We start from the raw sequence: 55,881 nt of genomic DNA, 5'->3' as shown, positions 1-55,881 counted from the left end.
AGATGGCCGCGCCGATGATGTCCGCCATGCCCGCCGCGGCCCCCATGGCCGCGCCGCGCCGCTCTCGGGCGGAGAAGGCCCTGGTGGGCGGCCCTGGCCGTGGAGGCCCGAGCCGGCGCGAGGCCATGGAGACGAGCGCCGCGGTGACGACGCTCACGAAGGAGGTGGGAGACCTCTTCGAGTACGGCGTGGACCGGCCGGTGACGGTGCACCGCAACCAGAGCGCGCTGGTGCCCATCCTGCACAAGCCCTTCGAGGGCAAGCGGGTGCTCCTCTACAACCGGGCCACGCGTGAGAAGAACCCCATGGCGTGCATCGAGCTGAAGAACACCACGGGGCTCACGCTGGAGGGCGGCCCGGTGACGGTGTCGGAGGACGAGCGCTACGTGGGCGAGGCGATGCTCGACACGATGAAGCCGAATGACCGGCGCTTCGTGCCCTACGCGGTGGAGCTGGGCTGCGTGGTGTCGATTGAGGACCACACGGAGGACGGGCCGGTGTTCCGCGTGGCGGTGAACTCCGGGATGCTGGTGGCGGAGTACTTCCACGTGCGGCGCACGACGTACCTGTCGCGCAACAAGGGGCAGCGGGCGCAGGTGCTGTTCGTGGAGCATCCGCGCCAGGGCTGGGAGCTGGCCAAGGACGCTCCGGAGCCCGCGGAGACGACGGACGGCTTCTGGCGCTTCAAGCGGGAGCTGGCGGCGGGGGGGCAGGACTCGCTCACCGTCACCGAGCGCACACGGGGGCAGCGCCAGTACCTCATCTCCAGCATGGGGCTGGACCAGGTCTCCTACTTCGTGTCGCAGCGCTTCGTTGACGAGAAGATGGCGGGTGCGTTGAAGGAGGTCGTCACGCAGCGCGAGCAGGTGGATGCGCTGGCAAAGGACGAGCAGCGCCTGCAGGAGGAGCGCAACCAGCTCTTCCGGGACCAGGAGCGCATCCGCTCCAACATCGAATCGCTGAAGAGCGGGGCGTCGCAACGCGAGCTGGCGGACCGCTTCGTGTCCAAGCTCAACGAGCAGGAGGACCGCCTGGAGGCCATTGCCAGCGAGTTGGAGAAGCTGGCGAAGCAGCGGCAGGAGGCGCAGAAGGCGCTCAACCGCCGCATCCAGGCGCTCAGCTACACGGCGGACCTGTAATCCGCGGTGGGCTGCCCGGACCGCACCGGGCAGCCTTCGCTACCCGGAGACGATGCGCCAGCGCAGCGTCCCATCCTTGTCCGGCGTGACGATTTCCACGCGTGGATTCTTGGCGCTGGAGCATTCCAGGTACGCCCTGAAGCCCCCCGCCATCTCATGGAGGGCCACCGGCGTCTGGTAGGTGAAATGGCGCAGCAGCAGCATGCCCGTGCCGTTCTCCTCCTGGTGCAGCAGCTCCCCCTGGTCGCAGTAGGAGCGCCACATGCGCCGCGCCATCCCCAGCACCATGTTGGGCGTGGTGAAGCGCAGCACCATCTTGAAGATGGAGTGGATGTCTCGCAGGGTGACTTCGTAGCCCACCGTGTGGGCCCCCTCCGGCTTCCCGTCGAAGTGCCGGTCCACCACGTGCTGGATGATGCCGAAGTACGTCTCCACCGGCACCCAGCCCACCGCCAGCGTCGTGCGCGGGTCCGCGTGGGGTTGCAGCTCGGGAAGCAGCGACTCCACGGCTGTACGCGCGGTGTCCTCGCCGAAGCGCTCGTGCACGTAGGCCAGCAGGTTCTGGACGGTGAAGCCCTTGTAATTCACTCCGGACAATGAGGCTGTCACGCTTGCGATACCCCCCGCTCCAACCTGTGAGCCGGCCTTGGCTCACAGGAGGGTTGCGGCAAAGCCGTATGCTAGAGCACTCCACGACACGGCGGAAATAGCAGTACACGCCAATTCCCCGCGACAGCCACGTTGCGCCCTGGATTCCCCGACTGTCCTGAGCGCTCAGCGCTGGAAGGCGCGGTAGACCTCCACGCCGGCCACCACCGTCAGCCGCACCTCGGCGCCGGGCAGCGCGGTGACGGGCCCGTCCACCGGGTCCACCGACAGGGCCACGAAGTCCGCGTCCATGCCGGGCTGGAGCCGGCCGCGCCGGGCTTCGGCGAAGGACGCGTGCGCCGCGCCCACGGTGAAGCCCTCCAGCGCCTCCTGCCCGCTCAGCCGCTGCTCCCCGTACCAGCCGCCTTCCGGCAGGCCCCGGACGTCCTGTCGCGTGCGCGCCGCGTACAGGCCCGCCAGCACGTTGGGCCGCTCCACGGGGAAGTCGCTGCCCAACGCCAGCACCGCGCCGGACGCCTTCAGCCGCTGCCACGCGTAGGCCCCGCGGATGCGCTCCGCTCCCACGCGGGCCTCCGCCCACGGCATGTCGCTGGTGGCGTGCGTGGGCTGCACGCTTGCGATGAAGCCGCTGCGGCCCAGCCGTTCGATATCCTCGGGGCGCATGACTTGCGCGTGCTCCACGCGGTGCCGGCCGGACTGGAGCGTGCCGGTGGCCTCGGCCGCGCGCGAGAGCACGTCCAGCACCACCGTGTTGGCCCGGTCTCCAATCGCATGCGTGCACACCTGGAAGCCCCGCGCCATGAAGGCGCGCACGCGCGCCTCGTACTCCTCGGGGGACAGCAGCAGCAGGCCGCGGTGCCCGGGTTCGTCGCTGTAGTCCTGGTGCATCGCCGCGCCCCGGCTGCCCAGCGCGCCATCCAGGGTGAGCTTCACCGCGCGCATCGTGAGCATGCGCCCCTCATAGGGGCCGTCCTTCAGGTACGTCTCCCGGTCGCCCGTCTGTCCATCCGCCATGGCGTAGACGCGCAGCGGCAGCTTGCCTTCCTTGTCCCAGCGCTGGAGCAGGCGGAAGGTGCGCAGGTCCATGCCCGCGTCGTGGACACCGGTGAGGCCCACTTGCGCGCCGCGCTGGAGCGCCGCGGTCAACTGCGCCGCGTGCTGCGCGTCCGTGGCGGGCGGCAGCACGGACTCCACCAGCTCCATGGCGTTGTCCACCAGGATGCCGGTGGGCTCTCCGCCCTCACCTCGGAGGATGCGCCCGCCCGCCGGGTCCTTCGTGTCACGGGTGATGCCCGCGCGGCGGAGCGCCTCGCCGTTGACCCACAGCGCGTGTCCGTCCACGCGGCTCAGCGCCACCGGCCGCAAGGGAAAGCGCTTGTCCAGGTCGGCGCGCGACGGGAAGGTCTTCTCCGGCCAGTCGTTCTGGTCCCAGCCGCGGCCCAGCAGCCACTCACCTTGGAACGCGGAGGAGGGCGCCGAGGCGAGCCGCTCCAGGGCCTCCTCCTTGGTGTCCACGCCCTGCAGGTCCACTGTCACCAGGCCGCGGCCCAGGCCCGCCAGGTGCCCGTGCGCGTCGGTGAGGCCCGGCACCACCGTGGCGCCGCCCAGGTCCACCACGCGCGCGTCCTTGCCGGCGGCCGCGAGCACCTCGTCTTTGGTGCCGGTGGCCAGCACCTTGCCGTCCTTCACCGCGAGCGCCTCCACCTGGGGCTTCGCCGGGTCCAGCGTCCGGATGCGCTGGGCCACGTACACCGTCGTGGTGGCGGTGGGCTCCGGCGCGGGGGCCGGGTTGTCATCCACGGGCGGCACGCGCCGGGTGCAGCCCGAAAGGCTTGTCAGAAGGAGTACCGCCCCGAGGAGTCCACCACCGAGTCGTCGTAGCGTCATGTCTGGCACCTGTCTGGAAGCCCGCGCCAATTCCTGGCGCGTCCGGCGCGACACTCTGGCGCACCTGGACGGGGAGGCCAAGCATGGGCGTCCCCCTCCAGGCGCGTTGACGTCACTGCGCGGTTACAGGTTGGTGGGGCAGGGCTGCGAGCGCGGCGAGCAGCCCGTGGACTCCACCTGGTAGGTCAGCTCGTACTTGCCACCGTGGCCTTCGAGAATCGCGGTGAAGGTGCCCGTCTGGCCACGCAGCGTGGTCCAGCCAATCTGCTCCTGCACATCGAAGATGTGCATGCTCTTGTCCCAGAGCGCCACCAGCTTGCCGCCCGCGCCCACCGTTTGCGTCGTGAACTGCAGCGGCGGCGGATAGGAATTCAGGGGGCTCCACTCCACCCGCTTGTTCGGCGTCATGTAATCGTCGTTCCAGATGACATCGGACTGATGGTCGCCGGTGACCTCTGCCTCCAGCCAGGCCTCGTCGTTGCCGTCGATGTCCGACGTGGTGATGCACTTCAGGGACAGCAGGTTCGCCCGCCAGAACAGCGTGTAGTAGGGCCAGTCGGGGTCGGGCTCACCGCCACCGCCGCCTTCACAGGAGGGGTCATTGCACTGCGCCGGCGGCGCCAGGCCGGTCTCCTGCAGCTGCTTCTCCAGCGCGATGATGTCCACCGGCTTCGCGTCCGCCGCCTGCGCGTCCACGCGCTCCACCGCGTCCGTCTCCACGGGCGTCTGCGATGGCTCCAGGGGCTCCGTACCGCAGGCCGTGAGCGCGAGCACCGCGCCCATCGTCAACCCCAGCGTCTGTCGCTTCGTCTTGCTCATCCGCATCTGCGCTTCCTTCAGGTGTCTGGCCCCAGCAGCCTGGATACGCAGTGGTTCACGAAGGCTGGCAATTCACGGATGCGGAAAAGTCAGGCCCTCGTCACGGATGGTTGGGATGGAGCCGGTGGCGCATCGACGTGCGCTGGTTCGTGTAGCGCGTGTTCTGGAACAGCTTGATGAGCGCCATGCCCGCCACGAAGCCGCCGATGTGCGCCCAGAAGGCGACGCCGCCGGACGCCTCCGCGCTGACCGTGTTGAGCTGGGGCAGGCCGCTGAAGAGCTGCACGCCGAACCACCACAGCAGCACCGCCCACGCGGGCACGGGGAACACGCGGATGAAGATGACGATGATGAACAGCATGTTCACCCGTACCCGCGGATAGAGCAGCAGGTACGCGCCCATGACGCCGGAGATGGCGCCGGACGCGCCCACCGTGGGCACCGGCGAGCCCGGGTCCACCAGCAGGTGCGCCGCCGCCGCGGCCAGTCCGCACAGCAGGTAGAACACCACGAAGCGCAGGCGGCCCATGCTGTCCTCGACGTTGTTGCCGAAGACCCAGAAGAAGAGGCAGTTGCCCAGCAGGTGTCCCCAGCCGCCGTGCAGGAACATGGAGGTGATGGGGGTGAGGAGGTTGATGGGCTCGTTGTCCACCACGCACGCCAGCCCATCTCCCAGGGGAACGGGGAGGCCCAGCGCCGCCTTGCCCGTCAGCTCGCCCGGCACCATGCCCAGGTTGCAGACGCTGGCGGCCAGCCGGTAGGCGTCCAGGCCCGCGCCCTGGATGAAGACCCAGACGAAGCCGATGGTGCCGAGCAGCAGGTACGTCACGACGGGAGTGCGGAGGGTGGGGTTGTCGTCGCTGATGGGAATCATGTGGGGGCCCCATCATGCGCGTTCCCCTGGCCGGGCGCGGCGGCGGAGGGGGCCTGGATGTGCGGCGCTGGACGCATGGACACCCATACGGACGGAGCGGGTGGGATGCTTGCCCAGGGAAACCATCCCCGGGGAGACTTGGCGGCGGGAAGAAGGTTGAGGGATGTTGAGCCGCCTCACACTCCCGTGGAGTCCTGAGAAATGAACCTGTCGATGCTGTCGCGCGGCGCCGCCGCGCTCCTCGTGGTCGCCGCGCTGTCCCTCACCACCACTGGTTGCGCCGGCCGCCGCCGCGAAGCCTTCCTGTTGGAGAAGGCGCGCAACCACGTCTACCGCAAGCCCGTGGCGGAGGTGTATCCGCAGGCGCTCGCCCTGCTGAAGGAGAAGGGCTACTCCTTCAAGACGGGCCAGGGCGGCTTCGAGGCCACCACCGAGTGGTTGATGCAGGGCGCCCCGTCGTCGCTGGGCACCACCCAGGTGCGCTACCTGGTGCGCGGCATCGAGAAGGGCCCGGGCCAGTGCTCGGTGGAGTTCACCCGGCAGCTCGTCACGCAGTCCGCGGGCGCCGCCAACACCTCCGGCCGCGCGCCTGACGTCTCCGAGCCCGCCGTACGCGCCGACGGCGGCAACATCACCCGGGACGAGGCGCTGGAGTGGGAGCTGGTCCAGCGCGTGGACGCCGAGTCCGCGTCGGCCCTGCTCGCCGAGTCCGAGAAGATTCAGTAGCCTCAGTCCCTGAGGGGCAATTCGACGGTGAACCCGTCGAAAGCCACCTCCACCGGCCCCTGGTACTCCTCACGCGCCTGCGTGAGCAGCTTCGAGGGGTCGGTGTCGTGCCGGCTGGAGAGGTGGGTGAGCACCAGCCGCCGTGCTCCCGCCTCTCGCGCCACACGCGCCGCTTCCCGCGCGGTGGAGTGCCGGGTCTCCACGGCCCGCTCCTGTTCGTCGTCGGAGAAGGTGGACTCGTGGACCAGCAGGTCCGCGTCCTTCGCGGCCTTCACCAGCGCCGGGCACGGGCGCGTGTCCCCGGAGATGACCAGCCGGCGCCCCGGGCGTGGCGCGCCGAGCACGTCCTCCGGCTTCACCGTCCGCCCGTCCTCCAGCGTCACCGGCTCGCCCCGCTGGAGCTTTCCGAAGCTGGGACCCTCCGGCACGCCCAGTGAGCGCGCCACGTCCAGGTTGAAGCGCCCGGGCCGGTCGTCCTCCACCAGCGCGTAGCCCAGGGCGTTGATGCGGTGGTCCACGCCCACCGCGTGGACCGCGTAGCCCTTGCGCGGCACCACGTCACCGTCCTTCAGTTCGTGAATCTCCACTGGGAAGGACATGGACTCCACGCCCAGGTGGACGGCCTGGTGGAGCAGGCGCTTCGCGGAGGGCGGGCCGTACAGGTGGATGGGCTCGGAGCGCCCCGTCATGCCCAGCGTGCGCAGGAAGCCGATGATGCCCAGGTAGTGGTCCGCGTGGAAATGCGTGAAGAACACCGCGTCCACGGTGAAGCCGGTGCCGTAGCGCACCATCTGCCGCTGGCTGCCCTCGCCACAGTCGAAGAGGAGCAGGTCCGAGTGCGCCTTCACCGCGAGTCCGGACAGGTTCCGGTGCAGCGTGGGCTGCGCGGCGGATGTACCGAGGAACGTGAGCCTGAGGAGGGACATGCCGGCACTTCCCACGCGTTGAGGACCTCCCGCGCCAGGCAACCGCCGACGCGAGGGGGCCATTTACCAGGGTTGGAGGCACCCATGCTATGTGGCCGCCCCCGACCTCGGACTTCACCATGCCTGAATCCCTGACCTTCGCGCCGACTTCGGACCCTCGCCGCGTGCGCGCGCCGGATGGCCGCGTGCTCACCGTGCCGGACGGCTGGGCCCTGCTTCCCCCCGGTGACGCCGGACTCACCCGCCGCGTGAAGGCGGCGGGGCCCTCCTGGACCGTGGCGGAGAAGGTGGGCCGCAAGCTGTTCTCCCGGGGCGTGTGGGCGCCGGAAGCGCACATCCTCCACGCCCGCGCCGCCCTCGAGGCCGAGCGCGCCACCCCCGCCTACGAGAAGAAGCTGGCCGCCGGACGCGAGCGCCGCGCCCGCGAGCAGGAGGCCTACGAGGTCGACTTCGCCAACGCCGTGCTGCGCTTCCTCGCCTTCTCCCCGGCGTGGCTGCCGCACGCCAAGCGCATGGCGGTGCTCGTCGCCACCCATGCCACCCCCGTGGGCAGCGGCACCGTGGCCCGCACGGAGCGCATCCCCCTGGAGCGCCGCGCCGAGGCCGCCGTCATCGCGTGGATGCGACATCAGACCACGCGCTACGACGACATGCGCATCGCCCGGGTGAAGGGCGCCCGGCGGGAGGTGCGCCGGGAGCTGGCGGACATCTCCCGCGCCGTGCTGGACCTGCACCGCCGCGATACCCCCCACGGGCCCGCCGCGTGCCCGCTGTGCACCGCGCTGACGCGGACCTGAGCGGCGGAACGCACCCACAGTCGCAGCTCTTGGGTTACTGACCCGGTGTTCAGAAACCTTGCGTGGTTAATGACCCGCGGGTTAGGAATCCGGCCAGCATGGCCCGTCCCGCCGACCCTCACGCTCGCAGTGCGCTGGTGTCCGCGGCCCGGCGGGAGTTCGCTCGCCGGGGGCTGAAGGGGGCGCGCATCGAGGACATCACCGCCGCGTGCGGGCTGTCCAAGGGCGCCTTCTACCTGCACTTTCCGTCCAAGGAGGCGCTGTTCGGGGAGGTGGTGGGCGCGTTCGAGTCCGGGCTGATGGCGATGAACGGGCGTCGCATGGCGCGCATGGAGGGCTTCTTCCAGGCGCACGGCATCCCGGGCGCGCAGGACCGCATCGAGCGCAGCGAGCGCTACCTGCGGTTCCTCCAACTGGAGAAAGAGCACGACCTGGAGGCCCTGGATTGGGTGTGGGAGTTCCGGGACGTGTCCCTGGTCCTCACCAGCGGCAGCCAGGGCACGGAGTTCGAATCCCTGCTGTGGCGCGTGACGGATGCCCAGGTGGAGCGCATCTCCCACGACTTCCGGCGGCTGCAGGAGGCTGGCGCCATGGACCCGGAGTTGGACGCGCGAATCTTCGCCTCCATCATCGTCGGGTCCTTCCTGCTGCTCTCCACGCAGATGGCGCGGCTGGATGAGAAGCCGGACCTGAACGCGTGGGCGAACACGCTCCAGCGGCTGTGCCAGGAAGGCACCCGTCCGGCGTCGCCCGCTCCGTCCAAGCGTGTTGCGCGCCGGCCCCGGGCCGCCGCCGAGAAACCCCGAAAGACCCCGAGGAAACGCTCGTGAAACCCAACCTGAAGCCGTCCGCTGTCCGCGTGTTCGCCGCGGCGGGCATGGCCACCGCCGTGCTGTCGCTGACCGCATGCCAGAAGGCGGATGCCTCGTCGGCGCCGCCCGCCAAGGGTCTGGCGCAGGAGGTGGTGCCCACGGTGAAGGTCGTCTCCGCGCGGACGGTGCGGGCCGCGCCGAGCGAGTCGGTGACGGGGACGCTGTTTCCCGCGCAGGGATTGATGGTGGGCTTCGAGGTGGGAGGCCGCCTGTCGGTCGTCCGGGTGAAGAAGGGGCAGGGGGTGAAGAAGGGCGATGTGCTGGCGCAGCTGGACCCGGAGATTGCCGACGCGCAGGTGGCCCAGGCCGAGGCCGCGGTGGCCGCCGCGGAGGCAGCCTCCACCATGGCCGCCGACGTGGCCGCCCGCAACGAGAAGCTCCAGCAGCAGGGCGGGGTGAGCGAGGTGGCTCACCGCACCGCCAGCGCCAATGCGGCGCAGGCACAGGCGCAGTGGATGGCCGCCAAGGCGCAGCTGGCCCAGGCGCGCGCGTCCCGCCGCCGGCACGAGCTGCGGGCGCCCTTCGACGGCACCATCATCGACGCACCGGAGCAGACGGGCGCGACGGTGGCGCCGGGCACGCCGCTGTTCAACCTGGAGCGCCTGGACACGCTGCTCTTGAAGACGACGGTGTCGGAGGCCCTGCGCTCGCAGCTGGAGCCCGGCGCCAAGGTGCGCGTGGAGTCGGTGGGCGCGCGCGTGTCCTCGGACGAGGCGGTGGTGCGCACCATCCTCCCGTCCGCGGACCCCGCCACGCGCCGCATTCCGGTGGAGCTGGCCGTCCCCAACGCGGATGGCCGCTTCGTGGCGCACACGCTGGCGCGGGCGGTCCTCTCACTGGGGCAGGCGCAGGACGCCCAGGTGCTGCCGGGCACCGCGTTGTCGGCCCTCAACGGGGACCATGTCTGGGTGGTGGCGTCCGGTCAGGTGCGCCGCGTGGACGTGCGGGTGTTGGAGCGGCGCGAGCAGGGCGAGGTGGTGGTGCTGGCGTCCTCGCCGCTCGACGCCGTCGTTGACCACCCCACTCCGGGCCTGTCGCAGGGCGCCCGCGTCTCCGTGAAGTAGGGAGCCCTCCCCATGCTGCTCAGCGACGTCTCCATCCGCAGGCCCGTCTTCACCGCGATGTTGTCGCTGTGCCTCGTCGTGCTCGGCCTCATGGGCCTGGGCCGCCTGGGCACCGACCTCTATCCGGACGTGTCCTTCCCGGTGGTGGTCATCAACACCGTCTACAAAGGCGCGGGTCCGGGCGAAATCGAAACGCAGGTCGTCAAGCCCATCGAAGACGCCGTCGCTGGCATCAGCGGCGTGGACAAGATTCACTCCTACAGCCGGGAGAACGTGGGCATCGTGGTGGTGCAGTTCAAGATGACCGCCCCGCTGGACCGCGCGGTGCAGGACGTGCGCGACAAGGTCGCCGGCATCGTCAGCCGCCTGCCCCAGGACGCGGACGCGCCTGTCATCGGCCGCGTGGACCTGGGAGCCACGCCCATCCTCACCTACGCCGTCTCGGCGGAGCTGCCCTCGCAGGAGCTGCGCCGGCTCATCGACGACCGCGTGAAGCCCGCGCTTGCGCAATTGGAAGGCGCCGCCGAGGTGCGCGTCACGGGGGGAGACACGCGCGAGGTGCAAATCGACATCGATTTGGACAAGGCGCGCGCGGCGGGTGTGTCCCCGCTGGGCATCGCCCAGCGCGTGGCGTCGGAGAACCTGGACCTGCCCGCGGGCCGGCTCCAGCTGGGCGCCTCCGAGATGACGGTGCGCTCGCTCGGGCAGTTCCAGAACGTGGATGAAATCCGCGACCTGCCGGTGGCGCGCAGCGCGACGGGCGCGCAGGTGCGGCTGGGCGAAATCGCCAGCGTGACGGACGGCGTGGCGGAGCGGCGCACCCTGGCGCGCCTCAACGGGCAGGACGCCGTCATCCTGGAAATCGTCAAGCAGCCGGGCTCCAACACCGTCGCGGTGAGCGAGGCGGTGCGGCAGGTGATGGCGCAGATGGGCGCGGTGGTGGGGCATGGCTTCCAGGCCACGCTGCTCATCAACCAGTCGGACATCATCCAGGAGAACGCGCACGAGGTCTGGGTGGCGCTCATCTTCGGTGGCGCGATGGCGGTGCTCATCATCCTCATCTTCCTGCTGGACGTGCGCGGCACCTTCATCTCGGCGCTGGCGCTGCCCACCTCCGTGCTGGGCACCTTCTTCGTGATGTACGTGCTGGACTACACGCTCAACCAGATGACGCTGCTGGGCCTGTCCCTGGCCATCGGTCTGCTCATCGACGACGCGGTGGTGGTGCGCGAGGCGATTACCCACCGGCTGGAGAAGGGTGAAGACCCGGTGAGCGCCGCGTCCAACGGCACCCAGGACGTGGGCCTGGCGGTGCTCGCCACCACGCTGTCGCTGGTGGCGGTGTTCGTGCCGGTGGCCTTCATGCCCGGCATCGTCGGCCAGTTCTTCCGGCAGTTCGGCATCACCATCTCCGTGGCGGTGCTGATTTCGCTGTTCATCTCCTTCACGCTGGACCCGATGATGTCGGCGCGGCTGGCGAAGCGGCGCGTGCCGGGGGAGGTCCGCCAGGAGAACGCGGTGGCCGCGGCGCTGCGCCGCTTCCTGGACGGCACCGAGCGCGTCTACGAGTCCATCCTCCGCTGGGTGCTGGGGCACAAGTGGACGACGATGGGCCTCACGTTGGTGCTGCTGGTGGTGTCCTTCGGAGGCGCCAGCCGTCTGGGCATGGAGTTCATGCCCGCGGAGGACCGCTCGCAGTTCTTCGTGGACCTGACGCTGCCGGACTCGGCCAGCATCCGGGAGACGGAGGCCCGCACCGCCGACGCGGAGGCGCTGCTGCGCCAGCTCCCGGAGGTGACGGACGTCTACTCCATCGTCGGCAAGGACGGCGATGTGAACAAGTCCCGCATGCGCGTGCTGACGGTGGGCAAGGACGCGCGCACCAAGGGCATCCAGGTGCTGAAGGAGGACGCACGCGCGCTGCTGGAGCCGGGGCTGGTGGGCACGCGGGTGAACCTGAGCGACCCGCCCATCCTGGAGGGCATGGGCGACTACTACCCCATCATGGTGCGCATCACCGGGCCGGACCTGGACCGCGTCAACGAGGAGGCCGAGCGCGTCGCGGGCATCCTCCGCGAGCTGCCGGGCACCGCGGACGTGCGCGTGGAGTCCAACCCGCCCAAGCCGGAGATGCAGGTGCTCATCGACCGGGCGCGCGCCAGCGACGTGGACCTGCACGCGGGCGCGCTGGCCACGCAGCTGCGGCTGGCCATTGGCGGTGACGTGGTGGCGAAGCTCCGCGAGGGCATCACCGAGACGGACATCCGCGTGCGCCTGTCGGAGAAGGACCGCGCCACGCCGGAGCGCGTGCGCCAGCTGGAGGTGTACACGCCCAGCGGCCTGCGCCCGCTGACGGACGTGGCCCGGGTGGAGATGAAGAACGGCCCCAGCCTCATCGAGCACGAGAACCGCGAGCGGCAAATCGCCGTGTACTCGCAGCTGGGCCCGGGCGCGGCGCTGGGCGACATCGCCCGGGAGCTGAAGGCGCGCGTGGCGGCCCAGCCGCTGCCGCCGGGCTACGCGCTCATCTACGACGGGCAGATGAAGAACCTGGACGAGCAGAACGACGCCTTCGGCGCGGCGTTCGGTCTGGCCTTCGTCTTCATCTACATGGTGCTCGCCAGCCAGTTCGAGTCCTACAAGCACCCGCTCACCATCATGGTGTCGCTGCCACTGGCCCTGGTGGGCGCGCTGCTGGGATTGGTGGTGACGGGCTTCCACCTGTCCATGGGCGCCATGATTGGCATCATCCTGCTGATGGGCCTGGTGACGAAGAACGCGATTCTGCTCATCGACGGCGCGCTTCAGAACCTGCGGGAAGGCGACACGGTGGACGAAGCGCTGCTCAAGGCGGGCCCGCGCCGGCTGCGGCCCATCCTGATGACGAGCGCGGCCATGGCCATCGCCATGGTGCCCACGGCGGTGGGCACGGGCACGGGCTCGGAGTTCCGCGCCCCCATGGCCATCTCCGTGATTGGTGGCGTCATCACCTCCACCTTCCTCACGCTGCTGGTGGTGCCAGTGGTGTTCGCCGGCATGGAGCGCCTGGGCTTCAAGCGCCGCCGTCCGCGCGACGATGCCGCCGCCCCGCAGCCGCACCCGGTGGAGCCCAAGCCCGGTCAGGCGGCCTGAGGTCCACAGGCGCGGGGGGCGTTCATCCCCCCGCGTACAGCGGCGCCATCGCATCCACGATGGCGCCCATCAGCCGCTGGCCGTCGGGCGTGTCCGGGCAGAGTCCGCCCCAGACGAGCGTGAGGCGTTCGGCCACCGGGCGGAAGTACATGCGCCCGCGCATGCGGACCGGCTCGTAGCTCTCCCGGCCGCCCACGAGGTAGTCCTCCTCTGGCACGCCGAACACGGCGTAGTAGGTGAGGTCCGGCGCCTGCGCGTCCTGCACCCGGTGCAGTCCGCTGGGGATGATGCAGCCCACCTCCGCCATGTGCCACGGGCCTTCACGGCCCTGGCGCACGTCCAGCACCTCGAAGCACATCTTCGACGCGGGGCAGCCCAGCTCCCCGGCCGTGAGGAAGTTGTAGTCGAGCCGCGGAATCTCCAGCATCTCGTCCAGGTCCGGGCGGCCGTCGCGGGTGAATCCCCACGGGCTGCCGTCCCGCTTGTACGAGCGGATGCCGTAGGCGCCGTAGAAGACGTTGTACCAGGGGCTGTGCGGGTTGAAGTAGTTGGAGCAACCGGCCCGCTCCGGGAAGTCTCCGATGGTGAAGGCCACCAGCAGGTCCATCAGCCGCTTGGTGTCGAAGGCCATGAAGGGTTCATGCGCCACCGCGCCAATCGACCCGCGGATGGCGGGCACCGGTGTGGCGATACCGGCCTCCGCCAGGAAGTTCTTCTTCCCCGGCAGCGGCGTGGCCTTCATGGCCAGGATGGCGAGCTCTCGTTGCAGACCCATGGAATTCCTACCCCCTCGCCGCACATCCTAGCGGAGGAAGGGTACACTGCTGAACATGCCGGAGAAGCTCGTCTTCGAGCACACCTTGGAGGGTCTCTTCGTGCGAGGACTGGGGGCCCGCGTCACCCCCGTGCTCCGCGAGCGGCTGCGGGAGGTGGGGGTGGACCTGGAGCGCAAGCTGCAGCCCGCCTACGCCTTTGACACATGGTGCTTCGCCGTGCGCGTGGCCGCGCGCGAGCTGCACCCGGACGTGCCCGACGACGTGGGCTACGCGCTGCTGGGTGAGCGCATGGTGGACGGCTACCGGGAGACGGTGCTGGGGCGCGCGGCCTTCGGTGTGATTCAGCTCCTGGGCCCCCGCCGGTGCGTGAGCCGGGCCCGGCAGATGTTCCGCTCCGGGAACAACTACACGGAGACACGCCTGGACGACGTGTCCCCCACCGAAGTGGACCTGTGGATGAACGAGGCCGGGGTCATCCGCTACTTCACGCAAGGCGCGCTACGCGCGGGCCTGCGCGCCGTGGGAGCGCCGCATGCCGAGGTGCAGGTGCGCGCCTTCACCGACGAAGGCGTCACCTACCGGCTCACGTGGCGCAACGGCCACGAGGCCTGAGCCTGCTGGGATTCCATGGGCAGGAGCCGTCCTGCTCCCGCCTGGAGGTGTGTCTCAACGCGCGGCGTGCTCCACCGCGTCTTCCGGAGCCGCGCCCAGGAAGTAGCGCGAGCGCGCCTTGGCGAGCTGCGAGTGCGCTTCCTCCAGCGACACGCAGTCCACCGTGATGTCGTTGTCCGCCGCCGCCGCCGAGGCCACCCGCGCCGTCTGCAGCCGGGCGATGGTGGAATCCGAGACGTGCGCGCACATGACGCAGCCCATCTGCCGGCCGTAGGCCACCACCTCTCCGAAGAGGCTGGCGGACTCCGGCTCCAGGGTCCTGAGCCCACGCATGTCCGCGAGCACCAGGTGTCGTCCTCCTCCGTAGGAGTCTGTTTCGTGACGATACCGGCTCGCGAAGTCCCGCATCTCGTTCGGCCTGACGAACCCACTCAACCGCACGGTGACGGTACGGCGATTCTTGTCATTGATGACTTCGAACATGCGTGCGCCCTCCTCGCGAGGCAAAGATTAACATGAAGACAAACGGGGTTCCATGCGGCCCTCCAGGGCAGGTTCATGGCTGGAAGGGTGTGCAAGCGTGTCTGGGTTGTCTGGCGCCGGTGGAAGTTTCCGTGTGCTGGCAACCGCATGTGGTGACGGCGCAATCCTCCGCCAGGAGGTGACGCCCGTCTGGGAAAGGCTCAGGCGCGCTGGCTGCTCTGGCCGGTGACGACGGCGGAGCCAATGAGGTGCGCCAGCCGCAGGGCCTCCGGGACGAGGCCGCGGTCCGTCACGCGCGCCAGCGCCTCGGCCACCCAGGCGGGCTCCGCGCCCTGCACCTGGAAGGTGAAGCCTCCCAGTTGGTGGATGGGGCCCGCGCGCTTCAGCTTCGCCCAGCGCGCGTCCGCGCGAGGCAGACGCCGCAGCGCGCGCTCCACCGCGCCCATGTCCGGTGGCCGCCGCATCACCGCCACGCACGGCCGCTTCAGCCGGCTGGCCAGCAGGGGCAGGTCCACGACGTTGAAGCCGCCGAACGCAATGCCATCCAGCAGCACCAGGTGGAGCTGCGGGAGGAACTTCCCGCCTTCCAGCAGCCGGCACACCTCCCGCGTGGCGTTCCAGCCGTCGCGGCGCACCCGTCCCCAGACGAGCCCTTCCAAGCGAGTGCCTCCGCACACCACGCCCGCCAGGGGCACGGCGGCGCCGGGGCGGCGCGCGAAGGGGCCGCCGTCGAAGCCGATGACACGCGGGAAGCGGGGCAGGCGCATGGACCACGCAGCCTCTCAGGGGGCGCCCGCAAAGAGAAAGCCCGGACTCGCCATCCGCGAGACCGGGCTTCCATGGCTTCGCCGGACCGCCGTTCAGGCCGCGCGAACGTTCTGCGCCTGCAGACCCTTGGGGCCCCGGCCTACTTCGAACTCCACCTTCTGGCCTTCCTGCAGGGTGCGGAAGCCATCCATGTTGATGGCGCTGTGATGGACGAACACGTCCTCACCGCCGCCGTCCTGCACGATGAACCCAAAACCCTTCGCATCGTTGAACCACTTGACGGTACCGGTTGCCATGAATCGCGTTCTTTCGTTCCAAAGCGGCTGGGGTGGCCGCGGATATCGCCCTCTCAGAAACTGAAGGGCCGTGCTGCGAGCCATAGTCTGCCCGGGGCGGGCCACCGAGTGGAAGCCCCCCTGGTCCCCTAGCAGCCAGGAATTCGCGGGTGGACAGGCTTCCTACCCTCGGTGCCCGGGCAGGCGAGGCGCGCATCGCCGTGCGTCACGGGCCGCGTGCCTACCGTAGTGGCGACTTCACGACGGCAAGACTGGAAGGAGCGCCACATGGCTGAACCGCAGACCCTGAGCCCGTCTACCCCCAGACTCGTCCCGCCCCCGGTGCCTCCGGAAGGGCGCTTCCGGCGGGGCGTGCGCCGCGCCATGGACCGGAGCGCCGCCGCTGGCATCATCTCCCGTCCGCTCCTGGGACGGCTGCCGTTGCGCCGGTGGGTGCCCCAGGACCTGCACTCGCTCATGGACTACAAGGGCGGGACGGCCTCGGTGGTGGCGGGGGTGTTGTCCGGAGATGCGGTGGCGAAGTCCGCGGGCATCGCCCTGGGGTCCACCATCCTCGGTGTGTCATTGTTGACGGACTACCGCATCAGCTTGACCAAGCTCATCCCCATCGAAGCGCATGAAATCGCCGACTATGCCTTTGGCGCCGCGTCCATCCTTTCGCCCTTCGTGCTGGGCTATGCGAAGCGCAGCCCGCTGGCCGCGGCCATCCATGTGGCGGTGGGCGTGACGACCGTGCTCGCGTCGCTGGTGACGGACTACCGGTGCCAGACGGGCATGCACCTGGGCGGCGAGCTGGCGACGGACCCGGGGGCGATTGGCGCGTGAGTGCCCCTGTTCCTCCAGCGCGCGCCAGCACCGTGCGCGGCGCGCTGGAGGCGGCGCTGACGTCCGCCCCGGAGAGCGGCCTCACCGCGAAGGACCTCTCCGCCCTGGTGGGCATCTCCGAGAAGGACGTGGCCGGACACCTGGAGCACCTGGAGAAATCCCTCAAGGTCCAGGGCGCCCGCCTGGAGGTGCTGCCCGCCTCATGCCTGGCGTGTGGCTTCACCTTCAAGGACCGCAGGCGCTTCACGCGGCCCGGTGCCTGCCCCCAGTGCCGCGCCACGCGCATTGATCCTCCGGCCTTCCGCGTCATCGGTTGAAGGCGCCTGGGGGCGCCGTCCCGGGCGCGGTGGAGATTTCACCATTCGGTTGACAATCGAGCGGTGATTGCAGGAATACTCAACCAACTGGATGAATATTGGGAGAGCGTCATGGCGTCGACAGGGAGTGACAAGGGTGCGCCGGTTGCCACGGCGATGATGATGATTCGCCGTCCCGTGGCGGACGTCTTCGCGGCCTTCGTGGACCCCGCAATCACCACGAAGTTCTGGTTCAGCCGGGGCAGCGCGCGGCTCCAGCCCGGCGGCACGGCGCAGTGGTTCTGGGACACCTACGGCGTGTCGGCCACCGTGAACGTGTTGGACTTCGAGCCCGGTGCCCGCCTGCGCATCGAGTGGGGCGACCCGGGGGCGATGACCTTCGTGGAGTGGACCTTCACGGCGCTGTCGCCGGACCGCACGTATGTCCGCGTCGTCGAGTCCGGCTTCCGGGGGGACGACAAGGCCGTCGTGGCGCGAGCGCTGGACAGCACCGGGGGCTTCAACCTGCTCCTCGCCGGGGCCAAGGCCTGGCTGGAGCACGGCATCGCGCTCGCGCTCGTCCCGGACCATGTCCCCGAGGACGCGCGGCACCTCATCTGACGCCGCGGTTCCCCCCACCTCCACGCATGACCGAAGGCGCCATGAAACGAGACTCGCACGCCCGCCTGTTGTCCTCCGACACCGTCCGAATCGAACGCCTGCTGCCCGGCCCCATCGAGCGCGTGTGGGCCTATCTCACCGAGCCGGAGAAGCGCCGGCTGTGGCTCGCGGGTGGCCCCACGGAGACGAAGGTCGGTGGCAAGGTGGAGCTGTTGTTCCGCCACGCCGAACTGTCAGAGGAAGGCGGCGCCCCACCGCCGCGCCACGAGGACATGGCACAGGGCCACGTCAACGCGGGGTGCGTGACGGCGTGTGAGCCGCCGCGCCTGTTTGCCTATACGTGGGCGGAGAACCACGGGGACCCGTCAGAGGTCCGCTTCGAGCTGACCGAGCGCGAGGACGGCGTTCTGCTGACCGTCACCCACGTGCGACTCGATGGCCGGGATGCCCTGCGCAGCGTGGCGGGCGGCTGGCATACGCACCTCGACCTCCTGGTCGACCGGCTGAATGGACAGCGCTCGCCTGACTTCTGGGAAGCCTACGAGCGCGTCCACGCCGAGTACGTCACGCGCCCGGGCTTTGAGTAACGCGGTTGCTGGCGCTCCCGCGGTGCATCCGGGTACGGCCCTTGGAGGACCGCACCCGGAGGTCCATGTCTACTTCGGCTCTTCGGGGACGAAGCGGCAATCCGGGTCGGTGAGGGCGCAGAGCTGATTGCAGCAGCCATCCGCCCGGCAGCTGCAGGTGGGCTCCAGGATGATGGGCCTGCAGGTCTGGGCGTTGCCGTTGCAAGTCACGGTGCCGCCGTTGGCGCTGTTGGCCGAACAGGCGAAGCCCGTGCCGGAGCACGACTTGATATTCCCACCCTCGCACTCGATCTGCACGAAACAGTCACCGGTCAGCGCGGCCTCCTGCGTGCGGAAGTGGTCCTCGGCGGTGACGTCGTTACCTCCCTGGGGCTGCTCCTCGGTGGGCACAGGCCCGCAAGAGGTCAGCATCACCAGCGCCATGACGAAGATTCCAGCCATCGACTTCATGAGAACCTCTCTTTTGTGGGGAGATACCGCGGCAGGAAATATGAGAGGAATTCCCTGTCGTCAATGGTCTCGCTTTGTGATGGATGGGTGTCTTTTCCGACCGTTTGAGAAGGGTTTGTAGCCTTTTATGTCTCGCCCGGTGCGTCACCAGGCGTAGTCCTCTGGTGCGGGCTTGTGGCCCGGGAAGATGTCATCCAAGCGTGACAGTGTTTTCGCATCGAGTGTGACACTGGCCGCGCGGACGGCGGCCTCGAGCTGGGCGGACGTTCGCGGTCCGATGATGGGCGCGGTGACGGCGGGCTGATGTAGCAGCCACGCCAACGCGACGTCTCCAGGCTCATGCCCGAGCTCGTCGGCGAGCGCCTCGTAGCGCTCGATGCGGTCGCGGTGCTTCTGGAGGGCTTCCTTGGCGCGTCCTTCCAGACGGCGTTTGCCCTCGCGCTCCTTGCGGAGCACGCCGCCCAGCAGTCCGCCCTGGAGGGGGGACCAGGGGAGGATGCCCACGCCGTGGAACTGCGCGGACGGAATCACCTCCAGCTCCACGGTGCGGGCCATCAGGTTGTAGAGCGACTGCTCGCTGACCAGTCCGGTGAAGTTGCGCCGTGCCGCCACGGCCTGGGCCTGGGCGATGTGCCAGCCCGCGAAGTTGCTGCTGCCGACGTAGAGCACCTTGCCCTGCGCCACGGCCACCTCCATGGCCTGCCAGATCTCCTCCCAGGGCGTGGCGCGGTCGATGTGGTGGAACTGATAGAGGTCGACGTAGTCCGTGCGCAGCCGCTTCAAGCTGGCATCCAGCGCGCGGCGGATGTTGAGCGCGGACAGCTTGCCCTCGTTGGGCCAGTCACCCATGGGCGCGTAGAGCTTGGTCGCGAGCACGGTGCGCTCGCGCCGCCGGTCGCCCTTGGCGAACCAGTTGCCGATGACCTCCTCGGTGCGGCCCTTGTTCTCCCCGAAGCCGTAGACGTTGGCGGTGTCGAAGAAGTTGATGCCGTGGCCGAGCGCGGAATCCATGATGGCGTGGGACTCCGGCTCCTCGGCCGTCCAACCGAAGTTCATGGTGCCCAGGCACAGCCGGCTGACGGAGAGCCCCGAGCGGCCCAATTGCGTGTACTTCATGGCGACTCCTCGATGGCCGGAGGCAGGCTCCCTCCACCGAGGACGGCCCGGCCGTTCACCGCCCCGCGGGTGCCGAGCATTCAGGGCATCCGCGGCGCATGGGGGCCAGGGGTTTGCGGTGACGCCCACGCCAGGTGTCGGACAGCCAACCCGGGCGAGTGTCGAGGCGGCGTTGGTGAAACGAAAAAGGGCCACCGCCATGAAGGCAGTGGCCCTTGGGGCCGACGGAAGACCGTGGGGCTTACGGGTACAGCGCGCGGGCGCCGCTGCGGTCGTCGCTGGTCAGCACCAGGTCACCCGTCTGGGTGCCGCTGCACTGCGGGTAGTGCATGACGGAGCTGGAGTCATACGGCGTCAGCGCGCGCCAGGCGTTGTCCTCGTAGCAGCCGGTGCTGGTGAGGCGGGTGTGCTCGTGGCGGAAGCCCAGCACGTGGCCCAGCTCGTGGCGAAGCACGCCCTCCAGCGTCCAGGGCGCGATGTTCTGGAAGGACGTGGTCGAGATGAGGACGTTGGCGCTGCGGCGGGCGCTGTTGGGGAAGAAGGCGCGCGCCAGGTACTGGGACGTGTTCGTCTGGTTCACGTCGAACACGACGTTGTTGTTGCGGTTCGTGCACTTCGAGTCTTCAGCGCTGACGTGGACGAACTTGACGTTGGCGGCCGCCTCCCACTCCGCCGCGGCGCTCTTCATCGCGTTGACCACGCGCGTGTAGTTGCCGCCGAACTTGGTGCTCACGCAGTACGTGAGGTTGAGGGCCTGGCTGGCGCTCCACTTGATGTCGCGTCCACCGCTGTAATACACGGCCAGCGCGCCCTGCTGCGTTCCAATGCCGCCAACGGACTGCTCGTAGAACTCGCGCAGCTCCGACTCCGTCGGCAGGAAGATGTCACCGTCGACGACGAAACCACCGGACTCGGGCTCCTGATACGCGCCGGCGCGGAACTCCTCGAACGAGACCTGCTGCGTATCCTGCGTCTCGGACTCAGGGGCGCCGCACGCGGAGCCAAGGACGGAGATACCTGCCAGAAGCGCAATGGAGCGAAACTTAGCCATGGTGGACCCTCGGAGCGGATTCTCGGAATTGAAACAAAAAGCGAGAAGAAGACCCCGGCACCGGGAAAACGGACACACAGGTCTACGCGAATTCTGAACCGGGGCTTGAGTCTCACTGGAAGTGAGAGTCTGCTCTGACTCAGGGGTGAATCGGTCCGCATCGACGGCGGGCACCGGGGGCGGGTCATCGAAAAGAAATCCCCCGTGAAAAGGCGGTCGATTCACGGAGGTTTCGTTCGACCACGGAAGCAGGGAGGCTCTTCTCCCGCTCACCCGTGAGGCACGGACCCATGAAGTACCTGCTGATGATCTACGAGAACGAGAAGGCCGCCGAGACGCTGTCGGAGGCGGACGTCCAGCGCGTGATGGGGGAGTACGGCACCTTCGAGCAGGCCATCCGGCAGAGCGGGCACTTCATCTCGGGCGAGGAGCTGGAGCCCACGGCGGCGGCCACCACGGTGCGCATCCGCGACGGCAAGCGACTGACGACCGACGGCCCATTCGCGGAGACGCGGGAGCAACTGGGCGGCTTCTTTCTCGTGGAGGCCAGGGACCTCGACGAGGCGATTGGCATCGCGTCTCGCATTCCCAGCGCGCGCAGCGGCTCCATCGAGGTGCGGCCGGTGCGGGAATTCACCCTGCCCCAGGACTGACGCCGGGGCCCGCGCGGCATGATGGACATCCCCTCCATTCTCGAGCGGGCGCACCGTGAGGATTACGGGCGCATCGTGGCCACGCTCATCCGCGTGCTGGACAGCGACTTCGGCGCGGCGGAGGAGGTGGTGCAGGAAGCCTTCGCCGCTGCCTTGAAGCAGTGGCCGCGCGAGGGTGTGCCGCGCGAGCCGGCCGGTTGGCTGATGCGCGTCGCGCGCAACAAGGCGGTGGACCGCATGCGGCGGTCCGCTCGCCTGGAGGCGCGCGTGGGCGCGTTGGAGGCGGTGGCGCCATCCGTGGACGACGCCGAATGGCAGACGTTCCCGGACGACTCGCTGCGCCTTCTCTTCACCTGCTGTCACCCCGCCTTGTCTCCCGAGGCCCAGGTGGCGCTCGCGCTTCGTTGCCTGTGTGGGTTGACGACGGAGGAGATCGCCCGCGCCTTCCTCGTGTCACCCGCCACGCTGGCCCAGCGGCTGGTGCGCGCGCAGCGGAAGATACGCACCGCGCGCATTCCCTACGTCATCCCGGAGCCCGAGGTACTGGCGGAGCGCACCGAGGGCGTGCTGCACACGCTCTACCTCGTCTTCTCGGAGGGCTACGCGGCCACGGACGGGCCGGCGTTGCTGCGAGTGGACCTTTGCGAAGAGGCCCTGCGCCTGGCCCGGCTGGCGCGCTCGCTGCTCCCTGGCGACGCGGAGGTGGCGTCCCTGCGGGCGTTGATGCTGCTTCACCACTCCCGCCGCCGGGCACGCGTGGCGGCGGATGGCGGGCTGGTGCTGCTGGACCGGCAGGACCGCTCGCTCTGGGATGGCGCGCAGCGGGACGAAGGACTGGCGGAGCTGGAGGCCGCGCTCGCCATGGGCGCTCGGGGGCCGTACACGGTGCAGGCGGCCATCGCGGCGCTGCATGCCCAGGCTCCGCGCGCCGAGGACACCGACTGGGCGCAGATTGCCGCGCTGTATGCGCGGCTGGTGGTGTTGACGCCGGGGCCCGTGGTGGCGCTCAACCATGCCGCCGCCGTGGCGATGGCCCGCGGCCCCGAGCACGGATTGTCCCTGGTGGATGACCTGGAGGCCTCCGGACGGCTGGCGGACTACCACCTGCTGCCGGCCGCGCGCGCGGACCTGCTCCGGCGTCTGGGGCGCAAGGACGAGGCCGTGAGTGCGTACCGGCGGGCACTGGCAAGGGTTCGCACCGCGCCCGAGCGGCGTTTCCTGGAAGCGCGGCTCCGCGAGCTGCTGGCGGAGTGAAGGCGCCCTCGCTGGCTTCTCGGTGGTCGCTCCAGCGCCTGAGTCAGTCCTCCGTCGATGACGAAGGAGGCAGCCGTTCGATGGTGGCGAGCCAGGCCTGTGCGCCCTCCGGGTCGGTCTGCTCGTAGTGCGCCTCCTGGATGGACTTCACGCGCCAGCCTTCCCCGAAGGTCGCGCTCACTGCCTCCGGTGGAACGGCGCGCGGCCCGTCGCGGAAGTACAGCGCATGGTAGTGTCCGCCGGGCCGGAGCACGCTCGCGAGGCTGGCGGCGAACGCGGGCCGGTCTCCAGGCTCGAAGACGTGGAGCAGGGCCGAATCAAGGATGGTGTCGAAGCGCCGGCCCAGCGTGGCCAGCTCCAGGGCGTTGCCCACGCGCAGGTCCACGTCGAGCCCGCGCAGAGAGGCCGTCTCGCGTGCCCGCTGGATGGCCGGCTCCATCATGTCCACGCCGCACACCGGCAGGCCCTTGGCCGCCAGGAAGAGGGCGTTCTCCGCGAAGCCGCAGCCCACGTCGAGCACCTCGCCGGAAATCGCGCCGGCCTCCCACAACTGGACGAAGGCCCGTTGGGGCCGTCCGATGTCCCAGGGCGCGCCCAGCAGGTATGCCGAGCGGAAGAACTCGCGCCGGACCGCTGCCCCTTCATGCTCCCGCCGCATGCCGCACCTCGCCTTCCTGGGTTTTGTGAGAGCGATGCCGCGGAATCAGCCGGACTCCGAGCGGCTGGAGCGCGAGCGCCGGCCGGGGCCGCACCACGCAGCCCGGTGCCAGCTCCAGCCGGAACCGCCGTGCCACGCACGCGGTGATGAGCACCGTCTCCATCATCGCCAGCACCGAGCCGATGCAGAACCGGGGGCCGCCGCCGAACGGGAAGTAGACGTACCGGTGCATGCGCTGGGCGTCCTCGGCCAGCCAGCGCTCGGGACGGAAGGACTCGGGGGCGTCGAAGTAGCGCGCGTCGCGGTGGGTGACCCATTGGCTCACCGCCAGCATCGTGCCCGCCGGGACGTGGAACCCACCGAGCTCACAGTCGCGCAGCGCCTCCCGGCTGGTAATCCACGCCGGTGAGTACAGGCGCATGGCCTCCTTCACCACCGCCTCCGTGTAGCGCAGGCGGGGAAGGTCCTCGGCGCCAGGGAGCCGGCCCCCGAGCACCGTCTCCAGCTCCGCCACCAGCAGGGCCTCGGCCTCCGGGTGCTGGGCCAGCAGGTACCAGGCCCACACGAGCGCGTCCGCCGTCGTCTCGTGCCCGGACATGATCATCGTCGCCAGCTCATCGCGCAGCTGGGTTTCGGAGAGGGGCACCGGAGCGGACAGGAGCAGGGCGAGCAGGTCCGTGCGCGACTCCGGTTGCTCCCGATAGCGGCGCACGAGCGTCGCGAGCAGCGTGTTGAGCCGGCCCAGGGCGCGGCGCAGGCGGAGGTTGGTGGGCGTGGGCACCCAGATGGGCGGACGCAGGGGGCTGTCGGTGTGCCGCATGACGGCGTCCACGGCGGCGGCCACGTGGCGGGCCTCGTCGTCGATGGGCGTGTGGAAGAGGAAGCGGCTGACGATGTCGAGCGCCAGCGCGGACACGTCCGCGTGCACGTCCCGCGCGTCGCCCGGACGCCACGTCTGGAGCATCGTTTCGGTGAGGGCCACCACGGTGTCACCACACGCGGCCACGTGCTTGCGATGGAACGCGGGCTGGACGAGGCGCCGCTTGCGCAGCCAGTCCTCGCCCTCGCTGTTCATCATCGCTTCGGGAAAGCCGCCTTTGTGACGCTTGCCCTGGCCCACTCCGGCGAGCTTCACGAAGTTGCCGTCGCCGTTGACGAGGACGCGTTCAATCAGGTCCGGGTGATTGAGGAGGAAGTTGCGCTTCCCCAGGCGCACCACGTCGCCGTACTCCCTGGCGCAGCGGGTGAGGAACCCCAGCGGGTCCTCGGAGAACTCCACCAGGTTGCCAGCAATGAAGTGGCCCTGGGGCCCCGGCGGAAGGCGCACCTGTGGCATGAAAGGGTCCTGGAGGGGGGGAACTGCCGCTGGCGCAGGTGGAGCGAACCATGCGCTCCACCCACGTCGACCAGCTCTTGAGACCCAACCGTCAGGGCACAATGCCTGACGGCTTTTGATTAGTAATAGATATACGGGGCGGAGAGCTTGTCCGCGCGAGCAAACCGCATCAGCACAGCCAAAGAGTACAGGGCCTTCTTCATGGCGAACTCCTGGTTTGAGATGGTGGCGTCTTGCTGTCTGCTGACGTCATGGCCAGCGCGGTGAAATGTGGCACAGCCCGAGAAGGCAGTGCAAGTGTCTGTGATTAGTGGAAACCCCTTGCTTCCGAGGCTGGTGCGCCGCGCCATCACCGGTAGTGGGTGGCAATCCAGTCGCCTTCAATCTGCTGCACGGAGATGTCCAGCTCGTAGATGGCGCGCAGGACGTCGGGGCGCATGATGTCCTCCGGGCGGCCCTGGAACGCGACCTTGCCGTCGCGCATGGCGACGATGTGGTCGGAGTAGCAGGAGGCGAAGTTGATATCGTGCAGCACCAGCACGAAGCTCTTGCCCAGCGTGTCCGCGGCGTGCCGGAGCCGCTTCATCATGGACACCGCGTGTTTCAGGTCCAGGCCGTTGAGCGGCTCGTCCAGCAGCACGTGGTCCGTGTCCTGGCAGAGCACCATGGCCACGAAGGCGCGCTGACGCTGGCCGCCGGACATCTCATCCAGGAAGCGGTCGGCGAGCGCGCTCAGCCCCATGTGCTCGATGGCCCGCTCCACGTGTTCGCGGTCCTGCACGGTGGGGCGGTCCTTGGTGTGTGGATAGCGGCCGAAGGTCACCAATTCACGCACCGTCAGCCGGGCGGAGATGTGGTTGTCCTGCCGGAGGATGGCCAGCCGCTTCGCGAGTGTGTCCCCCGGCGTGGTGGTGACGTCCAGCCCGTCCACCCAGACGTTGCCCGACGACATGGGCATCACCCGGCTCATCATGGACAGCAGGGTCGACTTGCCCGCGCCGTTGGGGCCGATGATGGAGGTGATGCCGCCCACGGGCAGGCTCAGGGTGACGCCATCCACCACCAGCGTTTCACCGTAGCGCTTGCTGACGTTCTTCGCCTCGATCATCTCGTGGCCTTTCTCATGAGCATCGCGATGAACACCGCCCCACCGACGAACTCGATGATGACCCGGGGATTGGTGTCCAGGCGGAAGACGCGCTCCAGGATGAACTGCCCAGCGACCAGGGCGATGGCGGCGATGAGCGCGGCGGCGGGGAGGACGAACGCGTGCTGATACGTCCGCATCACCGCGTAGGCGATGTTGGCCACCAGCAACCCCAGGAACGTCACGGGCCCCACCAGCGCGGTGGACACGGCGACCAGGATGGCCACCAGCGCCAGCACCCATGACACCGTCCGCTGGTAGTCCACGCCCAGGTTGATGGCGGCCTCCCGGCCCAGCACCAGGACGTCACAGGCGCGCAGCAGCCGCAGGCCCAGCACGGAGACCCCCAGCGTCAGCACCGCGGAGAGCAGCAGCAGGTCGTGCTCCGGGTCGTTGAAGCTGGCGAAGAAGCGGTCCTGCAGGAAGATGAACTCGTTGGGCTCGATGACGCGCTGGACGAACGACGACAGGCTCCGGAACAGCACGCCCATCACCACGCCGCTGAGCAGCAGCAGGTGGACGTTGCCCCGGGCCCTGCCGAAGAGCCAGCCGTGCAGCATGGCGGAGAAGGCCACCATGATGATGACCTCCGCGCCGAACAGGAACCGGGGGTCCAGCCCCGCCACGGTGGTGGAGCCCAGGAAGAACACCAGGCACGTCTGGATGAGCACGTACAGGTAGTCGAACCCCATGATGGCGGGCGTCAGCACGCGGTTGCCCGTCACCGTCTGGAAGAGCACCGTGGAGACGGCGACGGCGTAGCCCACCAGCAGCGCGGTGGCGACCTTCTTCCCGCGGAAGGGCAGCACGAAGTCCCACGGGCCGCTCACGTCGACGAGCATGAACAGGGCCATGAAGGCCACGGCCACGCAGCCCAGCACGAGCAGGGGCCGCAGGGGGTTGACGGACGGGGCGCTAGCCGGCACGGGCGCCTCGCTTCAGCAGGAGGTACAGGAAGAGCACGCTGCCGATGACGCCAGCGATGGTGCCTCCGGGAATCTCATACGGGTGGCGCACCACGCGGCCCACGATGTCGCAGAGCAGCACGAACGCGGCGCCGCTCACCGCGACCCAGGGAATGGACCTGCGCGCGTTGTCGCCCATGACCATGCTGACCAGGTTGGGGACAATCAGGCCCAGGAACGGAATCATGCCCACCGTGACGACCACCATCGCGGTCACCAGGGCGACGATGAACAGCCCCAGCGCGACGATGCGCGGGTAGTTCAGCCCCAGGTTGGTGGTGAACGTCTCGCCCATGCCGGCCACGGTGAAGCGGTCCGCGGCGGTGTAGGCGGCGCAGGTGAGGCCCAGCGTCACCCACAGCAGCTCGTAACGGCCGCGAAGCACGGTGGAGAAGTCGCCGGTGGTCCACGCGTTGACCGTCTGAAGCAGGTCGTACCGATAGGCGAAGAAGGTCGTCGCCGAATCGATGATGCCGCCCAGAATCAGGCCCACCACCGGGACGATGAGGGCCGAGCGCAGGGGCATGCGCCGCAGCACCAGCAGGAACAGCGCCGTCCCCGCGAGGGCGAAGACGGTGGCCACCATCATCTTCCCGAGCACCGGAAGGCCCGGCGCCAGCAGGGTGGCGGTCAGCAGGCCCAGGCTGGCGGACTCTGCGGTGCCCGCCGTCGTGGGCTCCACGAAGCGGTTGCGGGCAATCATCTGCATGATGAGGCCCGCGACGCCCAGGGACGTGCCCGCCAGCATGACGGCGAACAGGCGCGGCAGCCGGCTGATGACCAGCACCTGGAGGGCGCGCTCATCCGGCTCGGGAGCGAAGAGGGCGCGCCAGGACACGTCACTGGCGCCAATCAGGAGGCTGACCACCGCCAGCGTGACGAGGACGGCGGCGGCGGCGAACGCGCGCTTCACGGTGGGGAGGGACTACTGGGCCTGCGTGTAGGCGCTCGCGACCTGGTCGCGCAGCTGCTTGACGGACAGGATGCCGCCGCCGGTCAGGTAGGTGACGCCGGGGTCCAGGTAGACGACCTGGTTCTTCTGCCAGGCCGTCGTCTGCCGCACCAATTCGTTGTCCAGCACCTGCCGGGCATTGCCTTCCTTCTGACCGGTGGCGGCGTCCCGGTCGATGACGAACAGCCAGTCGGGGTTCTTCTCCCGGATGAACTCCGCGCTGATGGACTCGCCGTGCAGCGAGGTGCGCAGGCCCTCGGCGGCCTCGGGCACGCCGAAGTCACCATGGATGACGCCAAAGCGCGAACCCGGGCCATAGGCGCTCATGCGCCCTCCGGTGACGAGCACGACCAGGCCCTTGCCACGGGTCGCCGTCACCTGCTGGAGGTCCGCCACCGACTTGCGCAGGTCCTCAATCAGGCCGCGCGCCTTCTCCTCCTTGCCGAAGACGCTGGCCAGCATCTCCGTGTTGGCAATCACCGAGGCGATGAAGTCCTTGCCGCTCATCGGCACGTCGATGGTGGGCGCGATGCGGGAGAGGTTTGCATACTTCGCGCTGGAGCGGCCCCCGGTGATGATGAGGTCGGGCTTCGCGGCCTGGAGTGCCTCGTAGTCAGGCTCGAACAGGGTGCCCATGCGCGGGTACTTCGCGTCCCGGAACCGGGTCAGGTGCTGGGGGAACATGTCGCCCGCTACGCCGTGGACGTCCACCTCCAGGGCCTGGAGGATGTCCAGCGCCACCAGGTCGAACACCACCACCCGCCGCGGCTTCAACGGGACGACGGTGGTGCCTTGTCCGTGCGTCACCGTCCGGCCCTCCGGCGCGACAGCCTCCGCGGCGGGAGCGGACGCGGCGGCGTCCGGGCGCTGGAACCTCACGCCTACCCACAGGACGGCCAGCACGACGACGACGGAAAGCAGGGCGAAGAGCGGAAGGGAACGCCTGTTGGATGGACTCACGGTGGTCGCTGGATAGGGTGATTTTGATTCTGCGAATCAGTTGCGCATCATAGATGCTTACGTCCGCACCGTCAAAGCCTGGGTGTTTCTTCTGAGGGGAGAGGAGGCTGGAGTTGCCCCCGTCAAGTCGGACAGCGAAGGGTGAGCGTTGGCGGAGCGGCTCGGCCGCCGCGTGCATTCGCGCGCCGGTCCGTCATGGAGATGAGGCGGGCAGGGCCGGGCGGATGTCTGTGTTCGCCCGCGCATGCAGGGGCATGAACAGCGCTCGGGCGCCGTCCGCGAGCACTGGCAGGGCCACTGAAGGCTGGAGGACGGCGCCCAGCCCTGCCTGGAGATGCAGGAGGCGGTTGAACTGCCGGTGCACGGCGGCGTCCCGGGAGCTGCGCTCCATCATCCGCCGGATGTACCAGTGCAGCACCCCCACGCCGGGCTTCCGCTGGCCGACGGCCTGCGGGTACTGCAGGTCGATGTTCGTGCCCATGAACCAGGGCAGGCGGATGGTGTCGGACAGGCGTTTGCGGAAGCGCTGGGCGAGTCCGTCGAGCGTCGTGGGGAAGCGCCTGGCCTGCTCTTCGATGCAGGCGTGGAGCAGCGCCGCGCCCTGGGCCGCCACCGACATGCCCTGGCCGAAGACGGGGTTGAAGGCACACACGGCGTCACCGACGATGACCCAGTTCTCCGGGAAGCGCGCGAGGCGTTCATAGTGCCGCCAGCGGCTCTCCTTCACCTTGTGCAGGGTGAGCGGACCCAACGGCCGGGCCTCCCGCAGGCAGGCGTACAGGTCTGGCTGGGGCAGTGAGCGGGCGAACGCGAGGAAGCCTTCGTCGTCCGTGGGCGCGTGCTCACCGAAGTACCCATTGAGGGTGACAATCCAGCGGTCCTGCTCCACGCGGGAGATGAAGCCCGCGCGCCAGTTCACCGGCGGACACGGGTACTGCATGAGCACCTTCCAGTCCTCCTGGCGGTGCGCGGGAGGTTCGTAGAGGCGGGTGGTGTACGCGAGGTCCACCCGCACCTGTTCCTCTTCGGGACGTGCATGGCCCAGGGCCTCCAGCCACTGGGGCGCACGCGAGCCCCGGCCCGTGGCATCCACCACCAGCGCGGCCTCCAGCGGTTCCTCCACGCCGGCCTTCTTCAACCGCACGCCGGTGACGCGCTGGTGGGAGGCGTCCGTGAGCAGCCCTTCGACCGAGACGCCGCCGTGAAACTCGACGTTGGGCAGCGCCAGCACCCGGCGCAGCACGTGCCATTCCAGGAAGGGACGCGTACACACCAGCAGGGGGAGGCCCTGGGGGACGCGCGACTTCCAGACGCCGAAGTGGTGCCACGCGACGTCCCGGCTCGAATCGATGAGCGCGGCCCCCTGGTCCTGGAGGTCCTGGAGGAGGCCGGGGAAGAAGCGCTCCAGGAGGCGGTGACCCGCGTCCAGCATCACGTGGACGTGCGTGCCCTGGGGAACACCCTTGCGCGCCGCGTGCGTGCCGGGGAGCGAGTCCCGCTCCAGGATGATGACTTTCTCGAAGTGGTCCGCGAGCGCGCGGGCGCTCAGCAGCCCCGCCATGCTGCCGCCCATGACCACGGCGCTTCCAAAGCGATGTCCAGGCTCGTCCACGTTTCAGGCCCCCTGCGTTCCATCCGACGTGCCCGCTTCGGGAGAAGGCAAAGCCTTCTCTCGAAGCCAGTCGCCATCAGTGGGGACATTCCATGGCGTGGGTCTGACGTGTGCCGTTGGAATGCGCACGCGCTGCCCAGGCTGGACGTCGACTCAAAGCAGTTCGCAGCCGGGGATGCAGTAACGCACGTTGATGAGCGTGCGCGTGCCCGTGATGTTGGACTGACACGCCGCGTACTGGGTCGCGGGCTGGCCGTTCTGACGCGTGTTTCCGCACTTCGCCGTACAGGCCTGCACGTTCTCGAGCCAGTAGATGAGGTCTCCATTGGGGCAGTGCGGCGGGTAGCCCAGGCCCTGCTCGACGCTGATGGGGGCCTCACCCTCGGGGACGTCCAGGTCGGCCTCTCCGCCACCGCAGGCGATGAGCGACAAGGAGAGACACGCGGTCAGCGAGGCGATGAGACGGGAGGCTTTCATGGCTCGGCTCCTTCCAGGAGTGGACTCCAGGGATGATGCATCAACCACGTCATTCGCTGAAAGCACGTGCCGAGTGTTGCCGCGGAGGACAACCGCACCAGCACTTCCCATCGGGACGTCGGATTTCCTGAAGCGGCCGGCCCTCCAGGGCAATGGGCGTTCGCCACCTTGCTTCCCACCGTCCCCCGGTTTCGGGCCGGAGAGGAGTGGTGCACATGCGCGTTGGAAGCTGGTGTGTTCTCGCGGGGCTGGGGATGCTGGGCTGTGGTGGTGTCGAGGAGGACGTGAGCGCCGCCACTGGGGACGCGCGGGTCCAGGCACATGCCTGTGCTCCCGGGGGCACCGTCTACAAGGTGAAGGACATCCTGCCTCCGGGCGCGCCGCTCCCGTCCCCCAACGTGCCGGTGCCCGACTCACTGACGAACGTGCAGGGCACGCTCTACTTCGGGTCGGACCTCTACGGAGACCGCGCCACCCTGTGGCGCAGTGACGGGACCTCCGTGGGCACCGTGCCCGTGAAGGCGTTCATCGCGCCGGGACCGGGCTACCAGGGACTGAGCGGGTTCACGCCGGTGGGCGCCCGCCTCTTCTTCATGGTGAATGCGTCGCCATTTGGAAGGGAGTTGTGGGTCAGTGATGGGACGGGAGCGGGCACGCGGCTCGTCAGGGACCTCGAGCCGGGGACCGCCAGTTCCTCGCTGTCCTACCTGGGACAGGCAGGGGACGTGCTGACCTTCTTCCGGAACCCCTCCGCGGGAGCCGGGGTGTCGCTGTGGCGCTCCGATGGGACGGAGGCGGGGACGTTCCAGCTCATGGCCTACGGACCGGACCAGGAGGTGTCGTCACGCTCGCTGGAGGTGGCGGGGGCGCGCTTGTTCACCATGAGCAGCACGGGGGCGGGCACCTGGCTGTGGCGGACGGATGGAACGGCCGCGGGAACCATGCGGGTCAAGCGTCTGGACGCGGAGCGGATCTCTCTCTCCGGCTGGGCGCATACCGAGACGGGCGTGGGTGTCTTCACCTTCTGGGACTCGGGGGCCATCACCGAGGTCTGGAAGACGGACGGGACTCCGGGCGGCACCGTGCGCCTGGAGTCCTTCGGTGGCGATGTCCGGCTGCTGGGGGCCCTGGGTGGGCACGTCTATCTGTCGTCCGTGGTCGGGGGAGGGACAGCCTTGAGGGTGTCGAGGGTGTCGCTCGCGGGCGGTGGCAAGGAGACGGTGACCACGTTGCCCAATCGCTACGCGGGTCAGCCCGGCGCGTGGCCCTTCGCGCAGATGGCGGTGCGCGCGGGCGGGAAGCTCTATCTGTCCGTGGGCATCGGCACGCCTGGGCCCGCGCCTCGCGAGGTGAGCCTCTGGGTGACGGATGGCACGGCGGCCGGGACGCGGGAGCTCAGCCGGGGCCTGTCGACGTCCGATGAGTGGGCCTCGCCGCTCTTCGACACCGGCGCCGGGACGCTGCTCTTCAGCTCGAACGAGGGTGGCACGGGCCTGGAGCCCTGGGTGACGGACGGCACGCCCGAGCGGACAGGTCTCGTCGCGGACCTCAGCCCCCTGGGCGGCTCCTCGCCCGAGGCCTTCACCCGCGTGGGCGGCACCGTGTTCTTCCGCGCCTACTCCAACACCTGGGGTGACGCGCTGTGGGCCATGCCGACCAACGTGGCATGCCCCGCCCAGGAGCGCCTCGCGCGCTGACGCGCCGTGACTGCGTGAGGCGCTGGATGGCGGCGTGCGTCCGAGCCTGCCTGGAGCAAGGCTCGACGCACGCGGTCGTCGCCGGTGTCGGGAAAGTCCCAGTTGTGACATGAAATGTAACAACCCGGCATCCAGACATCCGTGATGGGACTGGTTCTTGCCAGGAAATACGGGGGGATCCAAACGAGAGTCCTGTCGTTGCGCGCCTCGTCGTGTCGGTGCGAAATGGCTGCATTCACAGATGGGCCGTCGTGATTTGACCGCTAGTCATGGTTGGATTATCTCTTCGTGCGCTGCTTCATGTCGCAGCCATGAAGCCTGTCGTCCATGCCGATGGTCTGAAAAGGCAGGGCCTCGCTGAGCCGTGCGACAGGCCCGGGTCCGGAGCCGCTCCTCTCGTCGTCCCGCAGTCCACCTCCACAAGGAAGGTCGCCTGTGAACAGTCCCATCCTGATTCTGGGTTTGCTCGTGGCCAGCGCAGGCCCGAGTCATGCCGCGAACTCCTCGCGTGAAAGGGCGGCCACGGTGAACTCCGCCAGCACCCGTGCCTCAACGGACCGCGTCTCCATGCAGGCCAATGGTGCGAGCCTGGTGGTCGAGCTCAAGACGGTGCGTGACCTCAGCGCGGTGGTCGTGACCGAGTCTTCTCCGGTGGCGTTCTGGCCCTTCCAGAAGAACGACGTCATCGTGCGCATCAACACGCAGCAGATTTCCCGCCCATCGGACATCCTCTTCGTCTGGCGCACCGGAGCGCCCTTGTCCTTCGAGTTCGAGGTCCTCCGTGGCGGCACGCGTATGGTGTTCACTGGCACGGCGGCGGAGTTCCCGGGGCTGGCCCTGCCTCCCACGCCGGAGCCGCCCCCGCCGCCTCCGCCTCCGACGCCTTGAGTCCCAGGCGCTGCCCGCCTCCAATTCGTCGCGAGGCCCCGGTGCGCCGGAGGCCCGCGCTCGCCGTTTCGGGTGTCTGATAAAGTCATTCAGTCATGGTGGCGGTGGGGTGTTTGTTTTTGTCGGGGCGCGTCTTGATATGTCGTGAGAGGGTCATGGACAATCAAGACGCCCGGACAGGTGATGCGTGAAGACCTGAACGGGTCGCAGACAAAAACAACACCCCCGGAGGTACGCATGGACGACTCGAAGAAGGGTTCTCGTCGTACGATTCGCGCACTCGCCTCACCGGCTGCCCTGACGGTGCTCTTCGGAGCCTTCGCCAGCAACGCCGCGACCCTGAAGCCCGTGGTGAATGACACCATTGGCGTCAGCAACGTCAGCTTCCCGACGACCGAGGTCCAGCAGCAGCAGCAACAGCAACAGCAACAGGTCGTGAAGCCTGGCACCATGGCCAGCGGCAAGCCGGTGATGCTCCAGTCGCTCGTCGCGGACCTGGGCCTCGCATAGCTCCATCGAAGTCTGTTGTCAGCGCTGCCTTCCTGTTGGGAGGCAGCGCTTCTTCGGGGGCATTCAATTCATGGGAGCGCTCCCGGCGCGCGATGACGCACAGCCTTGTCGGTTCAGCCCAGCACATGGAGGTTCTGGCCCATGGAAACGCCCTTGACGCAGCGGCCCGGTGACACCCCCCAGGAGGCCCGCGACAGCTCGCGACCGGACCTTCATCTCGTCTTCCCTCCGCAGTGGTCTCCGCTCCAGCCCTTCCTGAGCACCCCGTCGCTCAAGGCCTACCTGGAGCAGAAGGGCCACCGCGTCCACCAGGACGACTGGAACGTCGTCTTCTACCGCTGGTTCATCAGCCGGGCGCGACTGCCCCTGGCGCGGGCGCGGCTGGAGCGCTTCATCGCGGCGCTGACGGATGAGCACCGCCTCTACCGCGCCCGGTGCCTGCAGGCGCTGGCGACGCTGGAGGAGTATGAGCAGCTCATCGTCCAGGTGGAGGGGCTGCGCACCGGCGATACCTACGGCACGGTGGAGCGCTTCAAGGACAGCGTGGACGCGCTCAAGGCGCTGCTCGCGGCGTTCTCCGCGGCGGAGCCCGTCATCGAGGTGGGGACGACGTCACTCCAGGACGGCGACGTCCTGGGCTCCATTCCGTCACTGCTCGCCTTCATCGACAACCGCAACGCCAACCCCTTCATCGCGTTCTTCGAGGAGCAGGTCGCGGGCGTCAAGCAGCTGCCTCGCTACTTCGGCGTGTCCATCATCGGCACCGAGCAGATTGTCGCGGGACTCACGCTCTGCCGTGTGCTGAAGCAGCGTCATCCGGACGTCCCGGTGCTGGTGGGGGGCAGCGTGTTCTCCCGTCTGGTGGAGAAGGAAAGCACGTGGGTCACCCAGCTGTTCGGCAGGTGCTTCGACTTCATCTGCCGGTACGAGGGCGAGCGCCCGTTGGACCGCTTTCTGTCCGTGGAAGACCCACGGGGAGACCGCCCGCCCAACTTCGCCTTCATGGAGGGTGAGAACCTGGTGCTGACGCCGCTGGGGGACTCACTGCCGATGAGCGAGGTCCCCACGCCGGATTTCGGGGGGCTGCCGCTGGATGAGTACCTGTCCCCCGAGATTGTCCTGCCGCTGCTGACGACGCGCGGCTGCTACTGGGGGAAGTGCGCGTTCTGCTACCACGGCATGATTTACGGCGACCGCTACCGCATGCGCGCGCCCGAGATGATTGCCAAGGACCTGGAGGTGCTCAACGCGCGCCATGGCGTCCGGCACTTCGCGTTCAACGACGAGGCGCTGCCGCCCAAGCTCTTCCGCATGTTGCCGCCCGCCGTCCCCAAGGGGCGCTACTTCTTCACCGCGCTCTACAAGTTCGAGAAGTACTTCACGCGGGAGGACTTCCAGAACATGCACGACATCGGCTTCCGCTCGCTCTACATCGGGCTGGAGACGGCGTCCGAGCGCGTGCAGCGCCACATGCGCAAGAACAACACGCAGAAGGTGATGGTGGACAATCTCCAGTTCGCGCACGACGCGGGCATCTGGAGCCATACCTTCAACTTCTTCGGCTTCCCCACGGAGACGGAGGCCGAGGCGGAGGAGACCGTCCAGTTCCTGCTGGGGCATTCGGACATCCTGCACTCGGAGGGAACGGGGACCTTCGTCTTCGAGCACAACGCGCCCATCCACCTGTCGCCCGAGCAGTTCGGCGTGAAGACCTTCAAGCCGCGCACGGACACCGTGCTGGACCTCTTCTATGAATACGAGCCCGCCACGGGGCTGGACGCGGCTGGCGCGCAGGCCATGCTGGAGCGCTACAACCGCCTCAAGCGCGAGCGGAAGGTCTACCAGCACGGGCACTGGGTGGACCGGGAGCACCTGCTGCTGCTGCTCAGCCGCTATGGGCGGGACGCACTGAAGAAGGCCTTCGCCGAGGTCGAGGATTCGGACCGGGGCTATTCCGCGGCGGAGTTGCTGCGGGGCTATGAATTCGACACGCCCGAGGGCAAGCGTCACTTCGTGGTGAACCGGCGGTTGCGCCGGGTGTGCATCACCAACGAGGACGCGGTGCGCATCGTCGGGTGGCTCCAGTTCGGCGCCAAGGTGGAGGACCTGCTCACCGCCTATCCCGCGCTGTCGGCCGCGCTGGACCCGGTGCCCGAGGACGTGGAGGAGCTGACAGCGCTGCGCGAAGCGTCCTGAGGCCGGGGGCCCGTGTCCCTCGCTCCTGGAGGCCCCGGGCGCGAGGGACAGCACCCCGTCATCGCTTCTGGATGGCGATGATGGGGTCCACGCGGGAGGCGCGGCGCGCGGGCAGCCAGGTGGCCAGCAGCGCCACGCCGCCCAGCAACAGGGCGAACACGCCGAAGGTCAGTGGGTCCGTCCCGCTGACGCCGTACAGCAGGCTTTCCATGTAGCGGGACAGGCCGAAGGCGGCGACGAGCCCCACGCCGATTCCCAAGCCCGCCATCTTCATGCCCTGGTCCATGACCAGCCGCACCACCCGGCCCGGAGGCGCCCCAAGCGCCATGCGGATGCCAATCTCCTGGGTGCGTTGCGAGACGAGGTAGGAGATGACGCCGTAGAGGCCCGCGGTGGCCAGCACCAGCGCGATGAGCGCGAACGCGCCCAGGAGCGTGAGGCTCAGGCGCCGTCCCGCGACGGACTGCTGGATGATCTCCTCCATGGTCATGATGTTGTAGAGCGGCTGCTCGGAGTCCACGGCGCGCACCGCGCCGCGCAGCGTGGCCGCCACGCCAGCGGGCGCCGTGCGTGTCTTGAGCACCAGCGTCACCGCTTGGAAATACCAGAGCGTGGAGCGCGGATGGTTGTAGGGGAGGTGGACCTCGGGGAGGGGCTGCTGGTCCAGGCCCGCCTGCCGCACGTCTCCCACCACGCCGATGATTTCCACGGGCTGGCCCCCGATGATCAGCCGGCGTCCCACGGCCTCGCTTCCCGCGAAGTGCCGGCGGGCGAGGGCCTGGTTGACGATGACGACCTGCTCGGCGCCGCGGCCGTCGTCCTCGGTGAAGTCGCGGCCGGCCAGCAACGGTATCCCCAGCGACTTGAACAGGTCCGGGCTGGTCGTCCTGAACTCCGCGAACAGCGTCTTGCCCGGCTCCGCCGGCAGCTCTCCCTCGACGGCGTAGTCCCCGCTGGTCCACGCCGTCTGGATGGGCAGCAGGGAGATGAGCGCCGCGGACTCCACGCCTGGGAGCGTCCGGGCCTTCTCCAGGATGGGCTGGAAGAGGCGCTCGACGACCTCCTCCCGGGGGTACTGGTTCGGGGTGATGGGCAGGTGGGCGGTGAGGACGTGGCGTGGCTCCAGCCCGGGCTCGGTGCCCAGCAACTTCAGAAAGCCTCGCAGCAGCAGCCCCGCTCCCACGAGCAGCACCAACGACAGGGCCACCTCCGTCACGACGAGCGCGCCGCGAAAGGAGCGGTGCGCTCGCGACGGAGACTGTTTGGCCCCTGGCTCGGCGAGGCTGGCGCGCAGCGGCGTGCGCGTGGCCTGGAGCGCCGGTGTCAGGCCGAAGGCGAGCGCGCTTCCCACGGATATCAGCAGGAGGAAGCCGAGGACCCGCCCGTTGAGGGGAAGGTCCCCGGTGAGTGGGAAGGACGCCCGGACCAGGTTGCCCATGGCGTTCACACCCCAGGCGCCCAGGAGTACGCCCAGCAGCGCGCCCAGCAGCGACAGCAGCAGGCTCTCCACCAGGAGCTGCCGCACGATGTGTCCCCGGCTCGCGCCCAGTGCGAAGCGGACGGCAATCTCCTGCTGCCGCGTGGAGGTCCGGGCGAGCAGCAGGTTGGCCACGTTGGCGCATGCGATGAGCAGGACCAGCAGCACCGCGCCCTGCAGGAGCAGCAGCGTGGGCCGCACGTTGCCCGTCACCGTCTCCGACAGGGACACCGCCGCGGCGCTTCGCCCGGCTTGCTGCGCGGGGTGCTCTTCCTCGATGCGGCGCGCCACTTCCTTCAGCTCCGCGGCGAGCGTCTGGGGCGGGACACCCGGGCGCAGCCGCCCGAGGACACTCAGGAAGTGCGAGCCCCGGTTGTCCACCCGGTCCGCGGAGGGGACGAAGGGGATGAAGACCTCCATCCGGGCCCCCGCGGGAAAGCCCACCGCCGTGGGCAGGATGCCCACCACGGTGTGCGGCTGTCCGTCCAGCGTCAGCGTGCGTCCGACGAGGCCCGGGTCGGCTCCGAAGCGGCGCTGCCACAGGCCCTCGCCGATGACGACGACGGGCGCGGCCCCGGGCTGGTCATCTCCGGGCGCGAAGCCGGGGCCCAGCTTGGGCGGCGTGCCCAGGAGCTGGAAGAGGTTGGCCGTGGCCGCCACCACGTTCACCCGCTCCGCGCCCTCGGGCGTCATCAGGTTGCGGCCCTGGAACTCGTAGGCGGCCACGCCTTCCAGCGAGGGGAGCTGGGTGGACCAGTCCTGGTAATTGGGCCACGACACCGAGCCCCGCCACGTCGGGTCCCGCGCCGGTGTCGTCTCGAAGAGGCGAACGAGCTGCCCTGGCTCGTGGTAGGGCAGCGGGCGGAGCAGCACCGCATCCACCACGCTGAAGATGGCCGCGTTGGCGCCAATCCCAAATGCCAGACACAGCACGGCCACCAGCGTGAAGACCGGGGCCTTCCGGAGCATCCGCACCGCGAACTTGAAGTCGCTCGCGATGTCCCCCACTCCGTCGGCGATACGGGCCATGTCCACCTCGCGCGGGTAAGCCTAGCAAAAACAGCTCACCCGGCAATGAACCCAGGCCCGGAGGCGGCGGTGGTCAGGCCATGGAGGGGACGGGCGCGTCTCGCGCAATCAACCCTTCCTTCTTCAGTGCCTCCCAGAAGGCGTCTGGAATCGCGACCGTCATGGACTGCACGGTCGCCTTCACCTGTTCGGGGGGGCGCGCTCCAGGAATGACGGACGAGACGACAGAAGGCGCGGCGGCGAACTGGAGCGCGCCACCTCAGTGGGGAGGGATGCCCTGCTTCTCGCTGGGCGTCTCCGTGTAGATGGACTTGAACAGCGAGGCCAGTCCATTGACGGTGGAGCCGAAGGCCTCCACGCCCGCCTGTTTGTAGTTGCCCTTCTTGGCGCTTTCGAAGGCGTCCCGGCCGAAGTTCAGGGCCTCGCGCTGGTGGGCGTTGACCTCGCTGCGCTCCCCCGTCTCCACCTTCTTCACGTTGTCGATGACGCTGGCCTGGGAGCGCGAAGAGATGCCGATGTCGTGCCGGTCGAGAATCTGGTTCACGCCGCCGACCGCGTGGGCGTAGTCGCTCTGCTTGCCCTGCGTGGTCTGGTCGATCTGCTGCCGCATCGGATTCTGGAACGTGTGGTTCTGCTTGACCTTGAACATGGCGTTTCCCCCGTGGGCCTTCGCGGCCCCGCGATGTGTTTCTTGAAATGATTGTCGGGGTATGTGGGCGAAAGTTTCCTGTGTGCGCCTTTTCTCCCACGAAATCGCCGGTCTGTGCCCGGATGGCATACAGCGTGAGGCGCCGGGTGCTTCAGGGGCCGCCCTTGGGCGGCGCGCGCTGAGGCGAGCCCTCCGCGGCGGCGCCATGCTTCACGGGACACGTCCTGGGGAAGGTTCCCAAGGATTCGACGGCGTAGCCATTCGGGTAGCTGCGGATGTTCGCGCGCTGCCGGGCGTAGGCGGGCTCCTTCTTTGGAGACAGCGCGTAGCGGACGAACGTGCCGCGCGCCTTGAGCGCCAGACGGAACACCTTGCGGCTGAGGCCAGACGGGTGGGGGTAGTGGAACGCGTCCAGCAGGGCGTCCTCCATCAGCGTGCGTGCGAAGAGGGTGACCAGCCGCTTGGGCGCGAGGTTCGTCGGCGGGAAGGTGGTGAGCAGCTCCAGGGTGGCGTCCGCGACGGCCTTGCTGCGCGCGTCAAAGGCGAAGTGTTTGGCTTCGTATCCGTCCATGAGCGAGGTGAAGGCCTCGTAGGTCTCCGGGATGTCCTGGATGCCCATGTGGCGGCCGACGGCGCGGTAGTAGTTCGTCCATCCCGTCACTTCATGCGGCGTGAACGGCCGCCATCCGAAGTCCGCAATCCAGCGCACGGGCGTCACCACGAAGGTGGAGAGCACGTAGCGCATGTCATCGTTGGAGATGTCATAGGCGCCGTGCATCTGGTTCATGCGCCGGAAGGCGCTCCGGCCTTCCTGGCTGGCCATGCCGTGCTCCAGGATGGTGTCCAGGATGAGCACGGTGTCGTCGTAGCGCTTCTGGGTGCGCTGGGTGAACTCGCCTGTGTCGTGCAGGAGGACGCCGATGCTGGGCACCGCGTAGGTGCGGAACAGCGCGAAGCTGAGCGCCTGTTCGACGTCCCAGGGGAACTCCCGGGTGGCGAGGATGCGGACGATGTCCTCGTGTTGGGTCTGGGCGTCGAGGCGGTCCGTGAGGTCGCGCAGCGCGAAGCGGTTCATCCATCGCTCCTCTGTGAATGCGAACGCGGAGTCTAGCCCAGACAGGGCCTGCCGCGCCCGCTGGCGCCGCGTCGGGTCCTCGCCCGCATGGTTGCTGACGCTCGCGCCCGGGTTGGCACCTTTCCGGCGGCGTCCGTCCTCGGGCGCCGGACCAAGGAGCAGCGCGCATGAACCTGGACCCTTCCACGCAGAAGTTCGTCTCGGACCTGGCGGCCTCGAACAGCCCGCCGCTGTACACCCTGACGCCAGAGCAGGCACGGGAAGTCCTCCTCGAGGCGCAGTCGATTCCAGTGCCCATGCCAGACGCGGACGTGGAGGAGCGCAAGCTGCCCGTGGGGCCCAGGGGCTCCGTCCGGACGCTGCTCTTCCGGCCGAAGGGGAGCACGGAGCGCCTGCCGGTGGTGGTGTTCGTCCACGGCGCGGGCTGGGTGATGGGAGATGCCAGGACGCACGAGCGGCTGGTGCGGGAGCTGGTCAAGGGGGCGAATGTCGCCGCGGTGTTCGTGGACTATGGCCGCTCGCCTGAGAACAAGTTCCCCGTGGCCATCGAAGAGGCCTATGCCGCGACGAAGTACGTGGCGGAGCATCCGGACGAATTCAACGTGGATGCCCGCCGCATGGCGCTGGTGGGAGACAGCGTCGGAGGGAACATGGCGACCGTCGTCAGCATGCTCGCGAAGGAGCGCGGGGGCCCGTCCATCCGCTTCCAGGTGCTCTTCTATCCCGTCACCGACGCCAACTTCGACAACGGCTCCTACCAGGAGTTCGCGGAGGGGCCGTGGCTGACGCGCAAGGCGATGAAGTGGTTCTGGGATGCCTACCTGCCGGAGGCCGGCAAGCGCGTGGACCCGCATGTGTCCCCGCTGCGGGCGTCACTGGACCAGCTCAAGGGCCTGCCTCCCGCGCTGGTCATCACCGACGAGAACGACGTGCTGCGTGACGAGGGCGAGGCCTACGCGGCGAAGCTCTCCGAGGCGGGCGTCAACGTCACCCAGGTCCGCTTCCTGGGGACGCATCACGACTTCGTCATGCTCAACGCGCTGGCGCAGACGCCGGCGGCGCGAGGCGCCATCGCGCTGACCACCACCAAGCTGCGCGAGTGGCTGCACGCGAACTGAGCCCGCCTTTCATTTTCTGAGAGCCGGCCGAGGAGACTGGCGAGCGCATGACGAGCGCCGGCTCTCCAAGGCAATGGCTGCATGCCGGCTGCCTCTCAATCTTGGCGCCTCCCCCCGCTGCATTGGAGGTCGCCATGAAGCGTCTGTCCCTCAAGTCCTCATTCGCTGTTGCCAGTTGCGTGAGTGGTATTGCCGCGCTGGCGTTCACGGTCGCTCCCGCGGCGGCGTTCGCGCAGGTTCCCCCACCCGAGTTCACCCTGGTCGAGTGCATGCAGGGAAGCCAGAGCCAGAACTACACGCCGGCCATCTCGCTCTTCGCCCGTCTGGTGGACGTGACGGGCTCGGGGCAGTTCTCGTCCTGTCTGGACGCGACGGACCCTGGGATTGCCTTGGGTTCGTTCACCATCACCGGGAATGGCGCGGCGAGCTGTCTGATGGCGAGCGTGCCCACCCAGAACACCGTGACCTGGAATGACGGCTCGCAGAGCGTCATCGAGTTCCTCGGTGGGGTGGATGTGCGGCCGGTGGGGATGACGATGGTGACGCTGCTGGGCCGGGTCTCCAGCGGCCGGTATGAGAACGCGCTCGCCATCAAGACGATGGACGTGTCGTCCGTGCCCGGGGTGACCCAGTGCATCCTCGGCGGCGTGAGCTCCGCCACGGCGAACGTTTCGTTGACCCTGCTGCGGCTGTTCTAATCGCTGTCTGCGTATTTGATTCGCTGGGGCCCGAGGTCGTGGCCCCAGCCGGGGCGAACCGTGGCTGTCAGGATGGCGCTGCCCGGGGCGACCCTGGCGCCATGCGAATCCTGAAGCTCGAAGCGGAACCGTCGTACCTGTGGCCCTATCTCTCCGCGGCACCCCGAGGTGGAACCGAAACCCAGAACCTGCCTCTCCTGCAGGGGAAGGTTGACGCATTGCCAGCGGGGCTGGATGCCCTGGTGGTGACGTCGGACCTGCAGGGCGTGGCGCCTCGCGCGCTGCTGGGGGGCGCGGTGGCCCTGCTGGGAGAAGTCCTGGCGGATGGGCTCGCGTCCTTGAGCGCGGAGGGCATGTTGCCCCCGCTCGAGCACACGGGCGTGGTGCTGGCGGGGGACCTGTTCGCCGACGACACCGCGCTGGTGCGGGGGGCGTCCGGGGACGTGCGGTCCGTATGGGATGCCTTTGGACAGCAGTTTCGCTGGGTGGCGGGCGTGGCGGGAAATCACGACACCTTTGGCGCCGCGCGCGAGCGGGCGCAGTTCTTCCGCCAGCGTCCGGAGCAGCGGATGCTCGATGGCGACGTGGTGGATGTGGATGGGCTTCGAGTGGGCGGCGTGAGCGGCATCATCGGCCGTCCGGACAAGCCGGGCCGGCGCGACGAGGAGGCGTTTCTTCGGCGCCTTCGTGACGTCATACGACAGGACCCGGAGCTGCTGGTGCTCCACCAGGGACCCGATGTGCCTGGAACGCGCATGCGTGGAAGCGCGGCCATCCGAGAGGGCCTGCCGGCCCGTGACGACCTGTTGGTAATTTGTGGCCACTCGCACTGGGACACGCCGCTGGTGGCGCTGCCCGCGGGGCCCCAGGTCCTCAACGTGGACAGCAGGGCCGTGCTGCTCACGTGCTGAAGGCGCGGGCTCCGCGCCGGCTCCCCCTCAGGGCCTCAGTCGCAGGAGGAATCCATCCCGCGGGCGAGGGTAGGGCGTGCCTTCTGGAAGCGAGCGCGCCAACGCGCCCGCCGCCACCGTGTGGCCGCTCGAATCCACCGCCACCGTGCGCGCCAGGGTGGGGCTTGGACTGGTGAAGCTGCGCACCCAGAGCGAAGCACCGTCCTCCGGGTGGAACCGGGCCACGTAGAGGCCCGCGGGCACGCCGCCGCCGCCCAAATCCAGCCCGCCATCATGCGAGCCCGCCAGGGTGAGCTGCCCGGCATCATCCGTGGCCAGCGCGGTGGCGGTGGCCGCGAAGGAGCGCGCCCAGCGTTCCTTGCCATGGGTATCAAAGACAGTCACGAAGCCCTGATAGCCGTTGGAGGTGTGAGGCTTCCCCCGGAAGTAGAAGCGCCCGGAGAAGTTCCCTCCGACGAAGACGCGGTCAGGCCCCACCGCCAGGGCATTGGCGGTGCCCTCGGTGCCACGCAAGTCCCGGCTCCAGGCGTGCTCGCCGTCCGAAGACAGCTTCAGCACGAAAGGCGTGCGCTGCCGCACCGTGACGAGCGCCGGCCCGCCAAAGCAGACGGAACCCGCATAGGCCCCCGCGACGTGCACGCCGCCAAAGACATCCACCGCCACGGCCCGGGCCGTCACCAGGCCTTCGCCCCCCGCGGTCCAGGTGCGGCTCCAGCGCGTCTGGCCGCTGGCGTCCAGGCTCACCGCGAAGGCGGAGCGCTGGCCCGGTGGAGATTCCCTCACGCCGTCGCCGAAGTCGCGCTGGCCCTGGAAGTCTCCCACCAGCACCACGCCGCCAGTGCCGTCCGGCGCGAGCGCATTGACGGTGAGCGCGCCCGTGCCGTCGAAGTTCCGCACGCGCTCCAGCGCGCCCTGGGGCGACAGCCGGGCCAGGAAGGCTCCGGGCGGGATTTTCACCGCGCCCAGCGCGAAGCCAGCGGAGACGCCGCCCAGCCACGCGTTGCCTTCGCCATCCACGGTGAGCCCGCCCACGTGCGCGCGCGCGGTGTCTGCCTCCGGTGTCAGCCCGTGCGCCCAGCGCAGGGTGCCTTCCGAAGAGAAGCGCGCCACCAGCAGGTGCGGCGCGCTCGATACGTGGTTGAAGGGCAGGGAGCCTCCCCCAAGGTCCAGAGGCTCACGGTAGGTCGCCGCGACGAGGACGTCCCCGTCGGGAGCCACCACGGCATGTGGCGCTTCGCTGTCCCCCAGAACCAGCGGACGCGTCCACGCCAGGACCCCCTCGCCCTCACCTGCAGCCGACCCCGCCACCTCCAAGCCCGGGGCGCGGGCTGCCGCGTGCGCCCTCTCCCCGCACCCCACGAGGAGAAGCCCGAACGCCAGCACCCCGATTGCCCATCGCCGCCGCCCCACCATCCCCGCCCCGGTCTCTCCCCCAACCCCAGCCCCGACAACCCCCTGCCCCTCAACCGCAGAACCTCTTGTGCAAGGGCATTGCCAGACGCCGTGATGGGGCGGCTCCCCTCTGGAGATGGGCGGAACATTGCCCTCGGGGCAGAGGCGGGTGTCGGCGCGCTGAAAAAACTCCCTGTCCGGCAGGGAACGTCGGGGGAAAAACGACGGACTGCCCGGCCTTGGGGGTAGGTGTGTGCCGGGTGCGCCAACGCAAACGCCCGCCAGGTGGCCTGAGGGCCGCCGGCGGGCGCTGAGGTGCTTCCACCTGCTTCAGGGGTGAATCAGAGCACCTTGACCTGAATCTCCTTCAGCACCTGGTCCCCGCGCAGCACCGACACCGTCCAGGCGCCAGGCTTGTTCAGCCGCAGGCCCGTCCACTGCCGCGCGCGCCAGCCCTCGCCCTTGATCTTCACGTCCTTCGTCTCACGCACGACGGTGCCCTGCTTCGACTGCACCATGATGTCCTCGACGGAGTCGCCCTGCGGCACCAGGTAGGCCTGCCACAGCATCACGCTGGTCCCGGCCTTGATGCCTTCCGGGCCGACTTCCGCGATGCACTCGTACTTGTTGGGGCCTTCCTTGGCGACCTCGGTGCAGACCTTGGCCTCCACCAGCACGGGGCCCTGGCCCTGGCCCTTGTAGAAGTAGTTCCAGGTGTCACGCACCGCGTCCGCGTCCGGCGCCTTCACCTGTGCGGCGGCGGGCTCCGCGTCCTGCGCCATGGCCACCGGCGACATTCCCAGCACCGCGCACAGCAGGCCCCGCGTCAGCATCTTCGCCATCTCAAGTCCCCTCGTTCTCGTGATGTGACAGGCCCCCAGGCCCGCCTTGCCAGGCTGGGTCTACCACAGCCCGCGTCGCCGCTCAGCCGAAGAGGAAGAAGGCCAGCGTCACCAGCGGCAGGTACACGAGGAAGGCCACCAGCAGGAATCCCAGGAGCTCTTTGAACTCCAAGCGCGCCACGGCCAGCAGCGGCAGCGCCCAGAAGGGTTGGATGAGGTCGGTGGCCATGTCGCCCCACGCATACGCCAGCACGACCTTCTCCGGCGCCACGCCCAGCCGCGTCGCGGCGTCCAGGAGGTAGGGCGCTTCAATGGCCCACTTCGAGCCGCCGGAGGGGACGAAGTAGTTCACCACGCCGCTGTACAGGTAGACGATGGCGGGGAACGTCTCGCGCGTGGACAGCGACACGAACAGCTCGCCGATGCGCTCCGTCAGGCCGGTGGCCTTGAAGATGCCGTAGATGCCCGCGTACAGCGGGAACTGGAGGACGATGCCGTGCAGCACGGTGCCGGCCTCCTCGCTGGCCTTGAGCAGCCGCGCGGGGGTGCCGTGCAGCAGCACCGCCAGCACCAGGAAGGTGAAGTTCACCACGTTGAGGTTGAGCGCGCGCCAGCCTCCATTCATCCACAGGTGCCGCGCCAGCCACACGAGCCCCAGGATGCCGATGACGGTGTTGAGCAGCCGCGAGTGGTCCAGCCACAGGGCGAAGCTTCGCTCCGCCGGGCGCGGGGGCGGGGTGAAGTCGCCCAGGGACTCCAGCACCGCCGGGTCCACGCGGACGGTGTTCTCCGGCTTGGGGTGCAGCACCCACGCCAGCAGCGTCAGCCCCGCCACCACGGCCAGCGTGAGGCCGATGTTGAAGGGCGAGAAGAGCGTCCTGTCGATGGGCAGCACGCCCAGGCTCTTCTCCAGGAAGTGGCCCGGCGTGGCCACCAGCAGCGGCGCGGAGGCGGACAGGCCCGAGTGCCAGGTGGCGCCCAGGCCGAAGTACGCGCACGCCACCAGCAGCCGGTAGTCCACATCCGGCCGGCGCTTCACCATGAAGCGCACCAGCATGGCGCTGGCCACCAGGGACAGCCCCCAGTTGACGTAGGCCAGGGCCATGGAGACGAAGGCCATCCACGCCGCCGCGCCCCGGGGCGTGCGTGGCACCCGCGCCGCGCGCTCCAGCAACGCGCGCACGGGGCCGGTGAGGGCCAGCAGGTAGCCGGTGAACATCACCAGCGCCATCTGCATGGAGAAGCCGAGCAGCTCCCAGAAGCCGCCGCCCCAGGCGTCCAGCACGGCGGGCGGCGCGGCGCCGGCCCAGCCGGTGGCCAGCGCCATGGTGAGCAGCGTGAGCAGGACGGCGATGGCGAACGCGCTGGGGACGAAGCGCGAAGAGAAGCGGCCGAGGCTCTCCGCGATTCGGACAAGGGTCTCCACGAGGTGTCGCTCCTTGGCAGGGCTGGCACGTTACGGCATGTGCGGCGCGCCGGCGGCGCAATCCCGTCGCGAGTCCTGGCCGCACGAGCCCGGGCACGCAGGCTCCCCTGGCCGCAGGGGTGCCCGGAGAGGGAGGGCGGAGGTTCCTTCCGCGCCGCACGGTGTCAACGCTCCAGGATGCGCCGACTGCTGAGACACCTGCGCTCCGTCCTCCGCGTCCGGCCAGGAAAGCCCGCCATTGGCGCGGGCTTGCGGACCGCGCTGGCCACCTCCGTCCCCCTGGTCCTCGCGTTCCTGTTGGGGGTGAAGGACGCGAGCTGGGGAGGCTTGACCGGTCTCCTGGTGTCGCTGGCCGACAAGGGCGGCTCGTACCGGACGCGTGCGAAGGAGCTGGGCGCGGTGACGCTGCTGGGGGCCCTGGTGGGAGCGCTGGGCGCGCCGGGCGGGTCCATGCCGTGGCTGGACGTATCGTTGATGTGGCTGGGGGTGACGGCGGCGGCCTTCGCGCGGAGCTACGGAGAGACGGCGGGCTCCGTCGGCGGGCAGCTCGCGGTCATCTTCGTCGTGTCGTTGGGCGCGCCCGCGGTGGGGGTGGATGCCGCGCTGGCCCGCGCCTTCTGGCTGCTCTTCGGCGGCCTGTGGGCCATGACGCTGTCCCTGGTGCTGTGGCCCTTGCGGCCCTACCGCCCGGCGCGGAGGGCCATCGCGCGCGTGTACGGGGAGCTGGCGGAGGCGTGCTGGGATTTGGGCCGCCTGTCGCGCGAGGGCGCCAGCTCCCAGGAGTGGGTGGAGGCCGCGGAGCGGCACATGAGCGTGCGGCCCCTCATGGAGCAGGCGCGCGCCACGCTGGGGGCCATGCGCGGCACCCACCTGGGCAGGTCCCGGCGCGGCGAGCACCTGCTCGTGTTGCTCGAGACGTGCGAGCCGATGTCCGCCCAGCTCATCGCCCTGGCCGAGGCCATGGAGGCGGCCGTGCGCGAGCCCCGCTTCCTGCCGCTGCGCGCGCGCGTGGACTCGCTGTGTGACGCCTACGCGGCCATGGCGAGCTGGGTGGAGCAGGTGCTGGTGCGCGAGCGAAATGAAGGCGTCCCGCGCGCGCCCCGGATGGTGCCTCGCTCGCGCAGACGGCGCTACCGGCCCGCTCCAGACATCCGGAACCGCGAGGACCCGCTGTCCCTCCACGTGGAGGCGCTCTTCGGGAAGCTGCGGGAGCTGGCGGGAGTGGCGCACGAGACGGCCGCGGGCCTGCTCCATGGCGACCCGGTGTCCGACCGCGGGCGGAGCGTGGTGGGCCAGGAGCCGCGGCGCGCGCGCTCGTGGCTGGCCCCGCTTCGCGACCACCTTCGCTCCGACTCGCTCGTCTTCCGGCACGCGCTGCGCGTGGGGCTGGTGGCGACGGCGGCGCTGGTGGTGACGCGGGCGCTGGGCATCCGCGACGCCCACTGGGTGAGCCTCACCGTCATCGCCATCCTCCAACCGTATTCGGCCATCACGGAGGAGCGCGCGCTCCAGCGCGTCGGCGGGACGCTGCTGGGCGCATGCCTGGCGGCGGTGATTGCCACGCGCGTGCATTCTCCCTCCGCGCTGCTCGCCGTCATCGTCCTGCTCACGGCGGTGTCGGTGTCCCTCCTGCCCATCAACTTCGGTGCCTTCCAGGTTCTGCTCACGCCCGACTACCTGCTGCTGGCCACGTTGAGCTCGGGGGACTGGAGCCTCGCCGGCCAGCGCGCGCTGGGCGTGCTGGTGGCCTGCGCGCTGGCGCTGACGGGCGCGTGGCTGCTGTGGCCCATGCCGGAGCGCCGCCGCTTCCCGGAAGCCGCGGCGACCGCGCTACGCGCGGATGGTGAATACCTGCGCGAGGTCATCTCCCGGCGCAGCGGCACCCGGCCCGAGGTGGGCGCCGCGCGGCGCACCTTCAGCCTGGCGCTGCTGGACGCGGAGGCCTCTTTCGAGCGGCTCACCGCCGAGTACCACGGCCCGCCCCAGCAGCTCGAGTCAGGCATGGCCGTCATCACCTATGCGCGCCGCTTCGCCACCGTGGTGACGGCCCTGGGCATGGAGCGGCCGGAGGCGGAGGTTCCCGACCAGTTGAAGCAGCTGGCGCACCAGGCGGGGCGCGCGCTCGACGAGCTCGCGGACGCGCTCAGGGACCGGCGCGTGCCGCCACCCCTGCCGCCGTTGAAGGTGTCGTGCAAGACGGATGACCCCGTCTTCGGCGCGTTGCTCGAACGGGTGCCCCGCCAGCTGGGCATGTTGCACGGCGCCGTGTCGCGGCTCAGCAGTGGCTCGGTCCTGCGGTGAGCCGTGTCAGGGCCGGGCCTCCCGTTGCGCCGTCGCGGTCAGCACGGGCAGCGAGACATGGAACGTGGAGCCTCGGCCCAGCTCGCTGTCCACCCAGATGTGACCGCCGTGCCGTTCGATGATGTCCCGGCAGATGTAGAGCCCCAGGCCCAGGCCCCCGAAGCCGGATACGGGCGCGTTGCTCGCGCGGAAGAAGCGGCCGAAGAGGTGCGCCTGCTCCTCCCGGGAGATGCCGATGCCACCGTCCGCCACGCTGAGCACGGCGTTGCCGTCCACGTGAGACAGGGAGACGCGCACGGTGCCGCCCAGCGGGCTGTATTTGACGGCGTTCTCCAGGAGGTTGGCCAGCACCTGCGACAGCCGGCCCCGGTCGCCCATGACGAGGAGGTCCTCCTGGGGGAGCTCGCACATGAAGGCATGCTCCGCGCTGATGCCGCGGAACTCCGAGCACGCCTCGTTCGTCACCTCCAGGAGCGACACGGGCTCGCGTTGCAGCTTCAGCCGGCCCGCCTCCACGCTGGTGGCGTCCACCAAATCATTGACCAGCGCGGACAGGCGGTCCACCTGCGCCATGGCCTTGTCCACGCGCTCGGGCGCGATGGGCTCCCTGGCCGCCAGCGTCCGCTTCAGCAGCTCCAGGTGGAGGCGCAGCGGCGTCAGGGGCGTCTTGAGCTCGTGGGCGGCGATGGAGAGGAAGTCGTCGCGCACGCGAATGGCCTCGTGCGCCTCGGCCAGCAGCCGCTCCTGCGTGCGCTGTGCGTGCACGCGCTCGGTGATGTCGCGGAAGCTCCAGACGCGGCCGGTGATGAGCCCGCGCCGCCGCTGGGGCAGGGAGTAGCGCTCCAGGATGCGGCCGTTGCGCAGTTCGATGATGTCGAAGCTCTCCTTCCATGGCGCCTCGTACAGGGCCTGGACCCGCGAGAAGAAGGCGTCCGGGGCCTTCAACTTCTCGCGCACGGCCGCGAGCAGCGTCGCGTCGTGCATGCAGGCCGTCGGTCCCGTCAGTCCCCAGAGCTGCTCGAATCGGCGGTTGCAGGCGGTGATGTGTCCGTCCCGGTCGACCACCAGCAGTCCGTCCGCCGTCGAGTCGAGCGTGGCCTCCAGCAGGGACACCGTCTGCTCCAGCCGCTCCTGGGCCTGATGCTGCTCGGTGACGTCCACCATGACGCCTTGAAGCCGGTGGGCGCGGCCGTCCTTGGACAGCACGGTGACGATGTCACGCAGCCAGACGACGCGGCCGTCCGCGGCCAGCATCCGGTATTCGAATTCGTGGGGAAGGCACTGCTCCACCGCGGAGTGGCAGTAGGTGGAGGCCCAGCCCCGGTCATCTGGATGCAGGTGCTCTATCCAGAAGTGAGGCTCCGTGAGCCACTGCTCCACCGGATAGCCGAGCAGCCGCTCCGCCTGCTTGCTCACGAAGATGAAGCGGACGGAGGGGTCTGCCTCCCAGACGATGCCGTCGACGTTGTCGATCAGCGCGTCATGTCCACCCCGGGCAGGCGGGCTGACGTCCCCGGCTGCGTCGAGGCCCGGCTCCCTCTCCACCATGGCGCGCTCCCTCCCCTGGAGCGGGGGCTCTCCCGTGTCTCGGACCTTCTTCAATCAATACACCCAGGGGGCCCGGCGCCACCGGCCCCTTACGGCCAGGGGTGCATCGTCCGCCGAATCTCAGGAACCGGGCAGGCCGGGGCGCCCCGGGGCAGGGCCTTGCTTCCTCGCGGGGAATGCGCAGGCGGAGCCATGCGAGGATGGCGCACCGAGCCCGCCCCATGACGCCTCCTCGCCCCGCCCGCGCCCGTGTGCCGCCTTCCCGTGAGGACCGGTGGCTGGGGCGCGTCTTCTTCGGCCCCCGGCGCTTGATGTACGTGGGGCCGCTCGCTCCAACGGACCCGCACGCCCACCCCACCTTTCAGGTCCTGCTGTCCCTGGACGCGCCGGTGCGTCTGCGCGACGCCCGTCAGCAGGAGGTCGAATGTCAGGCGGCCGTCGTTCCTCCGGACGCCGAGCACGCCATCGTGGAAGGCGCCCTGGCCGCGGTGCTGCTCCACGTCCCCGCGGAGGACCTGGTGGGCCGCCGGCTGGCGACGCTGGGCATTGGCGCGGACGCGGCCTCGTGGGGTGAGGCGGGCGAACGTTTGAGGGCCTGTGGCATCGGCCGGTTGCCGATGCGCTGGGCGGAGGCCGAGGCGCAGACGCAGGTCCTGCTGCGTGAACTTCAAGCCGACGCGGGCGTCGCGAAGCCCACCCACCCCGCGGTGAAGAAGCTGCTGCGGCTGCTGCCAGAGGCGCTGGAGGAAGACGTGCGTCTGGCCACGCTCGCTCCGCGCGTGGGCTTGTCGGTGGGCCGGCTGTCGCATCTGTTCAGCGCGCAGGTGGGCTTCCCCTTGCGGCCCTACATCCTCTGGCTGCGCCTGCACCGGGCCGCCGAGCACCTGCAACAAGGCGCGTCCCTCACCGAGGCCGCGCACGCCGCGGGCTTCACCGACAGCGCGCACCTGAACCACGCCTTCCGCCGCACCTTCGGCCTCAAGCCTTCGGAGATTGCCGGCGTGGTGGAGTGGGTGCGCCCGCCCTCGCCATAGCGCGTTCTTACAAGCCGGCGGGGGCTTCGTGGCGCGAAGGTGGCGACATGACCGGGGAGCGTCCATGACGATGAAGGCGAAGCTGCGCGCCGCTTTCGAAGCGGAGCTGCGCGAGGCCCATGAAGCGGAGTCGCGTGCGGAGCATGTGCGTGCCTGGCGGCACCTCGAGCGGGCCCATGTCCTCAGCCAGGCCCACGCGGGCCCTCACGTGCGGGTGCACTGGCGCATGCTGGGGTTCGGGTGGCGCCGGCGGAACGCCGCGGAGTGGGTGGGGCAGGTGGTGCGGCTGCTGGTCGCCGCGCCAGGCTCATGGCTCGGGCGGGCACCGCTGGGAAACACCGGTGGCGCGGACGTGGGCATCCTCACGCCCATGCCCATTCCCGACGACCTGCGCGCCCTGCTGGACGCAGACCGCTGAGGCCCTTTCGCTGTTCACGGCTCGTGCGGTTCTCTTCTCACATTCCGAGGCGCGCGCTGGGGCGAATTACGGTATGGAACGGACATCATGTCCTCTTCCGAGCAACCCGCACGGCAGGACGCACGCGTATCGACTGGCGTGCCTGGGCTTGACGCCGTGCTGGGCGGCGGTCTCGTGTCGTCGGGTGTCTACATCTTCGTGGGGGAGCCGGGCGCGGGGAAGACCCTCTTCGCCAACCAGCTCTGCTATCACCAGGGACGCGCCGGCGCGCGGTGCCTGTATGTCACGCTGCTGGCGGAGTCCCACGCTCGCATGCTGGCCAACATGCGGGACATGGCCTTCTTCGACTCGGCGCTGCTGCCCGAGGGCGTCTACTACGTCAGCGGCTTCCGCACGCTGGAGGAGCATGGGCTGCCGGGGTTGTTGGAGCTCTTGCGGCGCGAGGTGCGCAACCACAACGCCAGCATCCTGGTGCTGGATGGCCTGGTGCAGGCGCAGGAGGCGGCCGGCAGCAGCCGCGACTTCAAGAAGTTCATCCACGAGCTCCAGGTCGCCGCCGGGCTGACGCGCTTCACGGCGCTGCTGCTCACCAGCGCCAACGGTCCCGCCGTCCATCCGGAATACACCATGGTGGATGGCATCCTGGAGCTGCGCGAGCGCACCCAGGGCGTGCGCTCCTGGCGCGAGCTGCAAGTGCGCAAGTTCCGCGGGAGCCCCACGCTGCACGGCGTCCACGCCTTCCGCATCACCAGCGACGGGTTGGAGGTCTTCCCCCGGTTGGAGTCGCGGGTGCAGCGCACGCCGCCGACGGACCCGGGCGCCCATCGCCTCCACTTCGGCGTTCCGTCCCTGGACGCGCTCTTTCCGGAGGGGCTGGCGGCGGGGTCCACCTCCCTGCTGCTCGGTCCGCCCGGCGCGGGCAAGACGCTGCTGGGCAGCAGCTTTCTGGCGGAGGGTCTGAAGCAGGGCGAGCACTGCCTGTACATGGGCTTCTACGAGCCGCCCAACCGGCTGTTGGGCAAGGTGGCATCCGCGGGCATCGACCTGGGCGGCGCCATGGCGGACGGACGGCTCAACTTCATCTGGCAGCCGCCTTCCGAATGCATTCTCGACGTGCTGGCGGACCAGCTCCTGTCGGACGTGCGGCGGCGCAACGTGAAGCGCGTGTTCGTGGACGGGCTCAGCGCCATGCAACAGGCCTCGCCCGAGCCCGCGCGCATCAATTCGTTCTTCGCGGCCCTCACCCAGGAGCTGCGTTGCGCGGGGACCACCACGCTCTTCGGCATGGAGACACCGCGGCTCTTCGGTCCGGTGCTGGACGTCCCGATGGAGGTCGGTCCTTCCGCTGTGGCGGAGAACCTCTTTTTCCTGAGACATGTCGAGCTCGAAGGCCGCCTGCGCAGGCTGCTGAGCATCTTCAAGATGCGTGACACCCACTATGACCCCACCCTGAGGGAGTTCGTCATCACACCCCAGGGAATCGAGGTGCTGCCCCCCTTCAGTGTCGCTGTGGATACCCTGCTCACGGGACTTGCCCGGCATCCGGGCGCTGGCCATTTCTGAACGAACGTCGAGGAGTAGTACCACCCGTATGGAGACGGTCCTGGTGGTGGATGACGAGCAGGGCATCCTGGAAGCCCTGGCGGACCTCCTTCGAGAGGAGGGCTATCGCGTTCTGACGGCCTCTCACGGCCGTGAGGCGCTGGAGCGGATGGCGGAGCTCCGGCCGGACCTGGTCCTCACTGACTGGATGATGCCCGTCCTGGACGGACCGGCACTCATCGAGCGCATCCGGGCTGAGCCGGCCTACAAGGATGTGTCACTCATGGGGATGAGCGCGGTGGACGTGTCCTCGCTGCGGCATCGGTATCCTGGCATGCCGTTCCTCCAGAAGCCCTTCGACATCCACGCGCTGATGCGACAGGTCCGCAAGGCCCTGGATGGAAAGCAAGGCTGAGCCCCATGTTCTACCTGCTCAAGCTGGGCCCCGTGCCACTCAGTCAGGGCAACACGCAGGTCCAGGTGTATCTGCGTATCTCCGACTCCGGAGAGCCCGCCGCGCCCGTCTTTGAATCGGACGATGGGGCGGGGCTGCGGGCCCTGCTGGAAGGGGTGGACGCGGCGGAGGTGCGTTGCGTGCCGGCGCTGGCCGCCGCGGGCGCGGAGCTGGGGCTCACCGTGGCGGAGCCTTCACCGCAAGCGCTGTCTTCCTGCGCGGCCATCGCGACCTTCGTGGCGTGGGGGCAGCGAGGCTTGTCCGGGCTTGGCTCGGACAAGGCGCTGCTCTTCGTGCAGGCGTCGACGGAGTACTGGGATGCGCGGCCCTGGACGCATTGGGATGACAGCCAGCCCTTCGAGGTGGCCGTCACCGGGCCGATGAACCACACCTTCGAGGGGTGCGTCTTCCACATGGGGGACGGACGCGCGGGACTGGCGCTGTACTTCAAGCCGGGCGCGCTGCAGATGCTGATGGAGATGCAGGCGCGTGGCCAGGGGGACGCCGCCACCAGCCTGCCCGCGATTGCCGTCACGCTGGACACGTCCCCTGCGTATGCCGTGGACGCGCTCACCGCCGCGGGGCGCGCGCCGCGCCTGCCGCTGCCCCTGAAGACGGGGCCGGACGGCATCAGCGTGCCGTCTCCGCTGGAGTCCCTGGTGCTGGTGGCGTCGTTGCGCGCGGTGGCCCGGCTGTCACCGGAGCAGCGCGAGGTGCTCAGCAGCGTCGTGGCCGGAGACGAGCAGATGCAGGTGCGCGTCCGCGCGCCCGCGCCCCGCGTCCGGCACTGAGCCCGCCTGCTCCGCCAGCGAGCGCACCGACTTTCACACCGAGTAACGCCGCGTCCGAGCCAGTGTTGGCTGCCGGACGAAGTCCTCCTGGAATGTCGCCTGATGGCCAGCCGGGCGTCCCGGGGGGACTGTTCCAAGTGTGCGAAAGCGCGAGAAAACACGCTCCAGCTGCGAGATTCCCGCAGGACGGCAGCCCGTGCTTCGCCGTCCCGGGACCGACCAGGAACTCATATGGCCACGAAGAAGGTTTCCTCCCGCCGTGCACCTGTCGCGGCTCCCCCTCCACCGCGAATCCGGGAGGATGATTCGCAGTCGCTCGACTCGCGCCAGTTGCTGCGGGTCCTCACCGCCGTCCGCAAGGGCGACTTCTCCGTGCGCATGCCGGTGGACAAGGTGGGCAGCGCCGGCAAGGTGGCGGACACGCTGAACGAAATCATCGAACTCAGCGAGCGCATGGCCCGTGAGTTCGAGCGCATCGGCAACGTGGTGGGCAAGGAAGGCCGCATCACCCAGCGCGGCAACGTGGTGGGCGCGCTGGGCTCGTGGGGCGACTGCGTCGAGTCGGTGAACACGCTGGTGGCCGACCTGGTGCAACCGACGACGGAGATGGGCCGCGTCATCGGCGCTGTGGCCAAGGGTGACCTGTCGCAGACCATGGCCCTGGAAGTGGATGGACGTCCCCTCCGAGGCGAGTTCCTCCGCACCGCCCGGTTGGTGAACGGGATGGTGGAGCAGCTCGGCGCCTTCGCTTCCGAGGTGACGCGCGTGGCCCGCGAGGTGGGCACCGACGGAAAGCTGGGCGGTCAGGCCAAGGTGAAGGGCGTGGCCGGCACGTGGAAGGACCTCACGGACAACGTGAACTCCATGGCCTCCAACCTCACCGCGCAGGTGCGCAGCATCGCCGAGGTGACGACGGCCGTCGCCAAGGGCGACCTGTCGAAGAAAATCACCGTGGACGTGCGCGGCGAGATTCTGGAGCTGAAGAACACCATCAACACGATGGTGGACCAGTTGTCGTCCTTCGCTTCGGAAGTGACGCGCGTGGCGCGTGAAGTGGGCACGGAAGGCAAGCTGGGTGGTCAGGCCGAAGTGAAGGGCGTGGCCGGCACGTGGAAGGACCTCACGGACAACGTGAACTCCATGGC

Annotated in this window: 55 protein-coding genes (1 of these 55 cut by a window edge); 27 read left to right on the top strand and 28 right to left on the bottom strand. The window is 69.2% G+C overall.

The features are described from left to right. Positions 1-1,139, top strand: the 3' portion of a protein-coding gene (locus BLU09_RS04850; RefSeq protein WP_167371024.1) for a hypothetical protein. The gene continues 868 nt to the left of window position 1, outside the view; the window shows 1,139 of its 2,007 coding nt (coding positions 869-2,007); its start codon lies off the left edge, out of view; its stop codon occupies positions 1,137-1,139. 39 nt (positions 1,140-1,178) lie between these two features. Here BLU09_RS04850 and BLU09_RS04845 read toward each other — a convergent pair whose 3' ends face one another. The 4 genes from BLU09_RS04845 to BLU09_RS04830 form a co-directional block, all read right to left on the bottom strand. After that, a complete protein-coding gene (locus BLU09_RS04845) occupies positions 1,179-1,727 on the bottom strand; it encodes a hypothetical protein (protein ID WP_244171470.1) in 549 nt (182 codons plus the stop codon). A 186-nt stretch (positions 1,728-1,913) separates the two neighbouring features. Further along, on the bottom strand, positions 1,914-3,716 hold the full coding sequence (locus tag BLU09_RS04840; RefSeq protein WP_090486070.1) for an amidohydrolase: 1,803 nt from the start codon (positions 3,714-3,716) through the stop codon (positions 1,914-1,916). Between the two features lie 42 nt (positions 3,717-3,758). Continuing rightward, the gene (locus tag BLU09_RS04835; protein WP_244171414.1) at positions 3,759-4,454 is read right to left on the bottom strand and encodes a hypothetical protein; all 696 of its coding nucleotides are present in this window, start codon (positions 4,452-4,454) and stop codon (positions 3,759-3,761) included. 100 nt (positions 4,455-4,554) lie between these two features. Beyond that, complete coding sequence (locus tag BLU09_RS04830; protein WP_090486063.1) at positions 4,555-5,328, bottom strand: rhomboid family intramembrane serine protease; 774 nt, start codon at positions 5,326-5,328, stop codon at positions 4,555-4,557. A gap of 201 nt (positions 5,329-5,529) precedes the next feature. Between BLU09_RS04830 and BLU09_RS04825 the strand changes: the two genes are divergently transcribed. Continuing rightward, positions 5,530-6,054, top strand: a complete 525-nt coding sequence (locus tag BLU09_RS04825; protein WP_090486059.1) for a hypothetical protein — start codon at positions 5,530-5,532, stop codon at positions 6,052-6,054. Between the two features lie 2 nt (positions 6,055-6,056). Here BLU09_RS04825 and rnz read toward each other — a convergent pair whose 3' ends face one another. Beyond that, positions 6,057-6,980: a ribonuclease Z gene (rnz, locus tag BLU09_RS04820; RefSeq protein ID WP_011550794.1), complete on the bottom strand. Its 924-nt coding sequence runs from the start codon at positions 6,978-6,980 to the stop codon at positions 6,057-6,059. A 119-nt stretch (positions 6,981-7,099) separates the two neighbouring features. On the opposite strand from rnz, the gene BLU09_RS04815 reads away from it, so the two are divergent. The 4 genes from BLU09_RS04815 (at position 7,100) to BLU09_RS04800 (ending at position 12,845) form a co-directional block, all read left to right on the top strand. Continuing rightward, a complete protein-coding gene (locus BLU09_RS04815; RefSeq protein ID WP_186817973.1) occupies positions 7,100-7,777 on the top strand; it encodes a DUF2293 domain-containing protein in 678 nt (225 codons plus the stop codon). 98 nt (positions 7,778-7,875) lie between these two features. Continuing rightward, complete coding sequence (locus BLU09_RS04810) at positions 7,876-8,607, top strand: TetR/AcrR family transcriptional regulator (protein WP_244171413.1); 732 nt, start codon at positions 7,876-7,878, stop codon at positions 8,605-8,607. Then, positions 8,604-9,713 carry an efflux RND transporter periplasmic adaptor subunit gene (locus BLU09_RS04805; RefSeq protein WP_090486049.1) on the top strand — a complete coding sequence of 370 codons (1,110 nt, stop codon included), beginning with the start codon at positions 8,604-8,606 and terminating at the stop codon, positions 9,711-9,713. The genes BLU09_RS04810 and BLU09_RS04805 overlap by 4 nt, the downstream gene beginning before the upstream one ends. Before the next feature lie 12 nt (positions 9,714-9,725). Further along, entirely contained in the window at positions 9,726-12,845 is a 3,120-nt protein-coding gene (locus BLU09_RS04800) for an efflux RND transporter permease subunit (RefSeq protein WP_090486046.1), read from the top strand. A 22-nt stretch (positions 12,846-12,867) separates the two neighbouring features. Here the strand turns inward: BLU09_RS04800 and BLU09_RS04795 are convergent, their stop codons facing one another. Beyond that, a complete protein-coding gene (locus BLU09_RS04795) occupies positions 12,868-13,620 on the bottom strand; it encodes a hypothetical protein (protein ID WP_143043105.1) in 753 nt (250 codons plus the stop codon). A 55-nt stretch (positions 13,621-13,675) separates the two neighbouring features. Between BLU09_RS04795 and BLU09_RS04790 the strand changes: the two genes are divergently transcribed. Beyond that, positions 13,676-14,233 carry a DUF2378 family protein gene (locus BLU09_RS04790; RefSeq protein WP_090486043.1) on the top strand — a complete coding sequence of 186 codons (558 nt, stop codon included), beginning with the start codon at positions 13,676-13,678 and terminating at the stop codon, positions 14,231-14,233. Positions 14,234-14,287: 54 nt separating this feature from the next. On the opposite strand, the gene BLU09_RS04785 is transcribed toward BLU09_RS04790, so the two are convergent. The 3 genes from BLU09_RS04785 to BLU09_RS04775 all read right to left on the bottom strand — a co-directional run bounded on the left by BLU09_RS04785 (position 14,288) and on the right by BLU09_RS04775 (position 15,780). Next, on the bottom strand, positions 14,288-14,716 hold the full coding sequence (locus BLU09_RS04785; RefSeq protein WP_186817974.1) for a hypothetical protein: 429 nt from the start codon (positions 14,714-14,716) through the stop codon (positions 14,288-14,290). 200 nt (positions 14,717-14,916) lie between these two features. Next, the gene (locus BLU09_RS04780) at positions 14,917-15,483 is read right to left on the bottom strand and encodes an endonuclease dU (RefSeq protein ID WP_090486037.1); all 567 of its coding nucleotides are present in this window, start codon (positions 15,481-15,483) and stop codon (positions 14,917-14,919) included. Positions 15,484-15,576: 93 nt separating this feature from the next. After that, the gene (locus BLU09_RS04775) at positions 15,577-15,780 is read right to left on the bottom strand and encodes a cold-shock protein (RefSeq protein ID WP_002635980.1); all 204 of its coding nucleotides are present in this window, start codon (positions 15,778-15,780) and stop codon (positions 15,577-15,579) included. Between the two features lie 267 nt (positions 15,781-16,047). On the opposite strand from BLU09_RS04775, the gene BLU09_RS04770 reads away from it, so the two are divergent. From BLU09_RS04770 to BLU09_RS04755, 4 genes are all read left to right on the top strand, one after another. After that, positions 16,048-16,605, top strand: a complete 558-nt coding sequence (locus tag BLU09_RS04770) for an SPW repeat domain-containing protein (protein ID WP_228558119.1) — start codon at positions 16,048-16,050, stop codon at positions 16,603-16,605. Then, positions 16,602-16,922 (top strand): transcriptional regulator, encoded by a 321-nt coding sequence (locus BLU09_RS04765; protein WP_090486034.1) that lies wholly within the window; start codon positions 16,602-16,604, stop codon positions 16,920-16,922. The genes BLU09_RS04770 and BLU09_RS04765 overlap by 4 nt, the downstream gene beginning before the upstream one ends. A gap of 111 nt (positions 16,923-17,033) precedes the next feature. After that, entirely contained in the window at positions 17,034-17,522 is a 489-nt protein-coding gene (locus tag BLU09_RS04760; protein ID WP_090486031.1) for an SRPBCC family protein, read from the top strand. A gap of 41 nt (positions 17,523-17,563) precedes the next feature. Beyond that, complete coding sequence (locus BLU09_RS04755) at positions 17,564-18,109, top strand: SRPBCC family protein (RefSeq protein WP_244171412.1); 546 nt, start codon at positions 17,564-17,566, stop codon at positions 18,107-18,109. A 69-nt stretch (positions 18,110-18,178) separates the two neighbouring features. Here BLU09_RS04755 and BLU09_RS04750 read toward each other — a convergent pair whose 3' ends face one another. The 3 genes from BLU09_RS04750 to BLU09_RS04740 all read right to left on the bottom strand — a co-directional run bounded on the left by BLU09_RS04750 (position 18,179) and on the right by BLU09_RS04740 (position 20,726). Next, positions 18,179-18,559: a hypothetical protein gene (locus tag BLU09_RS04750; protein ID WP_090486024.1), complete on the bottom strand. Its 381-nt coding sequence runs from the start codon at positions 18,557-18,559 to the stop codon at positions 18,179-18,181. Positions 18,560-18,703: 144 nt separating this feature from the next. Beyond that, positions 18,704-19,675, bottom strand: coding sequence for an aldo/keto reductase (locus tag BLU09_RS04745; RefSeq protein ID WP_090486021.1), 972 nt, complete (start codon positions 19,673-19,675; stop codon positions 18,704-18,706). A 241-nt stretch (positions 19,676-19,916) separates the two neighbouring features. Next, entirely contained in the window at positions 19,917-20,726 is an 810-nt protein-coding gene (locus BLU09_RS04740; protein ID WP_141591785.1) for a M57 family metalloprotease, read from the bottom strand. A 290-nt stretch (positions 20,727-21,016) separates the two neighbouring features. Here BLU09_RS04740 and BLU09_RS04735 point away from each other — a divergent pair, with 290 nt between their 5' ends. Next, positions 21,017-21,379: a YciI family protein gene (locus BLU09_RS04735; RefSeq protein WP_167371023.1), complete on the top strand. Its 363-nt coding sequence runs from the start codon at positions 21,017-21,019 to the stop codon at positions 21,377-21,379. Between the two features lie 18 nt (positions 21,380-21,397). Further along, positions 21,398-22,633, top strand: a complete 1,236-nt coding sequence (locus BLU09_RS04730; protein WP_090486011.1) for an RNA polymerase sigma factor — start codon at positions 21,398-21,400, stop codon at positions 22,631-22,633. 43 nt (positions 22,634-22,676) lie between these two features. On the opposite strand, the gene BLU09_RS04725 is transcribed toward BLU09_RS04730, so the two are convergent. The 9 genes from BLU09_RS04725 to BLU09_RS04685 form a co-directional block, all read right to left on the bottom strand. Then, entirely contained in the window at positions 22,677-23,291 is a 615-nt protein-coding gene (locus BLU09_RS04725) for a class I SAM-dependent methyltransferase (protein WP_090486006.1), read from the bottom strand. Next, complete coding sequence (locus tag BLU09_RS04720) at positions 23,275-24,627, bottom strand: cytochrome P450 (protein ID WP_090486002.1); 1,353 nt, start codon at positions 24,625-24,627, stop codon at positions 23,275-23,277. Before BLU09_RS04720 ends, BLU09_RS04725 begins: the two co-directional genes overlap by 17 nt. Before the next feature lie 119 nt (positions 24,628-24,746). Continuing rightward, positions 24,747-24,830 (bottom strand): cittilin family RiPP precursor, encoded by an 84-nt coding sequence (locus tag BLU09_RS40020; RefSeq protein WP_225888965.1) that lies wholly within the window; start codon positions 24,828-24,830, stop codon positions 24,747-24,749. A gap of 146 nt (positions 24,831-24,976) precedes the next feature. Continuing rightward, positions 24,977-25,735: an iron ABC transporter ATP-binding protein gene (locus tag BLU09_RS04710; RefSeq protein ID WP_090485997.1), complete on the bottom strand. Its 759-nt coding sequence runs from the start codon at positions 25,733-25,735 to the stop codon at positions 24,977-24,979. After that, positions 25,732-26,700 (bottom strand): iron chelate uptake ABC transporter family permease subunit, encoded by a 969-nt coding sequence (locus BLU09_RS04705; protein WP_090485994.1) that lies wholly within the window; start codon positions 26,698-26,700, stop codon positions 25,732-25,734. Before BLU09_RS04705 ends, BLU09_RS04710 begins: the two co-directional genes overlap by 4 nt. Then, positions 26,690-27,652, bottom strand: a complete 963-nt coding sequence (locus BLU09_RS04700; RefSeq protein ID WP_090485991.1) for an ABC transporter permease — start codon at positions 27,650-27,652, stop codon at positions 26,690-26,692. The genes BLU09_RS04705 and BLU09_RS04700 overlap by 11 nt, the downstream gene beginning before the upstream one ends. A 12-nt stretch (positions 27,653-27,664) precedes the next feature. Next, on the bottom strand, positions 27,665-28,651 hold the full coding sequence (locus tag BLU09_RS04695) for a siderophore ABC transporter substrate-binding protein (RefSeq protein ID WP_090485987.1): 987 nt from the start codon (positions 28,649-28,651) through the stop codon (positions 27,665-27,667). A gap of 193 nt (positions 28,652-28,844) precedes the next feature. Then, positions 28,845-30,263 (bottom strand): FAD-dependent oxidoreductase, encoded by a 1,419-nt coding sequence (locus BLU09_RS04690; RefSeq protein WP_090485984.1) that lies wholly within the window; start codon positions 30,261-30,263, stop codon positions 28,845-28,847. Positions 30,264-30,416: 153 nt separating this feature from the next. Beyond that, positions 30,417-30,740, bottom strand: a complete 324-nt coding sequence (locus tag BLU09_RS04685) for a hypothetical protein (RefSeq protein ID WP_090485981.1) — start codon at positions 30,738-30,740, stop codon at positions 30,417-30,419. A gap of 215 nt (positions 30,741-30,955) precedes the next feature. Between BLU09_RS04685 and BLU09_RS04680 the strand changes: the two genes are divergently transcribed. The 4 genes from BLU09_RS04680 (at position 30,956) to BLU09_RS04665 (ending at position 36,031) form a co-directional block, all read left to right on the top strand. Continuing rightward, a complete protein-coding gene (locus BLU09_RS04680) occupies positions 30,956-32,437 on the top strand; it encodes a hypothetical protein (protein WP_244171411.1) in 1,482 nt (493 codons plus the stop codon). Between the two features lie 435 nt (positions 32,438-32,872). After that, positions 32,873-33,325 (top strand): hypothetical protein, encoded by a 453-nt coding sequence (locus BLU09_RS04675; RefSeq protein ID WP_244171410.1) that lies wholly within the window; start codon positions 32,873-32,875, stop codon positions 33,323-33,325. A 237-nt stretch (positions 33,326-33,562) separates the two neighbouring features. Beyond that, positions 33,563-33,835 (top strand): hypothetical protein, encoded by a 273-nt coding sequence (locus BLU09_RS04670; protein WP_225888511.1) that lies wholly within the window; start codon positions 33,563-33,565, stop codon positions 33,833-33,835. A 141-nt stretch (positions 33,836-33,976) separates the two neighbouring features. Beyond that, positions 33,977-36,031, top strand: coding sequence for a B12-binding domain-containing radical SAM protein (locus tag BLU09_RS04665; RefSeq protein WP_090485972.1), 2,055 nt, complete (start codon positions 33,977-33,979; stop codon positions 36,029-36,031). Positions 36,032-36,089: 58 nt separating this feature from the next. On the opposite strand, the gene BLU09_RS04660 is transcribed toward BLU09_RS04665, so the two are convergent. The 3 genes from BLU09_RS04660 to BLU09_RS04645 all read right to left on the bottom strand — a co-directional run bounded on the left by BLU09_RS04660 (position 36,090) and on the right by BLU09_RS04645 (position 40,261). After that, entirely contained in the window at positions 36,090-38,537 is a 2,448-nt protein-coding gene (locus tag BLU09_RS04660) for an ABC transporter permease (protein WP_090485969.1), read from the bottom strand. Positions 38,538-38,796: 259 nt separating this feature from the next. After that, a complete protein-coding gene (locus BLU09_RS04650) occupies positions 38,797-39,186 on the bottom strand; it encodes a hypothetical protein (RefSeq protein WP_090485965.1) in 390 nt (129 codons plus the stop codon). A 151-nt stretch (positions 39,187-39,337) separates the two neighbouring features. After that, positions 39,338-40,261 (bottom strand): oxygenase MpaB family protein, encoded by a 924-nt coding sequence (locus tag BLU09_RS04645; RefSeq protein ID WP_090485961.1) that lies wholly within the window; start codon positions 40,259-40,261, stop codon positions 39,338-39,340. A gap of 167 nt (positions 40,262-40,428) precedes the next feature. Between BLU09_RS04645 and BLU09_RS04640 the strand changes: the two genes are divergently transcribed. The 3 genes from BLU09_RS04640 to BLU09_RS04630 all read left to right on the top strand — a co-directional run bounded on the left by BLU09_RS04640 (position 40,429) and on the right by BLU09_RS04630 (position 42,988). Beyond that, a complete protein-coding gene (locus tag BLU09_RS04640; RefSeq protein ID WP_090485959.1) occupies positions 40,429-41,379 on the top strand; it encodes an alpha/beta hydrolase in 951 nt (316 codons plus the stop codon). 134 nt (positions 41,380-41,513) lie between these two features. Then, a complete protein-coding gene (locus BLU09_RS04635; protein ID WP_244171409.1) occupies positions 41,514-42,077 on the top strand; it encodes a hypothetical protein in 564 nt (187 codons plus the stop codon). A 101-nt stretch (positions 42,078-42,178) separates the two neighbouring features. Further along, positions 42,179-42,988, top strand: coding sequence for a metallophosphoesterase family protein (locus BLU09_RS04630; protein WP_090485955.1), 810 nt, complete (start codon positions 42,179-42,181; stop codon positions 42,986-42,988). Positions 42,989-43,015: 27 nt separating this feature from the next. Here the strand turns inward: BLU09_RS04630 and BLU09_RS04625 are convergent, their stop codons facing one another. From BLU09_RS04625 to BLU09_RS04615, 3 genes are all read right to left on the bottom strand, one after another. Further along, positions 43,016-44,209, bottom strand: a complete 1,194-nt coding sequence (locus tag BLU09_RS04625; RefSeq protein WP_244171408.1) for a hypothetical protein — start codon at positions 44,207-44,209, stop codon at positions 43,016-43,018. A gap of 512 nt (positions 44,210-44,721) precedes the next feature. Beyond that, positions 44,722-45,222, bottom strand: a complete 501-nt coding sequence (locus BLU09_RS04620; protein ID WP_090485950.1) for a hypothetical protein — start codon at positions 45,220-45,222, stop codon at positions 44,722-44,724. Between the two features lie 82 nt (positions 45,223-45,304). Next, positions 45,305-46,648, bottom strand: a complete 1,344-nt coding sequence (locus BLU09_RS04615; protein WP_090485948.1) for a short-chain fatty acid transporter — start codon at positions 46,646-46,648, stop codon at positions 45,305-45,307. Positions 46,649-46,825: 177 nt separating this feature from the next. Between BLU09_RS04615 and BLU09_RS39820 the strand changes: the two genes are divergently transcribed. After that, positions 46,826-48,949, top strand: coding sequence for an FUSC family protein (locus BLU09_RS39820; protein WP_090485945.1), 2,124 nt, complete (start codon positions 46,826-46,828; stop codon positions 48,947-48,949). A gap of 6 nt (positions 48,950-48,955) precedes the next feature. Here the strand turns inward: BLU09_RS39820 and BLU09_RS04605 are convergent, their stop codons facing one another. Continuing rightward, on the bottom strand, positions 48,956-50,551 hold the full coding sequence (locus BLU09_RS04605) for a PAS domain-containing sensor histidine kinase (protein ID WP_244171407.1): 1,596 nt from the start codon (positions 50,549-50,551) through the stop codon (positions 48,956-48,958). Positions 50,552-50,718: 167 nt separating this feature from the next. Between BLU09_RS04605 and BLU09_RS04600 the strand changes: the two genes are divergently transcribed. The 6 genes from BLU09_RS04600 to BLU09_RS04575 all read left to right on the top strand — a co-directional run. Further along, a complete protein-coding gene (locus BLU09_RS04600; RefSeq protein WP_244171406.1) occupies positions 50,719-51,531 on the top strand; it encodes an AraC family transcriptional regulator in 813 nt (270 codons plus the stop codon). Positions 51,532-51,595: 64 nt separating this feature from the next. Beyond that, the gene (locus tag BLU09_RS04595; protein ID WP_244171405.1) at positions 51,596-51,949 is read left to right on the top strand and encodes a DUF3703 domain-containing protein; all 354 of its coding nucleotides are present in this window, start codon (positions 51,596-51,598) and stop codon (positions 51,947-51,949) included. An 87-nt stretch (positions 51,950-52,036) separates the two neighbouring features. Next, on the top strand, positions 52,037-53,512 hold the full coding sequence (locus BLU09_RS04590) for a DUF7125 family protein (RefSeq protein ID WP_090485936.1): 1,476 nt from the start codon (positions 52,037-52,039) through the stop codon (positions 53,510-53,512). A gap of 28 nt (positions 53,513-53,540) precedes the next feature. Then, positions 53,541-53,906: a response regulator gene (locus BLU09_RS04585; RefSeq protein WP_090485933.1), complete on the top strand. Its 366-nt coding sequence runs from the start codon at positions 53,541-53,543 to the stop codon at positions 53,904-53,906. Between the two features lie 5 nt (positions 53,907-53,911). Next, entirely contained in the window at positions 53,912-54,736 is an 825-nt protein-coding gene (locus BLU09_RS04580; RefSeq protein WP_090485930.1) for a hypothetical protein, read from the top strand. A gap of 231 nt (positions 54,737-54,967) precedes the next feature. After that, positions 54,968-55,881: HAMP domain-containing protein (locus BLU09_RS04575; RefSeq protein WP_167371038.1), on the top strand; the 914-nt coding region annotated here is incomplete at its 3' end.

The sequence above is a fragment of the Myxococcus virescens genome, assembly GCF_900101905.1.
Classification (GTDB): Bacteria; Myxococcota; Myxococcia; order Myxococcales; family Myxococcaceae; genus Myxococcus; species Myxococcus virescens.
The sequence above is the reverse complement of the archived record's forward strand: the minus strand, read 5'-3'. Positions and strand labels throughout refer to the sequence as shown.

Coding starts and splice junctions, on each gene's coding strand:
- BLU09_RS04785 (WP_186817974.1), bottom strand. CDS start 14,716: ATGTTCGAAGTCATCAATGACAAGAATCGCCGTACCGTCACCGTGCGG.
- BLU09_RS04835 (WP_244171414.1), bottom strand. CDS start 4,454: ATGAGCAAGACGAAGCGACAGACGCTGGGGTTGACGATGGGCGCGGTG.
- BLU09_RS04580 (WP_090485930.1), top strand. CDS start 53,912: ATGTTCTACCTGCTCAAGCTGGGCCCCGTGCCACTCAGTCAGGGCAAC.
- BLU09_RS04595 (WP_244171405.1), top strand. CDS start 51,596: ATGACGATGAAGGCGAAGCTGCGCGCCGCTTTCGAAGCGGAGCTGCGC.
- BLU09_RS04665 (WP_090485972.1), top strand. CDS start 33,977: ATGGAAACGCCCTTGACGCAGCGGCCCGGTGACACCCCCCAGGAGGCC.
- BLU09_RS04795 (WP_143043105.1), bottom strand. CDS start 13,620: ATGGGTCTGCAACGAGAGCTCGCCATCCTGGCCATGAAGGCCACGCCG.
- BLU09_RS04825 (WP_090486059.1), top strand. CDS start 5,530: ATGAACCTGTCGATGCTGTCGCGCGGCGCCGCCGCGCTCCTCGTGGTC.
- BLU09_RS04650 (WP_090485965.1), bottom strand. CDS start 39,186: ATGTTCAAGGTCAAGCAGAACCACACGTTCCAGAATCCGATGCGGCAG.
- BLU09_RS04685 (WP_090485981.1), bottom strand. CDS start 30,740: ATGAAAGCCTCCCGTCTCATCGCCTCGCTGACCGCGTGTCTCTCCTTG.
- BLU09_RS04800 (WP_090486046.1), top strand. CDS start 9,726: ATGCTGCTCAGCGACGTCTCCATCCGCAGGCCCGTCTTCACCGCGATG.
- BLU09_RS04730 (WP_090486011.1), top strand. CDS start 21,398: ATGATGGACATCCCCTCCATTCTCGAGCGGGCGCACCGTGAGGATTAC.
- BLU09_RS04830 (WP_090486063.1), bottom strand. CDS start 5,328: ATGATTCCCATCAGCGACGACAACCCCACCCTCCGCACTCCCGTCGTG.
- BLU09_RS39820 (WP_090485945.1), top strand. CDS start 46,826: ATGCGCCGACTGCTGAGACACCTGCGCTCCGTCCTCCGCGTCCGGCCA.
- BLU09_RS04770 (WP_228558119.1), top strand. CDS start 16,048: ATGGCTGAACCGCAGACCCTGAGCCCGTCTACCCCCAGACTCGTCCCG.
- BLU09_RS04680 (WP_244171411.1), top strand. CDS start 30,956: ATGCGCGTTGGAAGCTGGTGTGTTCTCGCGGGGCTGGGGATGCTGGGC.
- BLU09_RS40020 (WP_225888965.1), bottom strand. CDS start 24,830: ATGAAGAAGGCCCTGTACTCTTTGGCTGTGCTGATGCGGTTTGCTCGC.
- BLU09_RS04750 (WP_090486024.1), bottom strand. CDS start 18,559: ATGAAGTCGATGGCTGGAATCTTCGTCATGGCGCTGGTGATGCTGACC.
- BLU09_RS04635 (WP_244171409.1), top strand. CDS start 41,514: ATGAAGCGTCTGTCCCTCAAGTCCTCATTCGCTGTTGCCAGTTGCGTG.
- rnz (WP_011550794.1), bottom strand. CDS start 6,980: ATGTCCCTCCTCAGGCTCACGTTCCTCGGTACATCCGCCGCGCAGCCC.
- BLU09_RS04620 (WP_090485950.1), bottom strand. CDS start 45,222: ATGGCGAAGATGCTGACGCGGGGCCTGCTGTGCGCGGTGCTGGGAATG.
- BLU09_RS04745 (WP_090486021.1), bottom strand. CDS start 19,675: ATGAAGTACACGCAATTGGGCCGCTCGGGGCTCTCCGTCAGCCGGCTG.
- BLU09_RS04585 (WP_090485933.1), top strand. CDS start 53,541: ATGGAGACGGTCCTGGTGGTGGATGACGAGCAGGGCATCCTGGAAGCC.
- BLU09_RS04660 (WP_090485969.1), bottom strand. CDS start 38,537: ATGGCCCGTATCGCCGACGGAGTGGGGGACATCGCGAGCGACTTCAAG.
- BLU09_RS04640 (WP_090485959.1), top strand. CDS start 40,429: ATGAACCTGGACCCTTCCACGCAGAAGTTCGTCTCGGACCTGGCGGCC.
- BLU09_RS04720 (WP_090486002.1), bottom strand. CDS start 24,627: ATGCCACAGGTGCGCCTTCCGCCGGGGCCCCAGGGCCACTTCATTGCT.
- BLU09_RS04600 (WP_244171406.1), top strand. CDS start 50,719: ATGACGCCTCCTCGCCCCGCCCGCGCCCGTGTGCCGCCTTCCCGTGAG.
- BLU09_RS04670 (WP_225888511.1), top strand. CDS start 33,563: ATGGACGACTCGAAGAAGGGTTCTCGTCGTACGATTCGCGCACTCGCC.
- BLU09_RS04790 (WP_090486043.1), top strand. CDS start 13,676: ATGCCGGAGAAGCTCGTCTTCGAGCACACCTTGGAGGGTCTCTTCGTG.
- BLU09_RS04710 (WP_090485997.1), bottom strand. CDS start 25,735: ATGATCGAGGCGAAGAACGTCAGCAAGCGCTACGGTGAAACGCTGGTG.
- BLU09_RS04780 (WP_090486037.1), bottom strand. CDS start 15,483: ATGCGCCTGCCCCGCTTCCCGCGTGTCATCGGCTTCGACGGCGGCCCC.
- BLU09_RS04590 (WP_090485936.1), top strand. CDS start 52,037: ATGTCCTCTTCCGAGCAACCCGCACGGCAGGACGCACGCGTATCGACT.
- BLU09_RS04645 (WP_090485961.1), bottom strand. CDS start 40,261: ATGAACCGCTTCGCGCTGCGCGACCTCACGGACCGCCTCGACGCCCAG.
- BLU09_RS04775 (WP_002635980.1), bottom strand. CDS start 15,780: ATGGCAACCGGTACCGTCAAGTGGTTCAACGATGCGAAGGGTTTTGGG.
- BLU09_RS04815 (WP_186817973.1), top strand. CDS start 7,100: ATGCCTGAATCCCTGACCTTCGCGCCGACTTCGGACCCTCGCCGCGTG.
- BLU09_RS04725 (WP_090486006.1), bottom strand. CDS start 23,291: ATGCGGCGGGAGCATGAAGGGGCAGCGGTCCGGCGCGAGTTCTTCCGC.
- BLU09_RS04630 (WP_090485955.1), top strand. CDS start 42,179: ATGCGAATCCTGAAGCTCGAAGCGGAACCGTCGTACCTGTGGCCCTAT.
- BLU09_RS04760 (WP_090486031.1), top strand. CDS start 17,034: ATGGCGTCGACAGGGAGTGACAAGGGTGCGCCGGTTGCCACGGCGATG.
- BLU09_RS04735 (WP_167371023.1), top strand. CDS start 21,017: ATGAAGTACCTGCTGATGATCTACGAGAACGAGAAGGCCGCCGAGACG.
- BLU09_RS04755 (WP_244171412.1), top strand. CDS start 17,564: ATGAAACGAGACTCGCACGCCCGCCTGTTGTCCTCCGACACCGTCCGA.
- BLU09_RS04810 (WP_244171413.1), top strand. CDS start 7,876: ATGGCCCGTCCCGCCGACCCTCACGCTCGCAGTGCGCTGGTGTCCGCG.
- BLU09_RS04740 (WP_141591785.1), bottom strand. CDS start 20,726: ATGGCTAAGTTTCGCTCCATTGCGCTTCTGGCAGGTATCTCCGTCCTT.